The sequence below is a fragment of the Enterobacter cloacae complex sp. P15RS genome, from assembly GCF_014895905.1.
In the GTDB taxonomy this organism is placed as follows: domain Bacteria; phylum Pseudomonadota; class Gammaproteobacteria; order Enterobacterales; family Enterobacteriaceae; genus Enterobacter; species Enterobacter quasihormaechei.
In genome coordinates, this window is record NZ_JADBQL010000022.1 from 1 (window position 1) to 57,671 (window position 57,671).

Annotated in this window: 47 protein-coding genes and 1 pseudogene (1 of these 48 running past the window's edge); 31 read left to right on the forward strand and 17 right to left on the reverse strand. The window is 53.6% G+C overall.

The genetic code is table 11. The annotated features are described in order from the left end of the window. Positions 1 to 50: 50 nt before the first annotated feature. Together tssI and IM267_RS13690 are read right to left on the reverse strand one after the other, a co-directional pair. Complete coding sequence (gene tssI / locus IM267_RS13685; protein ID WP_193033585.1) at positions 51 to 2,135, reverse strand: type VI secretion system tip protein TssI/VgrG; 2,085 nt, start codon at positions 2,133 to 2,135, stop codon at positions 51 to 53. A gap of 69 nt (positions 2,136 to 2,204) precedes the next feature. Beyond that, positions 2,205 to 2,723: an Hcp family type VI secretion system effector gene (locus tag IM267_RS13690; protein WP_063451218.1), complete on the reverse strand. Its 519-nt coding sequence runs from the start codon at positions 2,721 to 2,723 to the stop codon at positions 2,205 to 2,207. A 619-nt stretch (positions 2,724 to 3,342) separates the two neighbouring features. Between IM267_RS13690 and tssB the strand changes: the two genes are divergently transcribed. The 16 genes from tssB to IM267_RS13770 are packed head-to-tail and all read left to right on the forward strand — an operon-like array spanning position 3,343 to position 23,234. Then, complete coding sequence (gene tssB / locus IM267_RS13695) at positions 3,343 to 3,837, forward strand: type VI secretion system contractile sheath small subunit (RefSeq protein WP_063451217.1); 495 nt, start codon at positions 3,343 to 3,345, stop codon at positions 3,835 to 3,837. A 23-nt stretch (positions 3,838 to 3,860) separates the two neighbouring features. Beyond that, the gene (gene tssC / locus IM267_RS13700) at positions 3,861 to 5,348 is read left to right on the forward strand and encodes a type VI secretion system contractile sheath large subunit (RefSeq protein WP_193033586.1); all 1,488 of its coding nucleotides are present in this window, start codon (positions 3,861 to 3,863) and stop codon (positions 5,346 to 5,348) included. Further along, positions 5,345 to 5,779 (forward strand): type VI secretion system baseplate subunit TssE, encoded by a 435-nt coding sequence (gene tssE / locus IM267_RS13705; RefSeq protein ID WP_193033587.1) that lies wholly within the window; start codon positions 5,345 to 5,347, stop codon positions 5,777 to 5,779. Before tssC ends, tssE begins: the two co-directional genes overlap by 4 nt. Positions 5,780 to 5,784: 5 nt before the next feature. Beyond that, entirely contained in the window at positions 5,785 to 7,662 is a 1,878-nt protein-coding gene (gene tssF / locus IM267_RS13710) for a type VI secretion system baseplate subunit TssF (protein ID WP_193033588.1), read from the forward strand. Next, on the forward strand, positions 7,626 to 8,672 hold the full coding sequence (gene tssG, locus IM267_RS13715; RefSeq protein WP_193033589.1) for a type VI secretion system baseplate subunit TssG: 1,047 nt from the start codon (positions 7,626 to 7,628) through the stop codon (positions 8,670 to 8,672). Before tssF ends, tssG begins: the two co-directional genes overlap by 37 nt. 24 nt (positions 8,673 to 8,696) lie before the next feature. Then, positions 8,697 to 9,989: a type VI secretion system-associated FHA domain protein TagH gene (gene tagH / locus IM267_RS13720; RefSeq protein ID WP_193033590.1), complete on the forward strand. Its 1,293-nt coding sequence runs from the start codon at positions 8,697 to 8,699 to the stop codon at positions 9,987 to 9,989. Between the two features lie 29 nt (positions 9,990 to 10,018). Further along, positions 10,019 to 10,519 carry a type VI secretion system lipoprotein TssJ gene (tssJ, locus tag IM267_RS13725; RefSeq protein WP_370551737.1) on the forward strand — a complete coding sequence of 167 codons (501 nt, stop codon included), beginning with the start codon at positions 10,019 to 10,021 and terminating at the stop codon, positions 10,517 to 10,519. Between the two features lie 2 nt (positions 10,520 to 10,521). Further along, positions 10,522 to 11,865: a type VI secretion system baseplate subunit TssK gene (gene tssK, locus IM267_RS13730; RefSeq protein WP_193033592.1), complete on the forward strand. Its 1,344-nt coding sequence runs from the start codon at positions 10,522 to 10,524 to the stop codon at positions 11,863 to 11,865. A 3-nt stretch (positions 11,866 to 11,868) separates the two neighbouring features. Then, the gene (gene icmH / locus IM267_RS13735; protein WP_193033593.1) at positions 11,869 to 12,624 is read left to right on the forward strand and encodes a type IVB secretion system protein IcmH/DotU; all 756 of its coding nucleotides are present in this window, start codon (positions 11,869 to 11,871) and stop codon (positions 12,622 to 12,624) included. 9 nt (positions 12,625 to 12,633) lie between these two features. Then, positions 12,634 to 15,336, forward strand: a complete 2,703-nt coding sequence (tssH, locus tag IM267_RS13740) for a type VI secretion system ATPase TssH (RefSeq protein WP_193033594.1) — start codon at positions 12,634 to 12,636, stop codon at positions 15,334 to 15,336. A 26-nt stretch (positions 15,337 to 15,362) separates the two neighbouring features. Next, positions 15,363 to 16,004 (forward strand): type VI secretion system-associated protein VasI, encoded by a 642-nt coding sequence (gene vasI / locus IM267_RS13745; protein ID WP_226848091.1) that lies wholly within the window; start codon positions 15,363 to 15,365, stop codon positions 16,002 to 16,004. Positions 16,005 to 16,023: 19 nt separating this feature from the next. Further along, entirely contained in the window at positions 16,024 to 17,430 is a 1,407-nt protein-coding gene (tssA, locus tag IM267_RS13750; RefSeq protein WP_193033596.1) for a type VI secretion system protein TssA, read from the forward strand. Between the two features lie 19 nt (positions 17,431 to 17,449). Further along, positions 17,450 to 20,989 carry a type VI secretion system membrane subunit TssM gene (gene tssM, locus IM267_RS13755; protein ID WP_193033646.1) on the forward strand — a complete coding sequence of 1,180 codons (3,540 nt, stop codon included), beginning with the start codon at positions 17,450 to 17,452 and terminating at the stop codon, positions 20,987 to 20,989. A gap of 43 nt (positions 20,990 to 21,032) precedes the next feature. Then, positions 21,033 to 22,385 carry a VasL domain-containing protein gene (locus IM267_RS13760; protein WP_193033647.1) on the forward strand — a complete coding sequence of 451 codons (1,353 nt, stop codon included), beginning with the start codon at positions 21,033 to 21,035 and terminating at the stop codon, positions 22,383 to 22,385. 18 nt (positions 22,386 to 22,403) lie between these two features. Then, positions 22,404 to 22,883: an Hcp family type VI secretion system effector gene (locus IM267_RS13765; protein ID WP_107533775.1), complete on the forward strand. Its 480-nt coding sequence runs from the start codon at positions 22,404 to 22,406 to the stop codon at positions 22,881 to 22,883. A gap of 15 nt (positions 22,884 to 22,898) precedes the next feature. Further along, a complete protein-coding gene (locus IM267_RS13770; RefSeq protein ID WP_193033597.1) occupies positions 22,899 to 23,234 on the forward strand; it encodes a hypothetical protein in 336 nt (111 codons plus the stop codon). Between the two features lie 83 nt (positions 23,235 to 23,317). Here IM267_RS13770 and IM267_RS13775 read toward each other — a convergent pair whose 3' ends face one another. The 4 genes and pseudogenes from IM267_RS13775 to IM267_RS13785 form a co-directional block, all read right to left on the reverse strand. Beyond that, the gene (locus IM267_RS13775) at positions 23,318 to 24,049 is read right to left on the reverse strand and encodes a hypothetical protein (protein ID WP_193033648.1); all 732 of its coding nucleotides are present in this window, start codon (positions 24,047 to 24,049) and stop codon (positions 23,318 to 23,320) included. Positions 24,050 to 24,251: 202 nt separating this feature from the next. Next, a pseudogene (locus IM267_RS21280) lies at positions 24,252 to 24,416 on the reverse strand (GNAT family N-acetyltransferase); the annotation flags it as partial. A gap of 191 nt (positions 24,417 to 24,607) precedes the next feature. After that, positions 24,608 to 26,392 carry a hybrid sensor histidine kinase/response regulator gene (locus tag IM267_RS13780; protein WP_193033598.1) on the reverse strand — a complete coding sequence of 595 codons (1,785 nt, stop codon included), beginning with the start codon at positions 26,390 to 26,392 and terminating at the stop codon, positions 24,608 to 24,610. Continuing rightward, on the reverse strand, positions 26,389 to 27,021 hold the full coding sequence (locus IM267_RS13785; protein WP_193033599.1) for a response regulator transcription factor: 633 nt from the start codon (positions 27,019 to 27,021) through the stop codon (positions 26,389 to 26,391). Before IM267_RS13785 ends, IM267_RS13780 begins: the two co-directional genes overlap by 4 nt. 175 nt (positions 27,022 to 27,196) lie before the next feature. Here IM267_RS13785 and IM267_RS13790 point away from each other — a divergent pair, with 175 nt between their 5' ends. Beyond that, positions 27,197 to 27,511: a lipoprotein gene (locus tag IM267_RS13790; RefSeq protein ID WP_063451200.1), complete on the forward strand. Its 315-nt coding sequence runs from the start codon at positions 27,197 to 27,199 to the stop codon at positions 27,509 to 27,511. A 116-nt stretch (positions 27,512 to 27,627) separates the two neighbouring features. Beyond that, the gene (locus tag IM267_RS13795) at positions 27,628 to 30,585 is read left to right on the forward strand and encodes an autotransporter domain-containing protein (protein WP_193033600.1); all 2,958 of its coding nucleotides are present in this window, start codon (positions 27,628 to 27,630) and stop codon (positions 30,583 to 30,585) included. Positions 30,586 to 30,646: 61 nt separating this feature from the next. On the opposite strand, the gene IM267_RS13800 is transcribed toward IM267_RS13795, so the two are convergent. Next, positions 30,647 to 31,174, reverse strand: a complete 528-nt coding sequence (locus IM267_RS13800; protein WP_063451244.1) for a LuxR C-terminal-related transcriptional regulator — start codon at positions 31,172 to 31,174, stop codon at positions 30,647 to 30,649. Between the two features lie 669 nt (positions 31,175 to 31,843). Between IM267_RS13800 and pgaA the strand changes: the two genes are divergently transcribed. The 4 genes from pgaA to pgaD are packed head-to-tail and all read left to right on the forward strand — an operon-like array spanning position 31,844 to position 37,983. Then, positions 31,844 to 34,282, forward strand: a complete 2,439-nt coding sequence (pgaA, locus tag IM267_RS13805; RefSeq protein WP_193033601.1) for a poly-beta-1,6 N-acetyl-D-glucosamine export porin PgaA — start codon at positions 31,844 to 31,846, stop codon at positions 34,280 to 34,282. A gap of 8 nt (positions 34,283 to 34,290) precedes the next feature. Further along, positions 34,291 to 36,228, forward strand: a complete 1,938-nt coding sequence (gene pgaB / locus IM267_RS13810) for a poly-beta-1,6-N-acetyl-D-glucosamine N-deacetylase PgaB (RefSeq protein ID WP_193033602.1) — start codon at positions 34,291 to 34,293, stop codon at positions 36,226 to 36,228. Then, positions 36,221 to 37,552 carry a poly-beta-1,6-N-acetyl-D-glucosamine synthase gene (gene pgaC / locus IM267_RS13815; protein ID WP_063451196.1) on the forward strand — a complete coding sequence of 444 codons (1,332 nt, stop codon included), beginning with the start codon at positions 36,221 to 36,223 and terminating at the stop codon, positions 37,550 to 37,552. The genes pgaB and pgaC overlap by 8 nt, the downstream gene beginning before the upstream one ends. Then, positions 37,549 to 37,983, forward strand: coding sequence for a poly-beta-1,6-N-acetyl-D-glucosamine biosynthesis protein PgaD (pgaD, locus tag IM267_RS13820; protein WP_063451195.1), 435 nt, complete (start codon positions 37,549 to 37,551; stop codon positions 37,981 to 37,983). Before pgaC ends, pgaD begins: the two co-directional genes overlap by 4 nt. A gap of 51 nt (positions 37,984 to 38,034) precedes the next feature. Here the strand turns inward: pgaD and gss are convergent, their stop codons facing one another. Further along, a complete protein-coding gene (gss, locus tag IM267_RS13825; protein ID WP_193033603.1) occupies positions 38,035 to 39,897 on the reverse strand; it encodes a bifunctional glutathionylspermidine amidase/synthase in 1,863 nt (620 codons plus the stop codon). 182 nt (positions 39,898 to 40,079) lie between these two features. Between gss and yghU the strand changes: the two genes are divergently transcribed. After that, positions 40,080 to 40,946 (forward strand): glutathione-dependent disulfide-bond oxidoreductase, encoded by an 867-nt coding sequence (yghU, locus tag IM267_RS13830; protein WP_063451193.1) that lies wholly within the window; start codon positions 40,080 to 40,082, stop codon positions 40,944 to 40,946. A gap of 91 nt (positions 40,947 to 41,037) precedes the next feature. Then, positions 41,038 to 41,772, forward strand: a complete 735-nt coding sequence (fucR, locus tag IM267_RS13835) for an L-fucose operon activator (protein WP_063867940.1) — start codon at positions 41,038 to 41,040, stop codon at positions 41,770 to 41,772. A 2-nt stretch (positions 41,773 to 41,774) separates the two neighbouring features. Here the strand turns inward: fucR and IM267_RS13840 are convergent, their stop codons facing one another. Further along, a complete protein-coding gene (locus IM267_RS13840; RefSeq protein WP_193033604.1) occupies positions 41,775 to 43,322 on the reverse strand; it encodes a methyl-accepting chemotaxis protein in 1,548 nt (515 codons plus the stop codon). A 331-nt stretch (positions 43,323 to 43,653) separates the two neighbouring features. Here IM267_RS13840 and IM267_RS13845 point away from each other — a divergent pair, with 331 nt between their 5' ends. Continuing rightward, complete coding sequence (locus IM267_RS13845; RefSeq protein WP_063867782.1) at positions 43,654 to 44,694, forward strand: aldo/keto reductase; 1,041 nt, start codon at positions 43,654 to 43,656, stop codon at positions 44,692 to 44,694. A gap of 67 nt (positions 44,695 to 44,761) precedes the next feature. On the opposite strand, the gene IM267_RS13850 is transcribed toward IM267_RS13845, so the two are convergent. Beyond that, positions 44,762 to 45,250, reverse strand: a complete 489-nt coding sequence (locus IM267_RS13850) for a TIGR00645 family protein (RefSeq protein WP_003862473.1) — start codon at positions 45,248 to 45,250, stop codon at positions 44,762 to 44,764. Positions 45,251 to 45,293: 43 nt separating this feature from the next. Continuing rightward, a complete protein-coding gene (locus tag IM267_RS13855) occupies positions 45,294 to 45,797 on the reverse strand; it encodes an ESA_00282 family adhesion-associated protein (protein ID WP_102749902.1) in 504 nt (167 codons plus the stop codon). Positions 45,798 to 45,899: 102 nt separating this feature from the next. Here IM267_RS13855 and IM267_RS13860 point away from each other — a divergent pair, with 102 nt between their 5' ends. Beyond that, positions 45,900 to 46,304 (forward strand): hypothetical protein, encoded by a 405-nt coding sequence (locus IM267_RS13860; protein WP_193033605.1) that lies wholly within the window; start codon positions 45,900 to 45,902, stop codon positions 46,302 to 46,304. A gap of 1 nt (position 46,305) precedes the next feature. Next, complete coding sequence (locus tag IM267_RS13865; protein WP_193033606.1) at positions 46,306 to 46,734, forward strand: cytoplasmic protein; 429 nt, start codon at positions 46,306 to 46,308, stop codon at positions 46,732 to 46,734. Positions 46,735 to 46,826: 92 nt separating this feature from the next. Here IM267_RS13865 and exbD read toward each other — a convergent pair whose 3' ends face one another. Continuing rightward, a complete protein-coding gene (gene exbD / locus IM267_RS13870) occupies positions 46,827 to 47,252 on the reverse strand; it encodes a TonB system transport protein ExbD (protein ID WP_001251472.1) in 426 nt (141 codons plus the stop codon). A gap of 4 nt (positions 47,253 to 47,256) precedes the next feature. After that, entirely contained in the window at positions 47,257 to 47,988 is a 732-nt protein-coding gene (exbB, locus tag IM267_RS13875) for a tol-pal system-associated acyl-CoA thioesterase (RefSeq protein WP_063867771.1), read from the reverse strand. A 250-nt stretch (positions 47,989 to 48,238) separates the two neighbouring features. Here exbB and metC point away from each other — a divergent pair, with 250 nt between their 5' ends. Beyond that, entirely contained in the window at positions 48,239 to 49,426 is a 1,188-nt protein-coding gene (gene metC, locus IM267_RS13880) for a cystathionine beta-lyase (protein WP_063867770.1), read from the forward strand. Between the two features lie 142 nt (positions 49,427 to 49,568). Then, a complete protein-coding gene (gene yghB, locus IM267_RS13885) occupies positions 49,569 to 50,228 on the forward strand; it encodes a DedA family general envelope maintenance protein YghB (protein WP_023323743.1) in 660 nt (219 codons plus the stop codon). Between the two features lie 45 nt (positions 50,229 to 50,273). On the opposite strand, the gene IM267_RS13890 is transcribed toward yghB, so the two are convergent. Continuing rightward, a complete protein-coding gene (locus tag IM267_RS13890) occupies positions 50,274 to 51,173 on the reverse strand; it encodes an AraC family transcriptional regulator (RefSeq protein WP_112793100.1) in 900 nt (299 codons plus the stop codon). 195 nt (positions 51,174 to 51,368) lie between these two features. Between IM267_RS13890 and yqhD the strand changes: the two genes are divergently transcribed. Further along, on the forward strand, positions 51,369 to 52,532 hold the full coding sequence (gene yqhD / locus IM267_RS13895; RefSeq protein WP_063451184.1) for an alcohol dehydrogenase: 1,164 nt from the start codon (positions 51,369 to 51,371) through the stop codon (positions 52,530 to 52,532). 105 nt (positions 52,533 to 52,637) lie between these two features. After that, the gene (gene dkgA / locus IM267_RS13900; RefSeq protein ID WP_063451183.1) at positions 52,638 to 53,465 is read left to right on the forward strand and encodes a 2,5-didehydrogluconate reductase DkgA; all 828 of its coding nucleotides are present in this window, start codon (positions 52,638 to 52,640) and stop codon (positions 53,463 to 53,465) included. A 30-nt stretch (positions 53,466 to 53,495) separates the two neighbouring features. Here the strand turns inward: dkgA and IM267_RS13905 are convergent, their stop codons facing one another. The 3 genes from IM267_RS13905 to plsC form a co-directional block, all read right to left on the reverse strand. Next, the gene (locus IM267_RS13905) at positions 53,496 to 55,667 is read right to left on the reverse strand and encodes a YgiQ family radical SAM protein (protein WP_063867763.1); all 2,172 of its coding nucleotides are present in this window, start codon (positions 55,665 to 55,667) and stop codon (positions 53,496 to 53,498) included. Between the two features lie 151 nt (positions 55,668 to 55,818). Then, positions 55,819 to 57,231 (reverse strand): cell division protein FtsP, encoded by a 1,413-nt coding sequence (ftsP, locus tag IM267_RS13910; protein WP_063867761.1) that lies wholly within the window; start codon positions 57,229 to 57,231, stop codon positions 55,819 to 55,821. Between the two features lie 60 nt (positions 57,232 to 57,291). Further along, on the reverse strand, positions 57,292 to 57,671 hold the 3' portion of the coding sequence (gene plsC / locus IM267_RS13915) for a 1-acylglycerol-3-phosphate O-acyltransferase (RefSeq protein WP_063451180.1). It continues 358 nt past the right edge of the window; the window shows 380 of its 738 coding nt (coding positions 359-738); the start codon falls outside the window, past its right edge — the gene reads right to left on this strand; the stop codon is at positions 57,292 to 57,294.

Consider the following 57,671-nt stretch of genomic DNA (forward strand, 5'->3'; position numbering starts at 1 on the left):
TTATCAGTTCCTTCTGTTAATGGTTTTTATGTTCTGGTCCTGTCAGGGCTTCACGACTCCGGCGCGTCCGGTGGCGTTTTTGCCGCCCCGCAGTTCCAGTTAATCACCGGCCCGTCGCCGCTGATGATCTGTGCCCCCTGAAGGTTTATCGCCGTACCGTTCAGGAAGATGCCGCCGTCCTGCGTCAGTACCAGCCTGGCCTGGCCACAGACCAGCTCAAGATGTTCTCCGGCGCTGTAGACCGCCACTTTCCCAGCACTTTCCCTACGAGTTTTTCCCACCGTGAAGTTGACGTTTTCCCCCACGCTGACGTCATACCCTTTACCAACCAGAAGGGATTTCTGAATACCGACCTGCGAGGACTGCATCAGCGCCACGGAGGTATTCATCACCCCCCCTACAGTGGTCTGATATGCCACCCCTACGCTCAGGGCGCGAACGATACCCACCGTTTCTGCTTGATTCAGCCCGACGGTGACAGACTGGTTCTGCCCGATGGTTTCCTGCTGGTTCTGTACCACCGTCTGGGTCTGATTCTGCTTAACGGTAATCACCTGATTGGCACCGATAGTTTCTGTATGATTCACCTTCACATCGGTGGTGCGGTTGTTCAGCACCTCGGTGTCCATGTTTTTCTGCGCATGGATATAGATCTGCTCATTGTCTGTCGCATCCTCAAACCGCAGTTCATTAAACCCGCTGCCTTTATAGGTTTTCGAGCGGATGGTCATCTGTGTTTTCGTGCCCGGCAGACGTCCCGGGGAGCGGTTATTCTCGTGGTAAGCGCGCCCCATAATAATGGGCTGGTCCGGGTCGCCATTGAGAAAGTCGACAATCACTTCCTGACCCACTCGCGGAATGGCTAGATTGCCGAAGCCCGTTCCCGCCCATGCCTGCGACACCCGCACCCAGCACGAACTGTCCTCGTTCGCATTGTTATAGCGGTCCCAGGCGAACTTCACCCGCACGCGACCGTATTCATCGCAGAAAATTTCCTCGCCTTCCGGCCCCGTTACCGTCGCGGACTGAGGACCATCCACCCGGGGTTTAGGCAGCGGCGCAGAATGCCATGTTCTGTCTGCCGGTATCACATGAACCTGATTTTTGAGCGTGGTGCCTTCACCCGTGGAACCCGGCACAGCCTGTGGCTGTTCGCCGCGCATATCGCAGCTCACTACCTGCCATGTGGTATTCAGGCTTTCCAGCGGATGCCCCGTCATCGTAAAGCGCATCCCCGGCCATAACTTCGGTGAGCCTGTATTGCACAGGGCTGTCTCAGCACCGTTACGCAGACCTGCCACCTGCCTGCGGACAAATTCCTGACCGTGCTGCTCATCCTTGAAACGCCCCGGATAGTCAAAGATTTCGTACTGGTCACGCTGCCAGCCGATATTTTCTCCGGCATGATCAAATCGCCCGCGCCATTTTGGTCGTTTAAACGTGTAATCCTGCGAGACCACAGAGGAAGGACGAACCTGGAAACTGTGACTGAACTGGTCAATATGGTCGGTGGTCGTCCCGGAAGACTTATCCGGGTTATACGGGATTTCTATAGGATCAGGGAGGTATGCCACGTTATCAGCAAGAATAAGCCACTGACTGACACCATCGTCAGCATACTCTTCATAAAAAAAGATACCCTCCTCCGCCATCAGCCGGAGCAGGAAATCATAATCCGTTTCGCCATACTGGACACAGAATTCACGCGACGGATGGGCATCTCCCAGCAGAGGGCTGTACTCGGTCACGCCATTCTCGCCCAGCAGCGTGGTGATAATGGTTTCGATATCCTGATTCTGAAAACTGCGAAAATTCTGCCTCAGGGCGCTGCGCCAGAACGGGGGGTGAATTTCCAGCCAGTAATCGGTCCGCTGACCGTCTGACTCTCCCCGGCTGAAGCCGGTAACAATACCTTTCACGTGGCGAAGAAGAGATTCTCCTTCCCAGATTTTCAGGCTGGCGGTTTTTTCCGTCACCATCTCATGACTCAGGGAGGTGAAGTATTCACTGGATACGCTCACGTCAATGCGAAAAAGGGAAGAAAGCGACTCGTTCAAGCAAAAATCGACCACCGGGAACATATTCGATGGGAGCCCTTCAATATCCAGCGTAAAACGCAGTCCTTGTGACGACATAGCAACCTTCCTGATCCTACAAAATATTAAGGCACTCCATAAAACGAAGTGCCTTTCATGCTAAAAAGATTACGCTTCCAGCGGGGCCCGCCAGTCGTCAGCACCGGAAGTACCCGCAGTAACGTGCTCCCATTCGATCTTACGATAAGCTAAAGACACTTTAATTAGTTGGGTGAATTCACGCTTTTCCGCATCCTGGCAGTGCGGCATAGTGCAGTCGATATCCACAATAGTGGAGTCAGTAAGGCGGGTGGTGAAGAAGTGCTCCTGCTTCCCTTCAACAGACGTTCTGTACCAGTGCAGTTCTGTCTTTGGCAACATTTCTCCAGAAGCCAGCGCGTTATATAACAACGGAACTGATTTATTCAGTGCAACGGTGAAAATAAACGGCTTATGTGCGCGCTGCCCAGCAGGCTGACCGGATTGAGGATCGGTTGGTACTGTGACAGTATGCTGAAATTCCTGTACCAGCATCTCATCTTCATGCCCCTGAACGTAGATATTACCCACAGATTCCGCAGTAAACGCGCCCTGTGTAATATTTCCCTGGGTCTTGCCGGTAATAGAGATATAGCACGGTGTTGGCATTTGCAAACTCCTTTACAATTTTGATTACATATAAATAACAGTTATTTGCTGAAGAACACATCATCAGTATCAATTAATCACTCAACTCATTAACACCTGACAAATATTATCCAGCACCCATAACCACTGTATGATTGATAAAATAAGACACAAGTATCACCCGAGTAATACTAATAACTCACTTGATGCCCCGCAATAGTAGGGAATCGGACCTATAAAAAACAAACCATCGCATAAGCAAGAATCCACACCTTCCATGCGTCGCAGCCTGAAAATCATTGAAAAAGAGAAAGGCAAGTCTCTAAAAAATGCATGACCTTTACTCAAAGCTCTCCTTTAAAATTCATTTGAGTATCTAACAACAGCCAAGTAATATACATGATATGGATCACGCAAAATTATTTTCAATGATCTATCTTTGGAAAGACATCACAAACAAAAACAGTGCACACACCAAAGATATCAATGATAAGCTACTGAAAAACAAACAATTAAGACTTGTTATCGCAGTTTTCTCTTATTTATTATCATTGAAATGAATTAATCGAAGCAATTAAATAATGGGAATCTATTATACCACTCGGTTTGCCAATATATTATTCACAAGGATTATATTCATATGAATAGCAAAAAAAACGATGGAAGCGTTGCCCCAAAAGAGAGAATTAATATCCGTTACGTACCCAAAACGGATGGTCAGCAATCCGAGATCGAACTTCCGCTCAACCTGTTAATCACGGGCGACACGGGAAAATCGGACAACTCATCTTTAGATGAGAGACATGCTGTCTCCGTTAACAAAAACAATTTCAATTCGGTTATTTCCGAGACAGGAATAAATCTGAATTTTAATGTCAAAAACCGGCTCAGCGAAACACCTGATGACGAGCTATGTGTCCACATGGATTTGAAATCGCTGGATGATTTTTCTCCCGACAGCATCGCAAAGCAAGTGCCCGAATTGAAGAAGCTTCTGGATCTGCGTGAAGCGCTGGTCGCACTTAAAGGTCCGATGGGAAATATCCCGCAGTTCCGCGCGCAGCTTCAGGCATTGCTGGAGAACGAAGAAACTCGCGAACAGCTTCTCAAAGAACTGGATATTGTTAACAAGTAAATCTAAACAGGGAGGTATTTAGTATGTCTTTACAGGAAGAAACTCTCGTTGCCGACCATGCAAAACAGCACAGCGAGTCTACCTCACTGCTGGACCAAATCATGGCGCAGACTCGTATTCAGCCGGAATCAGAAAGCTATGATATCGCCAGACAGGGCGTAACCGCATTTATTGCCAGTATTTTGCAGGGAAACCATCAGGAAGAACCCATTAACCGGTTTGCCATCGACAGTATGATTACTGAAATCGATGAAAAGATGAGCAACCAGATGAATGAAATAGTTCATTCAGATAAATTTCAGCGCGTGGAATCCTTCTGGCGTTCTCTGAAACTGCTGGTTGACCGCACCGATTTCCGTGAAAACATTAAAATCCATGTACTGCATGCAACGGAAGAAGAGCTGCTGGACGATTTTGAATTTGCACCAGAAATCACACAGTCTGGCTACTACAAACATGTCTATTCTTCTGGTTTCGGACAATTTGGCGGAGAGCCAGTGGCGGCGGTGATTGGCGCTTATGCGTTCAAAAACACCACGCCCCATCAGAAACTGATGCAATACGTTACAGCGGTCGGAGCTATGGCGCATGCGCCTTTTATTTCCGCTGCATCCCCAGAGTTTTTCGGTCTCAACTCATATACAGAACTGCCAAATATCAAGGATCTTTATGCCATTTTTGAGGGGCCAGCCTATTCAAAATGGCGTTCTTTGCGTGAATCCGATGATTCACGCTACCTGGGGTTGACTACCGTTCGAACCCTGCTCCGCCAGCCTTACTCCGCGACTGAAAACCCAACTAAGTTATTCAATTACAGAGAGGATGTAAGTCAGTCCCATGAACACTTCCTCTGGGGAAACAGTGCGTTTGCGCTTGCTTGCAACATCACGGACAGCTTTGCTAAGTACCGCTGGTGTCCGAACATTATCGGGCCGCAGAGCGGTGGTGCGGTAAGAGACCTGCCGGTACATTTGTTTGAAGCTATGGGACAAATTCAGTCCAAAATCCCGACAGAAGTACTGATTACTGACAGGCGTGAATACGAACTTGCTGAAGAGGGCTTTATCACCCTCACCATGCGTAAGGGCAGCGATAACGCGGCGTTTTTCTCCGCAAGTTCGGTGCAGAAAGCTAAAAAGTTTCCTAATACACCGGAAGGCAAAGCTGCGGAGACAAACTTCAGGCTGGGTACGCAGTTACCATACCTGTTTATCATCTCCCGCCTGGCGCACTATATCAAGGTTCTGCAACGTGAGCAGATTGGCTCATGGAAAGAACGCGGCGATCTTGAAAGGGAACTGAACACATGGATCCGTCAGTACGTTGCCGACCAAGAAAATCCGCCGGCAGAAGTTCGCAGTCGTAAGCCGCTCCGCGCTGTCAAAATTGAGGTTCATGATGTAGAAGGCGAACCAGGCTGGTATCAGGTGGCCCTCTCTGCACGTCCCCATTTTAAATACATGGGTGCAAGCATTGATCTGTCGCTTGTCGGACGGTTGGATAAGGAATGACCGTAATGTTACCGGGCCGGGGTAGATTTGCAGGTACGCTGTTTGAGCGTATCCGTAACGCTCATGCTGGGATGGAGCGCAAAACCAGCGCGACAACGCTCAGGCAGTCTATTTTCCAGAATCTGCAAAATATACTTAATACCCGGCACGGTAACTGTCAGGGCACGCCTGGCTTGGGCATCGTTGATTTCAATGACGCGGTCACCCCCACCACCGATTTTTATCAGGTAATCACGAACACGATCCGTGACTGTATTCTGCATTATGAACCTCGGATCTCCGCCGTCGAAGTATCCGCGGTCATGGCAGAGAGTAACACCCCGCTGGATTTGCGTTTTCATGTTGTAGCCACGCTGAACTTCGGGGGTATTAGAGATGCGATGGAATTCGACATGTCTATGAGTACTCACCAGCACTTCAAAATGGACTGACTGCTATGGCATTTGATGAAAGTTATTTCCGGCAGGAACTGGATTATCTTCGACAGCTGGGCAAAATGCTGGCAAAGGAAAAGCCGCAACTGGCCAGTTTTCTCGCAGAGAAAGAGGCCGACCCGGACATTGAGCGCCTTCTGGAAGGTTTTTCACTTCTGTCAGGAAAACTGAGACAAAAAATTGAGGACGAATTCCCGGAATTCACCTACAGCCTCATAAATCTGCTGTTGCCCAATTATCTCCGTCCGGTTCCCAGCATGACGGTGATAGAGTACACGCCGGATGTCCATAACCTGACCACAGAGATTCTGATCCCCCGGAATGAGACGGTGCTGTCCGCACCGGATAAAGACCATTCTTTTAACAATGTATTTACCCACGGGAACGAAGAGCAGGATCTATCTCTTTCGTGTACGTTTACCCTCTGCCGTGACGTATGGCTGCTGCCCGTCAGCATCAGCAATGTGGAAAATCATAGCAGCCATAAATATGGCGTAATTGATATAACTTTTGCAGTCAACCCGAACGCCGATCTAAGCAAAATAGACCTCAACAAGCTGCGCTTTTGGCTGGGAAATGATGATAACTATACCCGATATCAGCTTCATCTGTGGCTAAACGAGTACCTGCTGGATGCTGAAATCCTTGTCAATGAACAGCATATCGCTTTGCCTGATTTCATGCCGGTACCTGTCGGATTTGAAAAACAGGATACCCTTCTGCCGTGGCCGAAAAATACCTATAGCGGTTATCGTATCTTGCTGGAATATTTTTGTTTCCCGGAAGGTTTTTTCTTTTTTGACATCAAGGGGATCCGGCCTCTTCCAGCTAATTTGTCGGCCTCTGCTTTTACGCTGCGGTTGCGTTTTTCCCGTCCTTTGCCACTGGATATCAAGCTCCGTAATGATTCACTGCGCCTGTTCTGTACGCCGGCAGTTAATCTCTTCAGCCATCAGGCAGAACCCATCTCTCTTGATGAAACCAATCGTGAATATCCGCTACGCGCCAGCCGCAGATTTCCTGACGCTTACGATATTTTTTCTGTTTGTGATGTCTACAGTCAGAGCAAAGAGTCCCGCAGAGGCTCGCATAAGACAAAGGGAGATTTTTCTGTCAGCACACGTCCTGAACTGGCACAAGGCGTTTACCACTGGCCCAACTTTGAAAGTTATAACCACCAGGCGGAATATGGCCAGCATAATGAGGTCGTTTATTACCACCACAGGACAAAATCATCGCTGTTCCGGAAGGGGATGGATCATTCTCTTTCTTTTGTTCATGCGGACGGTAGCCAGCCGGAAAGCACATTACTAAAAAATGAAACTGTCTCAGTTTCCCTACTTTGCACGAATCGGGAACTCCCCACACATTTGCGCGTGGGAGACATTAATACCGCTACGGGGAAAAATGCAGCGGTGGTATCCCTTCGTAACGTGACACACCCGACACAGCCCCTTCCCCCCGTAGAGAATGGGAAGCTGCACTGGGCGCTTATATCCAGCGTCAGTCTGAACTATTTCTCACTGCTGGATAAGAACGCACTGGTTCAGGTTTTAAGAACTTATGACCGCCACGGAGCAGGAAGTCCTCAAAAAGCCCGTTTATCCCAGCTGAAACTGGATGCAATTCAACGTTTGGAGACTCATCCGGCAGACAGTCTTTTCAATGGCGTACCTGTGCGCGGACTGACATCAACCCTCTGGATCGATCCACGACCTTTTACCTGTGCAGGAGAGGTGTATTTGCTGGGCTCGGTACTGTCGCATTTCTTTTCTTTGTATGCCAGCGTCAATTCATTCCATGAACTGACCGTCGTTAATACTGAAAATCAGGAGACCTGGGAATGGCAGGAAAAAATGGGCCAGCACCCACTGATCTAAGCGAACCAGAAGCGTTTTCTTCAGCAAATATCCGCCGGTATAACTTCTTTACGCTGGCAGAAATACTGCGCAGGAAAAAATCGATTCCGGATCCCAACTTTCCTCTGCGGACAGAGCCCTCGCAGGAAGCGATTCTGTTTCATTCTGACAGCAGCATCGCGTTTCCTGGAAGTGACGTTAATCATCTGACTAAAAATCAGAATGATCAGTATGTGGTGACAACAGCATTTCTGGGACTCACTGGAAGCCAGTCGCCCCTGCCGGGCTATTACCTGGAAGATATGGCTTACGAAGCCGCACATGAAGGCAGCCCTGTTGCAGAACTTCTTGATCTGTTCAGCCATCGCTGGACGCAGTTTGTCTGGCAGATCTGGCGTAAATATCGCTATCACATCTGTTTTCGACATGGCGGCGTAGATGTTTTTTCCCAACGCATGTTCGCTCTGCTCGGCCTGGGAAGCCAGGAAGAGCGAAGTAAACTAACTGTTAATCACTGCAAAATGCTGGCCTATGCCAGCATACTGGCCAGTCCCGGACGTTCGCCAGAAGTGATCTGCAATCTCATCGCACACTGTTTCGATTTGCCCGACGTGACGTTACAGAGCTGGCAGTTACGCAAAATGGATATTCCCTCTGGTAAACAAAATCGTCTGGGTATGGTGGTAAAAAAAGGCCACCGCATTTCCGGGCAGAAATCCACGCTGGGCCGCAACTTCACTCTTGGGGCACGAGTACCTGACCGGAGCGGAAAATTTCTCTTATGCATCAATAACCTCTCACGGGAGCGCTTTCTTTCTTTTCTTCCCTCCGGTGAAAATTTTGAACCGTTATCCATGTTTGTTGCGTTCATCCTGCGCGACCAGCTTGCATGGGATCTCCGGCTGGGTTTGGCACCGGATCAGGCCGAAGGAATGCGGCTCGGGGACAAGAAAAACGCGCGCCTGGGCTGGACAAGTTTTATAGGCAAACCGGAAGAACAACCCTTCATAACGATTAAAGGCCGGGGATAAATAAACATTCATATGGAGCAGAGAATGCAGGAAGGAAAACAACAACACTCCCCAACCCTGTCCCTACAGGTCATTAACGGTAATGAGCTGGAGAGTGGACGTGCGGTGTCGGCCCTGTTCACCACCGATGGAGGTAGCGTCGGCCATGCAGAAAGCTGCCGCTGGTCAGTCCAGGATCGTGGAAACACTGTCAGCGAACAGGCATTTACCGTCATCTGGCACGACGGCGCATTCTGCATAAAGAGCCACTCGTCAGACATCGCTATTAACCAGGCGCCGGTGCCTGTCAACTCAGGTCTGGTACGTCTGCGTCAGGGCGACGAGATCCTGTTGGGATCTCTGACGCTAAAAGCTTTTTTGCATCAGGGAGAAATCATCAGTTATGACAAACAGATGGCAACCCCGGAAACCATTGTGATGAATCGCGATAACCTGGTGAATACCCTGCTTACAACTGACGGCCAGCCGCACTATCCAGGAATGTCCATACGACATGATATTGCCCAAACCGTCGCGCACGCATTTTCAACCGATCCCTTGCAGGTGCTACAGACCGAGTCACTGACTAATATGCCTGGAGCATACAATACCTCTCCCTCCAGCACGCCGCCAATGTCGGATGTAACCGAATCAGGGGGCATCGAGCATCGTTTTATGGATCTGCCGGCATCCGATGCTCAACAAAATACCGATGAATCAGGTGATGAATTTTTTCATGAGAATATGAACCATCGTCATCTTGCTCTTTCGCCGCTAATGAGAGGACTGGGCTGTTCGCTGTCCATCCGCAATTCACAGGAGGCCGATGACTTTCTGGAAGAAATTGGACGCGCCCTGCAAAAAGCCATCAAAGGTCTTCTCAACCTGCAACATCAGCAAAATAGCCTGTCGGATAAGCATCTGCGGCCTCTGGAAGATAACCCGCTACGCCTCAACCTTGATTACGATACGGCACTCAGCGTGATGTTTGCCGAAAATAGAAGTCCGGTACATCTTGCAGCGCCTTCCGCGATTGAAGAGAGCCTGCGCAATATTCATCACCATGAGCAGGCTAATCAGGCAGCCATAACCGAAGCATTACGCATCATGCTGGATGCCTTTTCTCCCGCCAGCCTGATGCGCCGTTTCGTCCAGTATCGCCGCAGCAATGAACAGCGCCAGGAAATGGACGACGCTTGGGCATGGCGCATGTACAGCAGTTATTACGAAGAGCTGGCATCCAGCCGTCAGCAGGGATTCGAAATGTTGTTCAGCGAAGTCTATGCCCAGGTTTACGATCGCGTACTACGTGACAAACAACGAGCATCAGAAGAATGAGATGGCGTAACGCAGTGTTTTACGCCGCTATGTCGTTACTGCTCGGGGCGATAACGGGTTGTGAAATGACGAAGAAAATCGGAAAAGTCATCACCGATCCAGGAATCCAGGTCGGCAGCCTGGCTACCCAACCTTCAGAGCTAACAATAACGCTGTTAACTGAGCCGGACACCAATCTCAACGGTAGCGGTGAAGCGACGCCGATAGATCTCCAGTTGATTTATATGAGCGACGATTCGAAGTTACAGGCTGCCGATTACGATCTGGTCGCCACTTCACCACTTCCTGATGTGTTGGGAAAAAACTATATCGACCATCAGGATTTCACGTTGTTGCCAGACGCCATCAAAACGCTGCAACCAATACAACTGGATGAAAAAACGCAGTTTATTGGAATCGCCGCCTATTTTTCAAGCGATCAGACAACTGAATGGAAGCAACTCGAAGCGGTAGAGAGTACCGGTCACCGTTACCGCATGCTGGTACACGTACGCCAGAGCAATATTGAGATAAAGAAGGAGGATTACTGATTATGGCGACAATGAAAAATAAAGTGGTCTGGCAGGAAGGGACGTTTGTCCAGCCCCAGCATTTTCAGCAGCAGCAACGTTATAACGACTATGTGCTCACGCATCGACTAAACGCGCAGGTTGAATTTGCATGGGGGTTTACCGAACTGTCGATTAACACTGAACTCCTGGCCCAGGGCAAGATCGCCCTCGACAGAGCCGAAGGCTGTATGGCTGATGGCACAGTATTCAGTCTTCCGGAACAGGATTATCTGCCTCAGCCATACCAGCCCGGCGATCTGTCCCGTCCGGGAAGCCATGACATTTTCCTGGCGCTTCCCGTTATCAGTGATGTGATTAATGAAATTGAAGGCCACTATAGTTCAGGGCAAACACAAGGACGCTATCGCCTGAACCGCGCAGACGTACGCGATTTGCATACCGATGGTGGTGAATCGCGACAGCTTGAGCTGGCTCAGCTTGCTCCCAGAATCATGAGTGGAGCAGAGGATCTGAGCGCATATACAGTACTACCGTTGTGCCGAATCCGTGAAAGGCTGGCGAATGGTGAACTGGATGTTGATTCTCATTTTATTCCTACCTGTCAGGCTATTCGCGTCAGCCCGGTGCTACAGAACGTCATCGGTGAGTTCCAGGGACTTATCAGTAATCGCGCCGACGATCTGGCAAAACGTATCGGTTCTCCAGAACAGAGCGGTATCGCCGATATTGCCGAATTTATGATGTTACAACTGCTCAACCGCAGCCGGATGCGTTTCACCCATCGTTCGTATCTCCACACTCTGCATCCGGAAACGGTTTACCTCGATCTGGCGATGTTACTGGGCGAACTGATGACATTTACAGATTCCAGCCGCCAGCCTTGTCCGCTGGAGGTTTACAATCACCGTGATTTAACGACCACATTCAAAACAGTGATCCCAGAACTACGCCGGGCGCTGAATACGGTACTGACGCCGCGCGCACAGAACCTGCCTCTGAGGTTCAACGATGGTATTTGGATGGCCACGGTCAACGATCCTTCATTGCTACAGACCGCCACGTTTATTCTTGCCGTTCGGGCCCGGATACCACATGACAAACTGCGGGTTCAGTTTATTCAGCAGTCAAAAGTTTCATCATCCTCCCACATTCGTAATGTCGTTAGCGTACAGGTTCCGGGAATACCTCTTCGTTCACTGACAGCGGCCCCTCGCCAGTTACCCTACCATGAGGGTTACGTTTACTTTGAACTGGATAAAGCAACGCCAGCCTGGCAGGACGTTAAAAAAGCCGGTGCTTTCGCATTACATATTTCCGGACAGTTCCCGGATTTAGATCTCCAGCTCTGGGCAGTCAGAGGATAAGCCATGAGCGATTTATCCCTTACTTCGCTGGAAAACGAGATGGACAGTTCTGGTCGTCAGTATCGCCTGTCGCTACGTGGCAATAGCCTAAATCCGATGGTCGACGCCGCTACACCACTGCTGGGGATGGTAATGCGCCTGCAAAATATGCACAGCCAGACGATGCCGGAACATCTGTTCACTCAGGTCGTCGCCGATATACAGGCGGTTGAGCAGTCACTTCAGGAACAGGGGTACGAGCCCGGCGTTATCGTCTCGTTTCGTTACATCCTATGTACGTTTATTGACGAAGCAGCGCTGGGCAATGGCTGGTCGAACAAGAACGAATGGATCAAACAATCGCTGTTAGTGCATTTCCATAATGAAACCTGGGGCGGAGAGAAGATATTTATCCTGTTGGAACGCCTGATTCGTGAGCCAAAACGCTATCAGGATCTACTTGAGTTTCTTTACCTGTGCTTTTCATTAGGTTTTCGTGGTCGTTACAAGGTTGCGGCCTCAAATCAGGACGAATTTGAGCAGGTTTACCGGCGTCTGCACCATGTCCTGCACCCAATGCGTGGCGAGGCGCCATCCCCGTTGCTGCATCAGGACAAAAAACATCAAGGCGGACTCTACAGACTGAACCAGCGTCTGACCATCAAACACGTATTTTTGGGCGGGCTAGCCGTCCTGGTGCTTTTTTATCTCTTTTATCTACTGCGCCTTGACGCCCAGACGCAGGACATCCTGCAACAGTTAAATAAGTTACTCCGATAAGGATATCCCATGATCCAGATTGATTTGTCCACGCTGGTAAAAAGACTGAACGCCTTTTCAAAACAGGCGCTGGAAGCGGCTGCGCTGGAGTGCATGAACCAGCAGGCGTCTGAAATCACCACCAGCCACGTACTGCTGCAAATGCTGGGCACCCCACGTAGCGACCTGCGGGTCATAACAGAACGCGCAGGTATAAACCATGATGAGCTTCGCAAAGCGTTGACGGCTGAAAACTGGCCTCAGACACGTACGTCCGACAGCTACCCGGCGTTTTCTCCCATGTTAGTCGAATGGCTGAAGGAGAGCTGGCTGCTGGCCTCTGCTGACATGCAAGAGACAGAGCTGCGGGGCGGTACTCTTCTGCTCGCCCTGCTTCATTCTCCTTTGCGCTACATACCGGCGACGGCTGCCCGCCTGTTAACCAATATTAATCGCGACCATTTGAGACAGAATTTTACGCAGTGGACCAGTGAATCAGCAGAATCGATAGCGCTGCGCGATGCAGGTTTCTCACCTACCAGCGAAGCAAATTTAACTGACAGCGGGCTTGCACGCTATACGAAGAACATGACCGAAGACGCCCGTAACGGCAGACTCGATCCCGTACTGTGCCGTGATAATGAAATTGACCTGATGCTCGATATTCTTTGTCGCCGTCGCAAGAATAACCCTGTAGTCGTAGGTGAAGCAGGCGTTGGCAAAAGCGCGCTGATTGAAGGACTGGCGTTACGCATCGTTGCCGGCCAGGTACCGGAAAAGCTGCGCCACTGCGAAATCATGACGCTGGATCTCGGTGCATTGCAGGCAGGCGCATCGGTAAAAGGGGAATTCGAAAAACGCTTTAAAGGGTTAATGGCAGAGGTTCTACAGTCCCCAAAACCCATCATCCTGTTTATTGATGAAGCCCATACGCTGATAGGTGCAGGTAACCAGCAAGGCGGGCTGGATATTTCCAATCTGCTTAAACCCGCTCTGGCTCGCGGCGAACTGAAAACCATCGCGGCCACCACCTGGAGCGAATACAAAAAATACTTTGAAAAAGACGCTGCGCTGTCCCGGCGTTTTCAGCTTGTAAAGGTCAGTGAGCCGACGGCGACAGAAGCTACCATCATTTTGCGCGGCCTGGCGACGGTGTATGAGCAGTCGCACGGTGTACTCATTGATGATGACGCACTACAGGCGGCAGCAACCCTGAGTGAGCGTTATCTTTCCGGACGCCAGTTGCCGGATAAGGCCATAGACGTACTGGATACCGCCTGCGCCCGCGTGGCGATTAACCTCTCTTCACCCCCGAAGCAAATCTCGGCGCTGACGACACTATGCCACCAATATGAAGCGGAAATTCGCCAGCTCGAGCGGGAGATTCGTATCGGCCTGCGTACGGACAGCGCGCGAATAGATGAGGTCCATACGCAGTACGAAACGGCACAGGCAGAACTTCTGGCGCTTGAAGACGCATGGCGTCAGCAACAAACGCTGGTACAGGAAATTATCGCTCTGCGTCAGGCGCTGCTGACGAAAGTTGCAGTAGCGGATGACAACGATGTACAGCCGGAAACTCAGGCAAATGCCAATGAGGGCGAAAAAAATGACGCGGTTTCAACATCTCCAGTAGAACGCCTTATCGCCCTAAGCGATGAGCTAAATGCCCTGCACCATACACAGCTGCTGGTCTCACCTCATGTGGACAAAAAACAGATTGCCTCCGTTATTGCCGAATGGACAGGCGTTCCCCTCAACCGTCTGTCGCAGAATGAAATATCCGTCATCACCGATCTGCCTTACTGGTTGGGAGACACGATTAAAGGACAGGAACTGGCCATTAAGCATTTGCATAAACATCTGCTGACCGCACGGGCGGACTTGCGTCGACCCGGACGACCACTCGGCGCGTTTCTGCTGGCAGGCCCCAGCGGCGTTGGCAAAACCGAGACCGTGTTGCAACTGGCAGAGCTTCTCTATGGAGGGCGTCAGTATCTCACCACCATCAATATGTCGGAGTTTCAGGAGAAACACACCGTTTCGCGTCTGATTGGCTCACCGCCGGGCTATATCGGCTATGGCGAGGGTGGTGTACTGACCGAAGCTATCCGTCAGAAACCGTACTCTGTCGTGTTGCTGGATGAGGTAGAAAAAGCCCATCCAGATGTACTCAATCTGTTTTATCAGGCATTCGACAAGGGGGAATTGGCCGATGGTGAAGGCCGGATTATTGACTGCAAAAACATTGTGTTCTTCCTGACCTCCAACCTTGGCTATCAGGTTATTGTCGAACACGCTAATGATCCGGAAAGCATGCACGAAGCCCTGTATCCGGTGCTGGCGGACTTTTTCAAACCGGCGCTGCTGGCACGAATGGAGGTCGTTCCTTATCTTCCACTGACGCGAGAAACGCTGGCCACCATTATCGCCGGAAAACTTGGCCGTCTGGAGAGAGTACTGCGCTCACGCTTTGATGCAGAAGTTGTCATTGAACCGGAAGTGACGAACGAAATTATGAGCCGCATCACCCGCGCTGAAAACGGAGCCCGCATGCTGGAGTCGATCATCGATGGTGAAATGTTGCCTCCGCTCTCTCTGCTGTTGCTACAGAAAATGGCGGCAAACATAACCATTACACACATCACGCTCAATGCGAAGGATGGCGTATTTGTTGCAGATGTCAGAGATGCTCCGGATAGCACCTTCATGAAGGATGAAGATGCCGTATGAGTATTCCGCTGAACAGGCTGTTATTTATGCTGTTGTTGGCATCATCTGCGCATGCCAGTGATAAACCGGATGCGCAAAGTACGCTTTCCTCCATGGGCACCTGTCGTCGTGAACCCGCTGCGCTGGAAAGGCTTGACTGTTACGACCGCATTCTGACGCCGCAAACGTCCGGCTTTGAAGGGGCGCTGGTCAAAGCCCGTTATGAAGGTGAAGCGTGGAAACGCGCCTTTGAGCAGGAAAAGCAGCGGGCGGATAACTCAACATCGCTAATGATGACCCGCATGGAGGGTGAAAATCCTACTGTCATTATTACCACTCCAGCGCTGGGTAACATACCACCACGCCCGGTGCTGATGTTCAGTTGCGTGGATAACATCACCAGGATGCAGGTCGCGCTGACGCATTCACTTAAAAAAAACGACCTACCTGTGACGCTCAGTACGGATACTGCTCAGCTCCGTTCACACTGGTTCATTCGTGAAAACGGAATGCTGTTAGAAGCCAGTCGGGGATTGCCCGGCATCGACGAGATCAAGTGGCTTTTCGGTGCCAGTAAGCTGACTGTCGATATGGGAACCGAAAGCGTCACCGGAAAACTGACCTTTAATATCAGCGGGCTGGCGCAGACCATTGCCCCATTGCGGGAAGCCTGCCACTGGGCTGGATAATAATAAGGAGCACGTCAAAATGGATTTGCATAACCCGGAAACCTGGCTGGCAGCACTTCTAGCTCCGCTGCCGCAAGAAAAGCTGGCGGAAGGCCTGCGCGATGATGACCCACAGTGGGAATACATCGATACAGAGATCGCCAGACTGGGATCGTTGGCGCACGGCCAGGTTGATATTGCGGCTCTTCAGCAACAGGGGCTGGAGCTACTGGCAACCCGCAGTAAAGATTTTCGTCTGATGGCCCATCTTCTCAGAACCCTGCAACACGCGGGGGATCACCTGCTGGCAATCACGCTGCTGGTACATTACGTATCCAGCTATTGGGCTACGGCATGGCCACAAAATCTGGCGCATAAAAAACGCTTCGCCACGCAGGTAATTAAACGTTTTGAACCCGGCATCAACAGCGTTGCGAAACAGGCTGACAGTACAATGAATAATTCGCTGTCCGGAGAGCTGGCGCATCTTGCTCAACTCTGGCACGAAAATAATCTCCCCGAGCTGGCTACGGCAACGGACAACCTGTCCTACCTGTACCAGCAAGCATTCCGTGATATTACCCCGCCAATTGCTGCTCCCGAATCCATACCCTCTCAGGATTCACTGATGCAGGGGGTCAGTAATTCCACCCAATCCCGGACGATAAACGCTGCGCCGATTGTCAATATTAACAGTCACGACGATAAAGCATGGCGTGATACGTTGATGAATGTTGCCAGCATTTTATGTGACCGTCAGCCGGACAGCCCGGCGGGTTACCGCCTGCGCCGCCATGCCCTGTGGCAAAGCATCACCAGCGCGCCGCTGGCTGAAAGCGATGGTCGCACGCCTCTGGCGGCATTCTCCGCCGATATCATGGCGGACTACCAGAGCCGCGCAAACAACGCGGATATTGCGCTATTAAAACAGGTGGAACAGAGCCTGATTCTGGCCCCGTACTGGTTTGAAGGACATGCTCTTTCCGCACAAATTGCCGCACGTCTCGGTTACAGCCAGATAGCAAACGCCATCAGGGACGAAATAAACACCTTTCTGGCGCGACTACCTCAACTGCGTTCAATGCTGTTCAGCGACCATTCACCTTTCATTTCTGAGCAGACGCTTCGCTGGCTAAAGCAGGGAGAAGGCGTTCAGCCCGCACGTCAGTTAATCCAGTCGGACAGTTCGCCCGACGTCTGGCAACGATTCCATGAACAAGGGCTCGAAGCCGCACTCCAGTGCCTCGAAGACCTGCCAGCAGGCGAGCCGCGCGATCGTTTCCTCCGGCTGTATCTCGGCGCGCAGTTAATGGAAAAGGCGGGAATGGTGCAGCTTGCACAGCAACACTACCGGACGTTGTTTAAAACGGGACTTCAGACAACGCTGTCCGAGTGGGAACCCGCGTTGCTGGAACAACTCGAAGAAAAGTTCACGGCAGAACAGTAAAATTATACAGGAGTTTTTTGTGTTCAGATTACCCACTTCCCGGTTTCTCAGTGGAATGAAGTCCACTCTCAGACCGGCAATGCCTCGGTTTAAAGTCTCCGTCATATGGCTTGCAGCTATTGCCTGGATAGTATTGCTGGTATGGATCTGGTGGAAAGGCCCGTCATGGACTTTGTATGAACAACACTGGCTAGAGCCTCTCACCAGTCGCTGGCTGGCAACGGCTGTATGGGGCCTCATTACCCTGGGCTGGATCATCTTGCGGGTAATGAAACGCCTGCAACAGCTGGAGACACAGCAAAAGCAACAGCGCAAAGAAGAACAGGATCCAGTCAGCGTGGAGATCCATCAGCAGCAGCGTTATCTTGACCGCTGGCTGCTGCGCCTGCATCGTCATCTGGACACCCGCCGCTTCCTCTGGCACCTGCCGTGGTATATGGTCTTGGGCCCCGTCGAAAGCGGGAAGACATCGTTGTTGCGTGAGGGGTTCCCTTCCGATGTGATTTACGAGCCGGTTAATACGCGAGGCACAGCGGAATACCCGGTACGGATCACCCCCCGCGTGGGCAAACAGGCGGTTATCTTTGACGTGGATGGTTCACTCATAGATTCGGATAAAGGCGGCAATGATGTGCTCTGCCGCCGCCTGCGGGAGCACTGGCTGGGATGGCTGGTCAATAACCGAATGCGCCAGCCGCTGAACGGCCTGATCCTGACGCTGGATCTGCCCGATCTGTTGACTGCGACAAAATCCCGTCGCGAACAATTGTTACAATCGCTACGTCAGAATTTGCAGGAAATTCGTCTGCAACTGCATTGCCAGTTGCCAGTGTATGTAGTACTGACAAAACTGGATCTGCTGCATGGTTTCGCCTCTTTATTTCAGTCACTGGATAAAAAGAGCCGGGACAGTATCCTGGGTGTAACCTTCACCCGTAATGCGCATGCAGATAGCAGCTGGCGCGCCGAACTCCGCGCTTTCTGGCAGGAGTGGGGGTCGCGACTTAATTTGGCCCTCCCCGATTTAATGCTGACTCAGGCGGGTACGCCATGTAGAAGCGCATTATTCAGCTTTAGCCGCCAGATGCAGGGGGTCGATAATCCGCTGGGTGCCTTACTGGACGGCCTGCTAGACGGCGAAAATATGGATGTGATGCTGCGCGGTGTCTATCTCACATCATCTTTGCAACGCGGTCAGGTGGACGATCTCTTTACTCAGTCCGCAGCACATCAGTATCGGCTTGAAAACAGTTCGCGGGCCACATGGCCTATGGTGGAAACTGTTCCCTATTTCACACGAACGCTTTTTCCGTCTGCCCTGCTGGCAGAGCCAAATCTCGCCGGTGAAAATAGTCTCTGGCTGGGGAACTCCCGGCGCAGGTTACTGGTATTTTCAGCATGCAGTGCGTCGCTCATCGCGCTGCTCGTTGGCGGCTGGCATCACTACTACAATAAAAACTGGCAGTCCGGCATTAAGGTCCTTGCGCAGGCAGAATCCTTTATGAGCGTTCCTCCACCGCAGGGAATTGACGAATATGGCAATCTGCAACAGCCATTGCTTAATCCCGTCCGCGACGCCACTCTCGCTTACGGGGATTATCGCGAACATAACGTTCTCACCGATCTGGGGCTGTACCAGGGAACTTATATCGGCCCGTATGTGGAGCAGACCTACCTTCAGTTACTGGAACAGCGCTATCTTCCCGCGCTGTTTAATGGCCTGATTAAAGAGATGAATAACGCGCCGCCATCATCTGAAGAAAAGCTGGCGGTACTGCGCGTCATACGAATGCTGGATGATAAAAGCGGGCGTAATAATGCAGTCGTGAAACAGTTTATGGCGAAGCGCTGGAGTGAGAAATTCCACGGGCAGCGCGATATTCAGGCGCAATTAATGGGGCATCTGGATTATGCACTGTCGCATACCGACTGGCACGCAAAGCGTGAGCAGGGTGACAGCGATGCCATCAGCCGATATGTTCCCTATGAAAAACGTGTTACGGCAGCACAACAGGAACTGAGTAAACTCCCTATTTATCAGCGAGTTTATCAAAGTCTGCGCACCAGAGCATTCAGCGTACTGCCCTCTGACCTGAACCTGCGGGATCAGATCGGCCCAAGTTTCGATAAAGTTTTTGTCGCTGGGGATGACAGTAAGCTGATCGTCCCACAGTTTCTCACCCGCTATGGCCTGCAAAGTTACTTTGTAAAACAGCGCGATGAACTGGTGAAACTGACGGCGATGGATTCATGGGTGCTGAACCTGACCCGTAATGTCACATACAGTGAAGCCGATCGTAGAGAAATCCAGCGTCATATCACTGAACAGTATGTCAGTGACTATACTGCCACCTGGCGTGCCGGAATGGATAACCTTAACGTTCGCCATTATGAGGCACTACCAGAACTCACCGATGCGCTGGAGCAAGTTATTAGCGGCGACCAGCCTTTCCAGAGGGCGTTGAATACGCTGCGGGATAACACCCAACCCGCCACCCTTTCCGCCAGACTGGACGATAAAGCACGTGAAGCCGCTCAGGCAGAACTTGACTATCAGTTGCTGATACGTCTGGGGCGTGAATTTGCTCCGGAAAACAGCGTGCTGACCGAATACAAAGATAAAACCAGTCTGTTGCAGACCGTTTATCAGCAACTTACAGAACTGCACCGTTACCTGCTGGCGATCCAGAACTCACCTGTACCAGGTAAATCAGCGCTGAAAGCCGTACAGCTCAGGCTCGATCAGAACAACAGCGATCCTATCTTCGCCACGCGACAAATGGCCAAAACGTTACCAGTACCGCTTAACCGGTGGGTTGGCGTACTGGCAGACCAGGCATGGCACGTCGTCATGGTGGAAGCGGTACATCACATGGAGCTGGAATGGAATAACACCATAGTTAAACCCTTTAACACTCAGCTTGGCGATAAATATCCTTTCAATCCGCATTCACCTCAGGATGCATCCCTGGACGCCTTCGAGCGGTTCTTCCGGCCTGATGGCCTGCTTGATAACTTTTATCAAGAAAAACTGAAGCTGTTCATTGAAAACGAACTGACGTGGGGTGAGGACGGTAATGTACTGATCCGTGAAGATATCCAGCAACAACTGAACACTGCACAGAAGATCCGCAACACCTTTTTCAGCCAGCAGAACGGGCTGGGAACTCAGTTTGCCATTGAAACCGTGGAACTGTCTGCAAACAAACGCCGGAGCGTGCTGAATCTTGACGGGCAACTGGTCGACTACAGTCAGGGTCGGAATTATACCGCTCACCTGGTATGGCCAAATTCCATGCGTGAAGGTAATGAAAGCAAATTGACACTGGTCAGTGCCGCCAGCAACAAAGCACCACGCAGCGTTACTTTCAGCGGTCCATGGGCGCAATTCCGATTGCTGGAGGCGGGCCAGTTAACCAATGTAAAGGAGAATACCTTCGATCTGCGCTTTAACGTTGACGGTGGCTACATGATCTACAGGGTACATGTGGACACGGAAGATAACCCGTTTACTGGCGGATTGTTCAGCCAGTTCAGGCTCCCCGATACACTTTACTGAGAGATACCCGGCAGAGGATTGCCGGGTACATAAGGACATGATGATGAGTAATAATGAACTCAGCGAGATTATCATCACAGGCGAAGATCCCCGTGGTTTGCCGGAGTTCAGCGCCATACGAGAAGAGATCAATAAGGCCAGCCATCCTTCCCGGCCAGTGATGGACTGGAAGCGGGTTGAATCGCTGGCGCTGGCAATTTTCAAAAAAAGCGGTGTGGATCTGCATTCCGCCACCTACTACACGCTGGCACGCACCCGTCTTCACGGACTGGCAGGGTTCTGCGAGGGTACAGAGTTGCTGGCGGCACTCATCAGCCGTGAGTGGGATAAATTCTGGCCGCTGAATCCTCAGGCACGAACAGAAATGCTCGACTGGTTCAATGCGCGAACCAGCACTGTTCTGCGACAGCAATTAACGTTCTCCACCGCTGACCTGCCATTGTTATACCGTGCCGAGCGGGCATTGCAGGTGATCTGCGACGCACTCCAGCAAAAGGCTGAACTGAAACGCCTGCCGCGTATGGAAAACCTGCTGTGGTTTATGCAAAACAGCCGCAAACAGCAGGAGGGAAATCGGTCAGGCAACGTTGCCGCACAATCCAGAGTAAGGACGCTGGTTTATACGCCGGATACACCGCAGACGCTAACATCCGAAGCCACATTATCACCTCTGCCGGAAATACCGGAACTGTCCGAAATCCGGGTTGCGGTACCTGAAAACCGGGGTGTGAACGCACTACCCACAAAGAAAGCCGGTTTTCAGCTACGTGGATTTATCGCCGGTATAATGTTAGCCGGGATGGTAGCCCTTCTTCTCTGGTGGTGGCAGGTTCGCCCACTACAGCAACAGATAGCGCAGGTGCGTGACACAGCACTGGGTGCCGCCGCTATCTGGCTTGCATCACCACAACTAAGCGACTATGAACAACGGCTTAAGCCTTTACTCAGCATATCTCCTCTCCATCCTCTGGAAAGCGGAGTCAGGATGACTCGTGTCGCAGACAGCCAGTGGCCCGAAAGTCTGCTACAGCAGCAGACCACAACGCAGTGGAATAGTGCGCTGAAGGCCCATGCTGATGGCAGCCCCAAAATGAAAGGATGGGAGCAAACAAGACAGGATTTACGGACGTTCGCAGAACTGCTAGTGAAACGGGAACAGAATAAAGAAGGGTTCACACTTTCCTATATCAAGACGGTAATTTATCAAGCTGAAAGAGCGCTGAATCAGGACGTTCCCGTAGAATACTTGCTCACGCAATATGAGGCATCAAAGATTCAGGGGCAGGATACTAGCGTACAGGAAAAAGAAATTCGAGAACGAATGGATGGCATATTAAGCCGCTGGCTGTTACTGCAAGAAAGCATTAACACAGAAACAAACAGCAATCAAAAATAATTATTTCGGAGATATTTCATGGCTAACCTTACCTATTTAACACTGAACGGACAAATGCAAGGCCTGATTTCTGCCGGCTGCTGCTCTCAGGATTCAATTGGCAATAAAGCGCAAACCGCTCACAAAGATCAAATTATGGTCCAGGAACTGACGCACGGTATTTCCCGCCAGCAAAACGTTAATCACCAGATGCTGACAATAAGAAAACCTGTCGATAAGTCTTCACCTTTACTAAATAAAGCCATCAGTGAGAACGAAGTCTTGTCTTGCGAGATTAACTTATTCCGAACCAGTCGCGCAGGAGTCAATGAACTGTACTACAAAATAAAGCTGACAAATGCCCGAATCATCGACATCCAGCTGGATGTAGCGCATGCTATTAATGATAACGACGCCCAACCCGAGGAATCCGTTTCGTTTATTTATGAAAGTATTAGCTGGGATCACTGTATTGCAGGTACCAGCGCATACAGCCTATGGAGCGAGCGGATGTTTTAAGTGGAGCCAAAGCGCATGACTACTCCGATCATTAATTCCCTCTGCATATCAGACAGCTTTTGTAAAAAACATTCGGAAGCAGTAGCTAAAACCGAGCAAATCCGGCTGATGAAAGGCCGGGAGTTACCCTACTGGCCTTACTGGTGCTTTTTGCCAGTATCCCACTGGATGAGGTTGTTTATGAGTCATCAGCAGCATCATTTTACCAAAGAACTATACCTGGAAATGCAAAAACGTCTGATACCGGGAACCTGGCATTACAGCAAGGGGATTTATTCCCCGCACCCGGCACTGATGCGTGCCCTGACGGACACCCCTATGGCATGGTTTCTGGTCAGGAAAAAAAGATAACCCGGAAGAGAGAAATTTCTTATATAAATGTCTGCCGCCATAAATCATCGGCGGCAGACGATAAAAACAGGCATAAAGCATGACTATTTAAATCTATTCACAAAATCCGCAACTACCCGCTCATATGTTTTTGCTTTGAGCTGAATAAGCTGTTGTTCGGTAATTCCATTAGAATCTGTAAATGATACTTGCTTGCTATACTCATAGTTTGTCGGGGAATAAGTCGCCCATTCCCCGGTAGCGACATCCACCACAGCAAACCGTAACAGATAGCGGTATAGAGTATCTCCTCGTGTGAGTTTTTCATTCTTATATTCCGACCACAAAACGCCCTTAGTTACAGGATCGAATCTTCCTGTTTCCAGCCTACCCCAATAAACTAAAATCGCCCTCTGTTTCCCTTTCGCTGCAATATAACGAAGAGCCTGCATATAATTCATATTTTCTGTATCAACAGCATCTTTGTTGCAAAATGCTACGTTCTTCTTAGCCGGTATACCGGGAAATGTTGATACAGTATAATATTTACTCATTTCCTGTTGCATGACAGCTTCCGGAGCCTGATTTCCCGACTGGACCAGAATAACAGATGAATGCACAGGAACGACGATTTGCTCACCACCAAGCGCATCCTGAATGTCTTCTTCAGAAATATTCAGCGTGGCCTCATTACCAAAGACATCCTGTTCTGTTAATTGTGAGGTTGTGACTACTGGAACAGTTCTTTTTTCATTTTTCTTTGCATCAATTGAAGAAACCTTACACCCTGACAATCCCCCCGCGAGAGCCAATGCAATTAAAAGTCTGAAAATCATATCTTTTCCTTTTTTCCATTCAATAGTGACCATTCAATAAACCAGCCCCCTCATTATATCCTTATAAAACGTTGAGAAAAATAATATTACAGACTCATTAAAGCGAAGGCGACCATTATATAAGCACAACAAATAGAACACTAACAGAATATAGAATAACTGTATGCAAACTTAAGAATTCACATGCTTTTTATTGAATGATTCAGTCATACACTATCGACGATGGCTCAAATCCCACACACAAGTAAAGCTCCCGCGCTTCATCAGACAATGCGTAAACTAACATCCCGCGAATGCCGGGAGACTCAGCCACCTCAATTATTCGCAATCCAACATAGTGAATCAGTGCCTGTTTAACTAGCGCACCTTAATCTACAGACAGAAAAAGGGGTCAACTCTCGGCTCCTGAATTTTAGCCAGTCATAATTTTAATGTGAAAATCAGTTCAACAATCAACTGAATATTCCCGATTCCGGGCACCAAATTCATATTAACGGACCTCCACGGAGGTACGTTTTTGCATTCTAAGCCCGCCAGAATCAACCCTTATGCATTCCCTTAACGACATCCTGACCACTGCGTAAGCAGCGCATGTAGCTTAGCCGGCTCAAGAGGCTTGCGGAGTACGAGGTACCCTTCCTGCTCTGCCTCCAGCAGAACCGGTGAATTAAATTCGCCGCTAACTATCGCGCCGCTCATATCCGGCAGGCGTTCAAAAAGCGCTTTCAGGATGTCAAAGCCGCTTTCGCCGGATCGCAGGCGCTGGTCGCACAGCACGGCGAACGGCGTAAAGCCGTCGTCGATGATGGCAAACGCTTCTTCAGCGGAGGCCGCACAGCGTACGTTGATTCCCCAGACGCTCATCAGGCTCTCCCAGGCAGACGTCACCAGCGGATCGTCATCGACGACCAGGCAGGAACCGTGCAGCGGCGCATAGCGTACCGGCTTAGCGGTGTTGTCAGAGGCGGGCGGGATATCCGGCGCGATGTCTTCGCCAGCGTATTGGGTGAAGCGCATCCAGAAGCGTGAGCCTTTACCTTCAATGGATTGCATCCCGTATTTCACCTTCATCAGCTTGGCACAACGGGCAACGACGGCCAGCCCCAGCCCGTGCCCGGCGCTATCGATCTTCCATGCCAGCTCGGGGCGGTAGTAAGGTGAGAAGATTTTGCCTTTCTCATCATCGGCGATACCGACCCCCGTGTCCCACACTTCCACCATACACTCGTCACCGCGCGGTCGGATGGCGACCAGCACGCCGCCCTTAAGCGTGTAGCGAAGGGCATTTTGAATCAGGTTAATCAGGGACTGTCGCACCAGCAGCGGATCGCCCATCACGTAGATGCGGCGTTTAGGCCGCCGGGTGCCCAGCCTAAGCGCGCGGCTGTTGGCCTCTTCGCGAAACAGCGTGATGACCGAGTCGAGCAGAGCGCCGATATCCACTTTGCCAGGGGCAGAAAGTACGTTCCCGGATTCAATTTTGCTGAGATCGAGCAGAGAATTGAGCATCAAATGTACCGAGCGAACGCTCTGCTGTAGGTCAAGAAGCTGCGGCGTCAGGCTGTCGTCCCGGTTTCGGTGGAGGATGGCTTCGATCAGAAAGCCCATAGCATGCACGGGCTGGCGCAGATCGTGGCTGGCTGTTGTCAGAAACTGATTTTTATCCAGCAATGCCTGCTCCGCGTCCTCTTTGGCCTGACGAAACTGTTCCGCCAGGCGCGAGCTTTTTTCCTCAAGCAGCGCTTGCTGAATAAAGAACGCATGTGACGTTAACGCATGGCGGTAAATCGCGAAGCCGTAAAGCAGATTCAGCATGAGCACGATGAACATCAACTCATCGAGCCGCCAGATAATACCGAGGTTCAGCACCCCCCAGGAGGCGAAGAAAAAGCGCGTAAAGGTGCTGATGACCGGCGTCAGATGCGTCGCATTGGCGGCGACGATAGCGGCGATGCTGATATTAAGTAACAGGAAAAAGTCAAAATTCTGCGTCTGTGGCGTAATTAAATAGAGTGATGAAATGCCCAGCCCGTGAATAAAGGCAATATTATTAATACGCGGAAGCCAGCGTCGCAGGGCGTCCCTTTCATCGTTTTCTTTCGCTTCGCGCTGATAGCGTCGGTGCAATATTCGTATCGCCACGGCACATAACAGATAAATGATTATCCAGATAATCGTTGGGCCGAGTTTGTCCCCAAGCATATAAATCCAGATGGCGAAAGGAATACCAACAAAGGGCACCGCGCTAAAGCTGAATACCAGCCGCAGAAACGTGTTGTTTAGCAAACGGATCTGCGCCGGAGCAGAGATACCCTCGTTTTGTAAGCTCTGGAAAAACCTCATTCCGACGGTTCCTGCTTGCCATGCAAAAGCGTGATGGCTTCGACCCGACTGTTAACACCTATCTTTTTCAAAATATTGCTGATGTGTTCTTTGACCGTGGGTTCAGAAATTGAAAGCTGGGCGGCGATTCGTTTATTTGGCAGACCGCGCATAATCATATTTAATACGTCAATTTGTCGCGGCGTTAAGTTAAATTTACTTAACCGCTCATTATTCGACTTAACGTAAATTTCGTTACCCTCAGGAAACCAGGTCAGATTATCAGTGAGGGCAAAAACGGCCCGTGAGAACATTTCTGGTGGCTCGCTTTTCAATACAAATCCGTGCCCCCCGGCGGCATGAACTTTCCGCCAGATATCATTATTGTCATCCCCGCTGACCACCAGGAGTCGAACCTGGGGGTAAAGTTCTTTTACTTCTTTGAGTAATTTCAAGGCCGTACCGGACGAGAGCCAAAAATCGATTACCAGCAAACGTGGCGGGCCATGGTCCCTAATTTGACGGTAGCAATCATCCTCATTCGTCACCACATACGCCTGCTTAAATTGGCAATGTGTAATCAGAAAATTGGCGATGCCGCTTGCTACCAATGGATGGTCATCAACGACTAACGCATAATTCTGTCCCAAAGGATCCTCCTTTTACCTTCGCATATCTTAGAGTACGGATGAATTATTCTCTACCTACCCTACTTTAGGAGGGTTTTTTCGATTAGGAAAGAGAAATATATTATTCGCTGGTTTGGGTAAAAGAAAACATAAATACAATCAGCAAAATTAACTGATTGGATATCAAGGATAATTTATGAAAAAGCCACTAATCGTTATAACCGTTACGTTGATGCTGGCGGGTTGTTCCACGTTGAAAACCGATCAGGCTATTCCACTTCTACAGGCAGAGACCGCTAAAATGCTGGGGCTGGGCTCATCAGATGAAATAACCGTGACCAACGTTAACGGCGCCCAGCCGGACGCACTGGGAGGACAAAAACTGACTTATCGCGCTACGACGGAAAAAGGGCGCATTTTTGATTGTTCATCAATGATGATGCCGGGAATTTTAGGATCCGCACCGACGCTGAGCGCGCCAACCTGTACACCTGTTGTCACACATAAATAATTAACGCCACATCAAAAGGCGTACATAAATAACGCCTTTTACATTATTCGACGTATCTGAGTTGTCATATAAAAACGATTTTCCTGACATCACGCTAATGAGTACGGAGATAGCCCGTGAATAACTCTACATCGCATTCTTTAGCGGTTAAGACGCCGCTTTCCAGACTTTACCTCGCTCTTTTTTCCGCACCGCTGCTACTGCTTTTACCTGTCGATGTCGCGCGTGCGGCTGATGCCATTTTTGATGGCGACTCGCGTATTACCGAAACGCTGGGTTACACCGGAGATGTTTATGTTGGACGTAACCAACGCGGAAACCTGCTGATCGATAACGGCAAAATCACCGCCTATAACATCAATATCGGTCGGCTGTTCGACGGCCAAATTTATGAAAGCGTGGTCACGGTCCGCGGGCCAAACGCTGAGCTTAATGCGGTGAACGATCGGTATGTCCTGCGCGGCGACCTGAATCTTGGCCTCGGCACCCTGCGGGTCGAAGAAGGCGCGCTGGCGAGCGCAAAGGAGATCGTTGTCGGCACCACCCGCGGCTACGACAGCCACCTTATCGCCACGGGTGCCAGCTCTCGTGTGACCAGTAATTTTCTTAGCGTAGGCACAGATCTGGGCGCACGCTCCACGCTGGCGATTGAGGACGGTGCGGCGCTCAGCACCGCCTACGATGCGCGCATCGGCAACGGTACCGGGCCGGGTGAAACCGACACGCTAAGCCCGAAAGCCACCGTCACGGGGAGCGGCTCACAGTGGAACGTTGGCCGTACGTTGACGCTTTATGGCGACCTGGACGTGCTGAACGGCGGTGCGGTTAACGTGGGCGGCGTGCAGGTGGCGGGCGTCTCCGGGGCAGGTAAAACGGCTGAGCTGGTTATTGCGGGCAAAGACTCGCGTTTTACCAGCGGCAGCAGCGTGAGCGTGGGCGATTATGGCAATGGCGTGCTGTCGGTGATTGACGGCGGTTCATTTTCCGCAGGCAGCAATGCGCTGATCGTGGGGACATCGGGTTCCGGCTCGAACCGGGGAGCGCTCATCATCGGCAGCCGCGGCAATATGGACACCGGCACGGGTTTAACTGAGCCAACGCTTGGCACGGCGGGCGGCGCAGGTACCCTTGATGCGAAGACGGCAATCAGCCTGCGCGGCGGGCTGTTCGGCAGCTATGTGTACTTCAACCATACCGACGCAAATTACGTCTTCAGCAACAAGATGAGCGGTGAAGGTGAGGTGATCAACACCTCCGGGCAGACGACGCTGAACGGCGATCTTTCCGGACTCAAGGCGAACGTAACCGCGCGGGGCGGTAAAGTCATCATTGCCAGCAATATTAACACCCAGCCAGAAGACGATATTTTTGATATTCAGACGCTTAGCGCGGAGAACGGCGGCACGCTGATCCTCAACGCGACGGCGGGTTCCGACGTTAGCAACGGGCTGGGCTACAGCAGCGCCGCGTCAATCAAGGCCGGCGGCACGCTGGGCGGCAACGGCACGCTGGGCCAGACCGAGATCTTGTCCGGCGGGCATATCTCGCCCGGTGACGGCACTATCGGTACGTTGACGCTGAAACGCTATCTGAACTTTATCGGCGAATCCTTCTATGACGTAGATATCGCGGGAGATGGCAGCAGCGACCAACTGCTGGTATCGGGCAAAACCACCATCAGCGATCAGGCTAAGGTACAGGTCACCGCGCTGGACCCGCAAACCAGCTATAAAACGGGCCAAAGCTACCGCATTTTAACCTCCGAGGGAGGGATTGACGGTGAGTTCGCCGGCGCGATTTCCAAATCCGCCTTCCTGGACGTGGCGCTCAAGCAAGGCACCAACGCCGTGGATCTGACCATCGCGCAGAAAGAGACCGGCGGCGAGAATCCTGGAGGCGAAAACCCGGGAGGTGAGAATCCTGGCGGTGAAAACCCGGGCAGCGGCAAGCCGGGAATTTTCCAGACCGTAGCCAAAAGCAGCAACCAGTGGAATACCGCCGGCGCGCTCTCCACGCTGACGCAAAGCGGTATGTCGCTGGCGCTGTATAACTCGCTGCTGCTGCTCAGCGCACCGGAAGCGCGCGAGGCGTTCAACCAGCTGTCTGGCGAAGTTTATCCGTCAATGCAGTCCAACCTGATCGCCAGCAGCACGCAGGTTTTTAACGTATTAAACCAGCGTATGCAGCGCGCGTTTGATAACGACAGCCTGCCGATACCACCGTTAGCAATGTCGCTGGTGCAGCAGCCGGAGCCGCAAAATAATGGCGTCTGGGGCCAGACCTTCAGCTCCTGGAGTAAAAACAGCGGCGACGGCAATGTGGGCAAGCTGGACGGCAACACCACCGGCTTCCTGCTGGGGGCAGATCGCAAGCTGGCGGATCATAACGTGCGTGTCGGTGGCTATTTCGGCTACAGCCGGGGTGATTACGACGTCGACAGCCGTCGTTCCTCAGCGGATACCGATAACTACCATCTTGGCCTGTATGCGGCGGGTCAACAGAATGCGTTCTCCCTTCGCGGCGCGCTGGGTTACACCTGGCACAAGATTGAAGGCGAGCGCAATGTTGATTTCAGCGGCTTCTCGGATCGGCTGAAGTCGGATTACGACGCCAACTCGCTGCTGGCGTTCACCGAAGCGGGTTACCGTTTCGGCCAGCCTGATATGAATATTGAGCCGTTCGTCAATTTATCGTACATCCGGCTGCATACCGACAGCTTCAGGGAAGACGGCGGTGCCGCTGCGCTGAGCGTACGTAACGAAACGATGAACACCTTCTATTCCACACTCGGGGTACGCGGTGTTACCGAGCTGCCGAAAAACGTTAACCTCTACGGTTCGCTGGGCTGGCAGCACGCTTATGGCGATAAGAATCCCTCTTCGCGCATGGCGTTTGCGGGCAGCGACGCGTTCATTACTCAGGGACAGGCCGTCGATGAGGACGTAATGGTGGGTGATATCGGCGTGAGCGTACAGCTGTCGCGTGCTGCGACGCTGGATGTGGGTTACCAGGGACAATATGGTGCGGATACCCGCGTCAACTCGGTTAACGCCAATCTGCGCTGGTCGTTCTGAATTATGTCCATTAAAAGAACCCGCCCTCGTGGCGGGTTTGTGCTTTTGGCTTCTGACTGAGCTAGGGATCGTTCCCAACCGCGTCCAGCAGTTTGTTTTTGAAGATGAACAAACACGCCTCGTTGAAGTTCCCCGCCCCTAACCGCTCCGACAGCACCGTTCGCTTGCGATAGAGGCTTTTGACCGACATATTCAGCTTATCTGCAATCTCTTCCATTGACCTCCCTGCCTTCAGCAACCGGATCATTACCGCTTCGTGTCGACTCAGGCGTAAGTTAAGCAGCCATTTGGTTGTCAGACGCCTGCCTTTCATATCGAGCACCAGATTGAATAACGACGCCATATCCGGCGCCGTAAGCGACGTGTTCATAAACAACTTCATACTGAGAAGATCCTCCTCTCGAGGGTGCATATCCAGCATAACGCAGCAGATCGTTTTTCTCGTTCTGGCTGGATGGCGTATCAGGTAATCATATAAACGGAGCGGCGTACGGCTATCAATCAGTACAGTATATTCATCTGCACCGGTATCAAATATGTTTCTGTCAATCGAACTGAGGCAAATTATATCCGGGAAAAATAGCCGCATCCCCCTGACAAGGAAACAATCCTGAGTCACTAACACAATTGAAGTCGCCACTAACCATCCCTTTTAGATTAAAGCAAGCCCGCCTCTTAAGAAAGAAGAACGCTTTCGCTTATAGCGCTTTACATTAACGGCAAATGTTTTCTGGCTTTGATCATCCCTCAATATGCACATTGGTGAGCTAGACTTTTCGTAGACTATCACTCAATGGCTGACGTTAATTATAAATAAAAAAGAATTTCAGAAAAGTCACTTCCCTGAACATTAAGAATTTTTGTCATGAAACTTCCCAAACACGCACCGGAAAGTACTTTAATTAACTGAGCAGAACTTCATTTCGAATATAACAAAAAGAAAAACAACCGAATAAAAAACCAATATTATCAATAACTTAAAAACAAACGCCGCGAATTAAATTATCTAAAAAACCGTCATCTTCCAGAATTATCTCAAAACACCCCACCCGCTTTTCAACTTATTTATCCCCCAACACATCGGGTGTACATTACCCCCAACTGAATCACCGAGATGAGGGCTCATAATTACCTTTAAGTAAGTATCCCGTAACGTAGCACCATTCAGATTTAATGTTCTCCTTTATGGCCTTTAACGCTGAGTTAAAAGGCGGCCGTGTTATGCAATGGATTCATGATAAACAAATGGCAAATAGATATGGAAAGATCGCTTCGCTTCACTACGTTATTCTTTTATCGCACCACAATATTATTACTCCTGCCTTTACTCTTTCCTGTTCTGGTTCAGGCTGATGAATCCGCTTATGCGCATCAGATTCAACAGGCACGTAACGGTAATTACGCTCAGTTTCTTGATTATCTACAGCGCTATGAGCAACAACATGCTTTAACGCCCGAACAGGTTGCGGACTGGTTACAGGTTGCCTCCTGGGCAGGGCGCGATGATGAGGTTATCCAGGTCTGGCAGCGTTATGGCATCTATATGCCGCTGCCCGCTCGCGCCATCGCTGCTGTCGCGCAATCCAGGAGAAACCAAAAGGCCTGGCCAAGCGCCCTGTCGCTGTGGAAAGAGGCGCGCAGCCTTGCGCCGGATAACGACGATTACCGCATCGGCTATGTGAAGACCCTGGCCGATGCCCGCATGGATCGTCTCGCGCTATCGGAAGCCCGGCAACTGGTAAAGGAAGAGCCTTCTTCCGCGCACCTTGAGACGCTCTCCTATGTCTGGATGCGCCAGGGAAAAAACAGGGATCGACTGCTGGCGGACATGCGGGCGCTGAGCGCCGCGCCAGGGAATGAGGCCCTTCTTCGCGAGACGATCGATGCGCTAACGGATAACCGGGTAAGCACGCCCGCACTCTGGCTGTCACAAAACGCGGCGCTCTCTCCTGCGGAGCGCCGCCGCCTTGAGCGTAACGCCGCGGCTGAACGGGTACGCCTGGCGGATATGCCGGGCAGAACGGAGAAAGAGCGCCTGCGGCTGGCACAAAGCGCATTAGATCGTTACCAGGCCCTGCTTTCCCGCTGGCAAAACGATCCGCAGGCGGCTGAAGACATCGTCCTTGCCCGTATCGATCGGCTTGGTGCGCTGTATGCGCAGGGTGATTACCGGCAGGTCATTAGCGAATATCAGGCGCTGACAGCCGCACAGCATCCGGTGCCGGAGTGGGCCATCGGCTGGGTGATCTCTGCATATTTGCAGGAGAAAAACGCCATCGCCGCCTTCTCGCTTGTGCAACGCTATCCACAATACGCCTCCGATCCGCAGGACGAGGAACATGCGCTTTTCTACGCCTGGCTGGATACGGGGCAGTATCAGGCCGCCCGCCGCTACGTTGAGCGCGAGACCCGCAGCGTTCCCTGGACCCGCCACGATTTCGGGTCCCCCACCGCCCAGCCAAACGATCGGTGGCTTACCGGGCAGTCACTCAACTTTAACTATTTGCTGGCAACCAACGCCCTGCCGGAGGCCGAAAAGCTGGCGCATCGTCTGGCGTCAACGGCACCGGGCAATCAGGGGTTACAGATTGATTATGCCGCCCTGCTTCAGGCGCGGGGCCTGCCGCGCGCGGCCGAGCAAAAGCTTAAGCAAGCAGAGGCGCTTGAACCGTCGAATCTGGAGCTTGAAAAACAGCAGGCTTACGTCGCAATGGACCTTCAGGAGTGGCGACAGATGGATTTACTGGCTGAGGACGTGCTGTCTCGCGCCCCCGCCGATCGCAGCGCCCGCCGCCTGGACCGGCTCAGGGCGGTCCACCATATGTCTGAACTGCGTCTGAACGCGGGTAAAGGATTGCACTCAGATAACCCCGTCAGCGGTACCCACGACATGAGCTGGGACGCCACGCTCTATGGCCCGCCCGTGGCGGATAGCTGGCGGCTGTTTGCCGGCGCCCGCTATGCACAGGGCAATTTTGACGAAGGCAAAGGCATCAGCCGCCACCTGTTGGGCGGCGTTGAGTGGCGGCCCCGTGACCTGACGCTCGAAGCCGAGATCTCCAGCAACCGCTATCACGGTGAAAACAAGCCGGGTGCCCGGCTCTCAACGACTTACAGCCTCAGTGACAGCTGGCAGTTCAGCGGTAGCCTCGAACGGTTATCCCGCACCACTCCCTTACGGGCGCTACGCAATGGCATAAGCGCGAACCGTGGCGAAGGCGGAGTGCGCTGGTATCAAAACGAGCGCCGGGAGTATCAGCTTAGCGCCGCCGTCAGCCGCTTCTCAGACCATAACCGCCGTCAGGAATATGTCCTCACGGGGAAAGAGCGCCTCTGGCAGACCCCGTCCCTGACGCTGGATCTCGAACCGGGGATCGCCGCCAGTAAAAACAGCCTGCGGGATACGCTTTATTACAACCCGGCGCGGGATCTGTCCGTCACGGCCGCCCTGTCCGTTGACCATGAGATGTACCGCCACTACGACACCCTCTGGAGCCAGCAGATTGTCGCCGGCGGCGGCAGATACTGGCAGAAAAATCAGTCACCTGGCGCCATTACCCTGCTGGGTTACGGGCAACGCATTCAGTGGAATAACGTCGTGGATACCGGGGTGATGCTGAACTGGGATAAACGCCCTTACGACGGCAAACGCGAAAGCAATCTCTCCGTCTCGTTTGATGCGACTTTACGCTTTTAAGGATGACTATGCTGAACACACGTTTTTCAGTGAGACTGTTACTCACCGCCTGTCTCTGCCTCAGTGCGAGCGTTTACGCGCAGGCGCTCTCGTTTATTGCGCCCAAAGAAAGGCCGCAGCAGGAGGCAAGCAAACCCTGGCCGAAAAACCAGTTTCTGGTGCTCGCCTATCACGACGTTGAAGATGATGCCGCCGATCAGCGCTACCTCTCCGTTCGCACCAGCGCGTTAAACGAGCAGATTAGCTGGCTTTTGCATAACGGCTATCACGCCATCAGCGTGCAGGACATTCTTGATGCCCATGACGGAAAGAAAACGCTGCCGCAGAAAGCCGTTTTACTCAGCTTTGATGATGGCTACAGCAGCTTTTATACCCGCGTCTGGCCGCTGCTTCAGGCATGGAACGTTCCTGCGCTGTGGGCGCCGGTGGGCAGCTGGGTGGATACGCCGTCAAATCAAAAGGTTAACTTCGGCGGTCTTATGACGCCCCGCGTTCGGTTCGCGACGTGGGACATGGTGCGCGAGTTAAGCCGCTCCCCGCTGGTTGAAATCGGCGCGCATACCTGGGCCTCACATTACGGCATTCCGGCCAACCCGCAGGGCAGCCGTGAACCGGCCATCGCCAGCCGCTTTTATGATAAAGCGACGGGGCGCTATGAAACTGACGCACAGTTCAGCCAGCGGATCGGCGATGACGTGCGCAAGGTGACGGATAAAATAACTCAGGTAACCGGAAAAGCGCCGCGCGCCTGGGTCTGGCCGTACGGAGCAGCCAACGGCACGTCACTGTCTATTGCCAAAAAAGAGGGCTACCGGCTGGCCTTTACCCTGGAGGACGGACTGGGCGACGTGGGCAATCTCAGCAGCATTCCCCGCCTCCTGATTGCCGGGAATCCCTCGCTTAAAACCTTTGCCAGTACGGTCAGCCAGATCCAGGAGCACGACCCCGTGCGCGTCATGCACGTCGATCTCGACTACGTTTACGATCCCGACCCGGCTCAGCAGGCCCAGAATATCAACAAGCTGGTCCAGCGGGTCTACGACATGAAAATAAGCCATGTTTTCCTCCAGGCCTTTGCCGACCCGCAGGGCGACGGCAAAATCAAAGCGCTCTATTTCCCCAACCGCCGGCTTCCGGTTCGGGCCGATCTCTTTAATTTTGTCTCCTGGCAGCTCCAGACCCGGGCGGGCGTGAAGGTCTTCGCGTGGATGCCGGTGCTCTCGTTCGATCTCGATCCTTCCCTGCCGCGCGTTCAGCGTCGGGATCGTCAGACAGGCGCATTGCACGAGGCCACCGATCCCTATATCAGGCTTTCGCCATGGAACCCGCAGGTTCGCCAGCAGGTGACGGAAATCTATGAAGATTTAGCCCGGCATGCCAGCTTCAACGGGATTGTGTTCCATGACGATGCGGTGCTGACGGACGTTGACGATGCCGGGCAGGATACCGCGCGCCAGAGGAGCCAGCTGCTTATTGGGTTTACCCAGGCCTTAAGCCAGGCGGTAAAGGACATTCGTGGTCCGCAAATTAAAACCGCGCGGAATATGTTCGTCTTGCCCATTCTGCAACCCGAAAGCGAAGCGTGGTTTGCGCAGAATCTTGATGATTTTCTGGCGGCCTATGACTGGACGGTACCGATGGCAATGCCCCTGATGGAGTCCGTCCCGGTAGAGGAGAGCAATGCATGGCTTACGCGTTTGGTTAAAGCCGTCGCCGCGCGGCCCGGCGCGCTCAATAAGACCATTTTTGAACTCCAGGCGAGAGACTGGTCGCAAACACCGCAACGCCCCGTTCCCGACGAGCGTCTGGTGGAGTGGATGCGCGTGCTCCAGCTGAACGGCGTCAAAAACTACGGTTACTACCCCGACGATTTCATTAACAACCAGCCTGCTATGTCCCGCATCAGGCCTGAATTATCTTCCTACTGGTATCCTGACAATGACTGATCGCATTATCGCATTCTCTATTTTATGTCTGGTGTTCGGGCTGCCATTAGGCGTTGCCGCCCTGTTTACCGGCGAGCTGATCCTGGATTTTGTGTTCTTCTGGCCGCTGTTCATGTCCGTATTGTGGATAACCGGCGGTCTCTACTTCTGGTTTCAGCTCGAACGACGCTGGCCGTGGGGCAAAGAAACGCCAGCCCCGATGCTCGCCGGTGAGCCGTTAATTTCCATCCTTATTCCCTGTTTCAACGAGGAAAGGAATGCCAGAGAGACCATCAGCGCAGCGCTGGCTCAGCGGTATGAAAATATTGAAGTTATCGCCATTAACGACGGATCTTCCGACAACACCGCCCGGGAGCTGCACCAGCTCGCGCTGGAGCAGCCGCGCCTGCGGGTGATTAACCTCGCGGAGAACCAGGGGAAAGCCGTTGCGCTCAAGGCCGGGGCAGCGGCGGCCCGTGGCGATCTGCTGGTCTGCATTGACGGCGACGCCCTGCTTGACCGCGACACGGCGGCGTATCTGGTGGCGCCGCTGATCCAGTATCCCCACGTTGGGGCCGTCACCGGGAACCCGCGCATTCGCACGCGCTCGACGCTGATTGGCCGTATTCAGGTGGGCGAGTTCTCATCCATCATTGGGCTTATCAAACGGACGCAGCGGATCTATGGCCGGGTCTTTACCGTCTCGGGCGTAATCGCCGCCTTTCGCCGCCAGGCGCTGGCGGACGTCGGGTACTGGAGTCCGGACATGATCACGGAAGACATCGACATCAGCTGGAAGCTCCAGCTGCGCCACTGGGATATCTTTTTCGAGCCGCGGGCACTGTGCTGGATCCTGATGCCGGAGACCCTCAAAGGCCTGTGGAAACAGCGTCTGCGCTGGGCGCAGGGCGGCGCGGAGGTGTTTCTGGTCAACCTTCGCAGAATAGTGCGCTGGGAACACCATCGCATGTGGCCCCTGTTTATGGAGTACGCGCTGTCAACGCTGTGGGCGTTTGCTTACGCGGTGACGGTACTGTTATTCCTCATCAGCCATGTCGCGCCGGTGCCCGCCAACCTGACCGTTGAAACCCTCTTTCCACCGGCGTTTACCGGGCTATTGCTGGGCGTTATGTGCCTGATGCAGTTCCTTGTCAGCCTGTACATCGAGCGGCGGTACGAGCGAAAAGTGGCGAGCTCGCTTTTCTGGGTGATTTGGTTCCCGATGGTCTACTGGATGATTGGCCTGTTCACCACCCTTGTTGCATTTCCAAAAGTTATGCTTAAGCGCCAGCGCGCACGCGCACGCTGGATCAGCCCGGACCGGGGAAAAGGACGTCTTCAATGAACGAAAATACCTTAATTTTGACTGAACACCGTCTACTCCCACGCCTTTTCGATACCGCGTTAACGCTGCTGGCGTGGGGAGGATTTCTGTTTTTTCTGTATGCCCGGCTGTGGATGCAGTTAACTGAAGAGAGCGAGTACCGGTGGGGAGACATCATTGCTTCCTTTAACACGGTGCTAATTTATTTGCTGCTCGCCGTACTCAACGGCTGGCTGCTGATTTTATGGTATCAGTACAATCGTCGACGTACCCACGTAAGACGCCGTCGTGCGGGCTATTTGCACCATGACGAGCTTGCCAGAAGTTTTGACGTCTCACCGCAGCTTATCTCGGAGATGAGCCAGTACAACCTGCTGACGGTCTATCATGACCAGATCGGCCGCATCATTGATCTCAAGATTAGCGAGCAGCAGGACGAGGAAGAAGCGTAAGAAAAAGCCCCCGCAGGTTATCCGACGGGGGCTTTTTGTCGCGGGTATGAATTACTTATCCTTCACCACAATCAGCGGCTCAATATCGCTCTCTTTTTTCACCACCAGCGAGTCATCCCCGCGCAGACAGGTTCCGCCATAGTTCCCGCCCACAGTAAAGGTGCAGACCTGAATGTATTTGCCGTCAACCTTCGGCAGGCACCACAGCTGCTGATAGATATTTTTACGATCGACAAACTTGCCGCTGGATTTATCCAGCAACTCATCCTGAGCGCTGATGAGGTCGATGTTGCTCCCGCAGCGCCCGGCAATAGGCTTAACGGCGTAACCGGTCTGCTTCAGCAGGTCGTTCACCCCGAAGTCGGTATCCAGCAGATAGCGGTGGTTCGGGAACAGCTGCCACAGCACCGGCAGAATCGCCTTGTTACCCGGGATCACCGTCCACAGCGGTTCGAAGACCAGCACTTCCGGGCGCAGAAGGACGTCGATCAGGCGGACTTCACCCTGCGGGTGTCCGGTGCGGATAGGCACGGCGGCGTACTCGGTTTCGCTCACCTCGCGGATCTGCTCAATCGCCGTTTCCCACGCCCAGGTTTTCCATACGCAGTTGACGTGACGGCCTTCATCATCAATCAGTTGCCCGGCGGCATCCCAGCTCAGCGCGCCCAGGCCATGGAGGATTTTGGTTTCAAACCCGGCCTGGATCAGCGAGCGCTGAATAAAGAGCGCGTGGTAATCCTCTTCAGTATCGTTGTCCTGCATGATATGCACGAACGGCCGCGCGTGGCTGTGCTTCCAGGCGCCGGTCAGCTCCTCCAGCAAGCCTTCCGCCGGATTGTGGCCGGTGCCGCGATAGCCGTTTTTCACCCACTCTTCGAGAATGAGCCCGCCCTCGGTATGGCAGGAGGCGGAATCCGCGTTGTACTCGTAAACCTTAATGCCGCGCTCATCCATGCAGAAATCCATACGACCGGTGATCATATGGTGACGACGCCACTGCCAGGAGAGGCGCAGGCGCGGCCAGAGGATTTTCGGGATGTCGAAAAGTGCGAGGAGATTGTCGTCTTTCAGCACCTTGTCGGTGGCGTGGAGGTACATCAGGTGCAGTTCGTTGGTGGCTTTGATCAGCTCCTGCTCGGCGCTTTCGGTAATGGTGAAGTACTGGCAGGGATCTTTGTTGATAACGTGGCCGTTGGCGCGAACGTACGCCTGTTGCAGGGCGTCGTTTTCATTGAGCCATTTCCCGTCAAACTGACGGCTGTTCTTCAGCCGCGCGCCGCTGATTTTCAGCAGCTCACCGTCGATCTCCGGCTGAGGGATGCTGTGTTCAGTCTCCTCCGTCTGGATCATCCAGCCGAGGATCTCGGTATCGCTGAATGTGTCATGAAGCGTATAGCAGCCGTTTTCAACGCTCAGACGCAGCTCGCGCGTCCACTGCTGCCCCAGCGGCAGCGGAGCATGGATAACGTTCTGCTCCGCAATGCGCACCCTGTCGTCCAGCAGCTGGGTGATGACGGCCACGTGTCCGGTCTCCTGAAACTCACCGCCCTTTTGCCAGATAAGCAGCGCCCCGGCCTGCGGCGCGCGCTTCGAGCCATTGGCAAAGGCCTGTAACGGCAAAATGTTGTCGTTCACCACCTGGCGTAAAAAACGCAGAGAGAAGATCTCCCACGCCATCCCGACGTCGGTAAAGACAAACCCGTGGTTGAGAAACAGGAAGCGGCGCGCAAACTCAACGCACTGCCATTTATGACCCATGTATTCGTTGCCGATATAGCTGCGAAACTCCGCGTCTTCCGGGTAGTGGCGCGGATCGAGACTGCCATAATTTGAAGAGTAAATCGCCACGCCACCCGGCGCATAACCTAATAACGTCCCGAAGGGTGCGTCACTGCTTAACGTTCCTTTACGCATGTGTCCAACCTAAAACAGGCAGGCGGCAATTTTTTGTGGGGTTGTCGTCGTCTGCACGTTGTAATTAACTGACAGAGGTGGCGTTATCATACACCCGCCCTGACCATTACGCTCGCATCGTTAAACGGTTCCTATATCTCCTGCTACACTGCCTCAACACAACACCAAAAAGGCAGGCCAACATGTCCGAAAATACCTATCAGCCACCGAAAGTGTGGGAATGGAAACAGAATAACGGCGGCGCGTTCGCCAATATCAACCGTCCCGTCTCGGGCGCCACGCACGAGAAAGAGCTCCCCGTGGGCGCGCACCCGCTCCAGCTGTACTCTCTGGGTACGCCGAATGGACAGAAAGTTACCATCATGCTGGAAGAGCTGCTGGCGCTGGGCGTGACGGGCGCGGAATACGACGCATGGCTAATCCGCATCGGTGAGGGCGATCAGTTCTCCAGCGGGTTTGTCGACGTGAACCCGAACTCGAAGATCCCGGCGCTGCGTGACCACTCCACCACCCCGCCGACGCGCGTCTTTGAATCCGGCAATATCCTGCTCTATCTGGCCGAAAAGTTTGGTCACTTCCTGCCAAAAGATCCGGCAGGACGAACGGAAACCCTGAACTGGCTGTTCTGGTTACAGGGCGCGGCCCCGTTCCTCGGCGGCGGTTTCGGCCACTTCTACAACTACGCGCCGGTGAAGATTGAGTACGCTATCGATCGCTTCACCATGGAAGCTAAACGCCTGTTCGACGTGCTGGACAAACAGCTGGCGCGCGGCCGCTACGTGGCAGGCGAAGAGTACACCATCGCCGATATGGCGATCTGGCCGTGGTTTGGCTGCGTGGCGCTGGGCAGCGTTTACAACGCCGCCGAGTTCCTCGACGCCGGGAAGTACACCAACGTGCAGCGCTGGGCAAAAGATGTGGCGAATCGCCCGGGGGTGAAACGCGGACGCATCGTTAACCGCACCAACGGCGAGCTGAGCGAGCAGTTGCATGAGCGCCATTCAGCGAGCGACTTCGATACCCAGACGGAAGATAAACGTCAGGCCTGACGGATGACCGGGCGGTTCGCCGCCCTTCTTCTGCGATGAGAAAAGTGAGTCAGCACGCGTGCGCAAGGAACCTCGTATGTCAGAGCAGACGCTGAAAGCAACCCGACAGCAGCGCCTTATCGCTTTGCTGAGCAAAAGCGACTGGCTGACCACCGATGTGCTGGCTGAGAAGCTCTCCGTCAGTAAAGAGACAATCCGCCGGGATTTGAAGTCGTTGCAGCAGCAGGGGAAGCTCCTGCGTCAGCACGGACGGGCGCGTCTGATTCATCCCGATAGCCGCGACAGCGGTGAACCCTTTGGCGCACGGCTGAAAAGCCATTATGCCGACAAAGCCGATATTGCCCGCCACGCGCTAGGCTGGATCAGCGAAGGGATGACCATTGCCCTTGATGCCAGTTCGACCTGCTTTCATCTGGCGCGCCAGCTTCCGGATATCGAACTCACCGTGTTTACCAATAGCCTGCCTATCTGCCACGAGATGGCAAAGCGCGAGCGGATCACGCTTATCTGTTCCGGCGGAACGCTTGAGCGTAAGTATCGCTGCTATGTTAATCCGGCGCTGGTGACGCAGCTAAAAGGGCTGGAGATCGATCTGTTTATCTTCTCGTGTGAAGGGGTCGATGAGCATGGCGTCCTTTGGGATCCTTCCGAGCACAACGCGGGCTTTAAGGCGCTGCTGTTAAGCCGCGCCAGCCAGTCGCTTCTGCTGATCGACAAAAGTAAACTTATGCGGGCAAGCGAAGTGAAAATCGGCCAGCTGTCGCAGGTGACACAGATGATTCAGAGCGATAAACGTCAGGCCGCCAGTGACGGCCTGACGCGATGATGTTACGCGGAGAGACGGAACTTCTGCACTGAGCGCTGGAGCTCTTCAGTCTGCCGCTCCAGTGCGGCAGCGGCGGCGGAAACCTGCTCCACCAGCGAGGCGTTCTGCTGGGTCACGCCGTCCATCTGGGTGATGGCCACGCCCACCTGCGAAATGCCTTTACTCTGCTCCTCTGACGCGGTGGCGATCTGCTTCATAATGACGGTCACCTCCGTCACGTCCCGCAGGATGGCTTCCATCGTCGTGCCGGTATCGTTCACCAGCTGCGCCCCCTGCGCCACGCGGGAAACGGAATCTGTAATCAGCCCTTCGATCTCCTTTGCCGCGTTCGCGCTGCGGCTGGCCAGATTACGCACCTCACCCGCAACGACCGCAAAGCCACGCCCCTGCTCCCCTGCCCGGGCCGCCTCGACCGCGGCGTTAAGCGCCAGAATGTTGGTCTGGAAGGCGATACTGTTAATCACGGAGGTGATTTCAGCAATCTTCTTCGAGCTGGCTGAGATGCCGCTCATGGTGGTGACGACCTCGTCGACCAGCGAACCGCCGCGGCTGGCCGTGCCGGAGGCAATGTCCGCCAGCTGGCTGGCCTGGCGTGCGCTTTCGGCGTTCAGCTTCACGGTTGCGGTAAGCTGCTCCATGCTTGCCGCCGTCTCTTCCAGCGCAGCAGCCTGCTCTTCGGTACGCGAAGAGAGATCGTTATTCCCGCTGGAGATCTCCGTTGCCCCGCGCCAGATATTCTCGCTGCCGGAACGGATGGTGCTGACCGCCTCACGCAGGCTGTCCTGCATGGCGCTCAGCAGCGGCACCAGCTGGCCCACGCAGTTGCGGCCAATGGGCTCAATCGGCTGGCTGAGATCGCCCTGCGCAATCTGGCGGAACTGCTGGCGGATGCGTTCCAGCGGCTTCACCAGCAGCGCCACCAGGTAGCGGTCGGTGAAGAGCAGGATCAGCAGACCGACGATCGTGGCGGTAACGATCACCGTCCGGGTTATGCTGGTGAGGCTATCGACCACCACGCGCGTACTGTCGAGCGCCGTCACCGCAGAATTGTTAAAGTTCTCAACCGCGGCGCCAAACGCGCGGCTCAGCGGCGGCGTGACGTTGTTGGCCTGCTGACGATAGCCTTCGAGCGTCGCCTGCTTCGCCTGCGCCATCTGCGGCGTAACGCCCCGATCGAGCAGCGCCTGCCAGGTGGAAATGACCTGCGCAGAGACCTTTTCATCCATCGGGCCCGGGGAGATGGCCTTCATCTCCGCCAGCTTTTTGCTCATGTTATCCAAAGCCTGCTGGGCGGAAGCCAGGTCCGGCGTGCCGCCCGCCGCTTTAACGTCCATCGCGCGGCTCAGGCGGGTGACAAAGCGAAAATACTGATCGTTACCCTGGCTCAATACCGTCATTTGCCGAACCAGCTGACGGTCAACGTCGTTACCATCAGAAACGCGGGACAGAGACCAGGTGCTGTAAAGCCCTACGCCCGCCCACATGACACAAAAGATCCCCAGTATCGTCAGCATGACGAAACGGATGGTGAAATTACGAAGCATGTTCATTGAGTGTTCCTTGCCGTGAGGGTGAATTCGCCCAGAGGCGAGTGCTATCCTCGTTATCGGCAGGGACAGGGGAAAAGATAACCCCTTGTGATGATTTATTTAAGCAGTGCTTATTATTCCAGATGCTTTTTAAACCAGCTTAACGTTCTCGACCAGCCAGCTAGGCTTCGGGCTGGTCAAAGCGTGGGCATAATAGTCATCGTAATCAATCAGCTCGTGCGGAAAATTCTTGGTAGTCAGGCGCGTCGTCGCTTATCTCCACGATTTATGATTTGATAGGCTTAGAATAAAAACGCTGTTTCGAAAATTCACCGATAAGAAAGGAGACATCATGTCCTGGCACCCTTACTCCGGCCGATACGAAAATATGCAGTACCGATACTGCGGCAAAAGTGGCCTGCGCTTACCGGCGCTGTCGCTGGGCCTGTGGCACAGCTTCGGTCACGTTCAGGCGCTCGATTCCCAGCGTACGCTGCTGCGTAAAGCCTTCGATCTCGGCATTACCCATTTTGACCTTGCCAATAACTACGGCCCTCCTGCGGGCAGCGCTGAAGAGAATTTTGGCCGCCTGCTGCGGGAAGATTTTGCCGGTTATCGCGACGAGCTGATTATCTCCACCAAAGCGGGCTACGACATGTGGCCAGGGCCGTATGGTTCGGGCGGTTCACGTAAATATCTGCTCGCCAGCCTCGACCAGAGCCTGAAACGAATGGGGGTGGAGTATGTGGATATTTTCTATTCTCACCGCGTTGACGAACACACGCCGATGGAAGAGACCGCCGCCGCGCTGGCACACGCGGTGCAGAGCGGAAAAGCGCTGTATGTCGGCATTTCGTCTTACTCCACGGAACGCACGACGGCGATGGCCGAACTGCTGCGCGAGTGGAAGATCCCGCTTTTGATCCACCAGCCGTCTTACAACCTGCTTAACCGCTGGGTCGACAAAACTGGCCTGCTGGACGCGCTGGAGAAAAACGGAACGGGCTGTATCGCCTTTACCCCGCTGGCGCAGGGCCTGCTGACCGGTAAATACCTGAATGGTATTCCGGACGGTTCACGCATGCAGCGGGAAGGGAAGAAAGTGCGCGGCCTGACGGAGAACATGCTGACGGAAGCTAACCTGAGTAGCCTTCGTCTGCTGAATGAAATGGCGCACGCGCGCGGGCAGACGATGGCCCAGATGGCGCTAAGCTGGCTGTTGAAAGACGCGCGCGTAACGTCGGTGCTCATTGGTGCGAGCCGCCCGGAGCAGCTGGAAGAGAACGTGCAGGCGCTGAATAACCTGCGCTTTACCGAAGATGAACTGACGCGCATTGACCAGCACGTGGCGGACGGTGAACTGAATTTGTGGCAGGCGTCGTCGGATAAATAGCGCGCCTGCTGCCCTCACCCCGGCCCTCTCCCACAGGGAGAGGGTTAGGGTGAGGGGCATGGGGAATTTATTTCTTACTGATCTTATCCAGATACCCCATCACAAACGCCGACAGCACAAACGTCAGGTGGATAATGACATACCACATCAGCTTATTGTCCGGGACGTTCTTCGCGTCCATAAAAACGCGTAACAGGTGAATAGACGAAATCGCCACAATTGACGCCGCGACTTTATTTTTCAGCGAGGAGGCGTCCATTTTCCCCAGCCAGCTGAGCTTTTCTTTATGCTCGGCGATATCAAGCTGAGAGACGAAATTCTCATAACCGGAGAACATCACCATCACCAGTAATCCCCCCACCAGCGTCATATCCACCAGCGACAGCAGAACCAGAATCAAGTCGGCTTCTGCCACGGAGAAAATGTTTGGCAGGACGTGGAAAATCTCCTGGAAGAACTTGATCGTCAGAGCGACCAGCGCCAGGGAAAGACCAAAATAGACGGGTGCGAGCAGCCAGCGAGAGGCATACATTGCGTTTTCAAAAAAGCGTTCCATAAAATCCTGTCTGCAAACGAAACCAGCGCTCAGTATATCTCAACTACACTTCGTTGGGATCTACATCCGGGCGCGCATACTCCGGCCAGACCAGCGCAACCAGTTCCGGGTAGGCTTCCAGGCTAAACTCGCGAAAACACTGGCGCAGATTTAATACGTCCAAATCGGAGTACGACACCTTCTCACCATTCAGACAGCGCTTTTTGATATTGTCATAATATTTATAGACGGCGGAATTAAGGTCGCTACAGCGGCGCTGCGCATCGAACAGGCCGGGCGTGTCATTAATGTCGGACATTTTCATCCGCTTAATTGTCGCATGAAGAAAATCGATATATTCATGATTCACCCGCCAGTACCACACCGGCGTCACGGCGTTCATCAATACGGAGAAATGATCTTCCCCCTCCTCTTTGGACATCAATTCAGGCTGCGGCGGTTCACTGACGTCTTTTGACACTTTCGTTTTATTGAACTCTTGCATCAATAAAAGCACGCCAGCGGTCAGTAATAGTAACGTTATGACCGTAAAGAAAATGCTGTTCATGGGTAGGCTCCATTTTTTTTGATTTTAAAATTGCCTCATGTTATTGTCAACGAATCTCACCCTTTTTCCAACCCCACCCTTTTGAAATTAAAGGAAATTAAAATGCTGCCCGACAATATTGTCCCGGCAAAGTACCACATTACGCCTGTGGAACAGCCTTCGGCGGAAGCAGATAAAGAGGCGAATTTCACTCAAGGAAAAAGAAAACTCTCCGACTACGAAGCCGACATATTAATTGGTGTTTCGCGCACCGGCAAATCCCGTAATATGGTGCTGGAAGAGCACGATCGCCATTTAAAAGAACGTTTATTTCGGGCCATCAAGATTGAAGCTCTGGTTCATCTGCTGAATGATTTACAGGCCGAAGGGGAAATAGATGCCCAGACTTTAAGTCAAATAATGGCCGAGAAAACGCAGCAAATAAATGAAGCGGGCAATGAAATTTGGCTTAATTTAATTACGCGTGAAAAAAACAATCCCATTTTTTATCAGTTGGGGGAAGATTAACGTGCATGATGATACCGGTAATAACGTTTATTTGACTTTAGATGATAAGAAAAGCGATGAATTTATCTTAAAGCAAAATCTCGACGCCCTCAAAAAGATAAAAAATGACGAGATGACGCGAATTACGCAGGATTTAATTTCAATTCCGGCCACGCTGGTGCGCCTGAAATGGCAGAACCGCCGGGAGATTTATGCCTTGCAGGTCAAAGAGGAAATTTACGGCGCGGTGATGAACGCCATTATCGAACAGCGCCCTGAGCTTAAGGAGAAGATCCTCGGGCGGCTGGAGGCGAGCTATCAGTACCTGCTGGCACGCGAAACCGCCACCCTGCGCCTGACCCGTAAACTCTCGGAAGGCAACTATCGCACATCAAACGTCACCTGCGTGGCGCTCGATGAAGAGGCGTCAACAACATCTTCCGACTGCTGACAACGTGGTTCGCCCGGCGGCGCTAGCCTGAGATTGTGGGCCGGGTAAGGCGAAGCCGCCACCCGGCACGGAAGGCGGCAAAAGCCATCGTTTTACTTCGCGGCCGCTTTCTCTTCGCCGACCAGACCAATCTTCAGGTAACCCGCCTGATGCAGCGTGTCCATTACCTTCATCATGGTTTCGTAATCGACGGTTTTATCCGCGCGGAAGAAGACGGTGGTGTCTTTCTTGCCGCCGGTCAGCTGGTCCAGCGCCGGAATAACCGAGGCATCCGTCACCGGGTCGTTGCCCAGGAACATGGATTTATCAGCCTTCACCGACAGGTAGATAGGCTTTTCCGGACGCGGCTGCGGCTGGCTGGAGGACGCAGGCAGATTCACCTTTACGTCCACCGTCGCCAGCGGCGCGGCAACCATAAAGATAATCAGCAGAACCAGCATGACGTCGATAAACGGCGTCACGTTGATCTCATGCATTTCACCGTTATCGTCCAGATTTTCATTAAGACGCATTGCCATACAATCAACCTACGCGCAGTTTGGAGGCCGCATGCACCGGCTTAACGGCGCTGGCGTTCAGGTCCAGGTCGCGGCTTTGCAGCAGCAGAACCTGCGCGGCAACGTCGCCCAGCGTGGCTTTGTAACTGCCAATCATGCGTGCAAAGATGTTATAGATAACCACCGCCGGGATAGCGGCAACCAGACCGATAGCCGTTGCCAGCAGCGCTTCTGCGATACCCGGCGCGACGACCGCAAGGTTAGTGGTCTGCGTCTGGGCGATACCGATAAAGCTGTTCATGATGCCCCAGACGGTACCAAACAGGCCGACAAACGGGGAGATGGCGCCGATAGTCGCCAGGTAGCCGTTACCGCGGCCCATATGACGGCCTACGGCTGCAACGCGACGCTCCAGACGGAACCCGGTACGCTCTTTAATGCCTTCGTTATCTTCACTGCCTGCGGAGAGTTCCAGCTCGTTCTGAGCTTCATTCACTAACAGGGTGGTCAGGCTTTTCGCATGGAAGGATGAGGTGATATCAGAAGCCTGATCCAGAGAGCGGGCTTCTGCCAGCAGCTTCTGCTCACGCTTGAGGCGACGTTTTTGTGAAAGAAGTTCGGCGCTCTTGCTGAAGAAGATAGCCCAGGTGATCACGGACGCCAGAATCAGGCCGATCATCACAATCTTAACTACGATGTCAGCATGATGGTACATGCCCCAAACGGAGAGATCCGTCTGCATCAAATTATTACCCACTCTGTATCTCCAGGACGCAAATCACAAATCTGAACGTAATAATATCAAAACGTCGTCGAATTGATAGTAGTTCTCATTAGTATTTACATAGTGCCGTAATTTTCGCTCACTTTCCTTGCGCTTACGCAGTAAAAATTTTTTATGCGTATTTTTAATAATATTTTCTGCTTATTCGATAAGCATCCGGATGCACATTCTGACAATCATGGTAGTCTGGACGTCCAGACGTATAAAAATAGGGTTAGCGAACATGACTAAAAAGCAGCTTGAGACCACGCTGGTGCAGGCAGGACGCAGTAAGAAATACACCCAGGGCTCCGTCAACAGCGTGATCCAGCGCGCCTCCTCGCTGGTGTTTGATACCGTCGAGGATAAAAAAATCGCCACGCGTAATCGCGCGAAGGGCGGGCTGTTTTACGGTCGTCGCGGCACACTAACCCATTTCTCGTTGCAGGAAGCCATGTGCGAACTGGAGGGCGGCGCGGGCTGCGCGCTGTTCCCGTGCGGCGCGGCGGCGGTCGCCAATACCATTCTGGCGTTTGTGGAACAGGGCGACCACGTCCTGATGACCAATACCGCCTACGAGCCAAGCCAGGACTTCTGCACCAAAATTCTCAGCAAGCTCGGCGTCACCACCAGCTGGTTCGATCCGCTGATTGGGTCAGGCATTGCCGGGCTTGTTCAGCCGAACACGCGCGTGGTGTTCCTGGAATCTCCCGGCTCCATCACCATGGAAGTGCATGACGTCCCGGCCATCGTGAACGCGGTGCGAAGTATCGCGCCGGAAGCGATTATCATGATCGACAATACCTGGGCGGCAGGCGTGCTGTTTAAAGCGCTGGACTTTGATATTGATATCTCCATACAGGCGGCGACCAAATATCTGATTGGCCATTCCGACGGCATGATCGGTACGGCGGTAGCTAACGCCCGCTGCTGGGATCAACTGCGTGAAAACGCCTACCTGATGGGTCAGATGGTGGATGCCGATACCGCCTACATGACCAGCCGGGGCATCCGTACGCTCGGCGTGCGTCTGCGTCAGCACCACGAAAGCAGCCTGCAAATTGCCCAGTGGCTGGCGCTGCATCCGCAGGTGGAGCGCGTTAACCATCCGGCGCTGCCGGGCAGCAAAGGCCACGAATACTGGCAACGTGACTTTACGGGCAGCAGCGGGCTGTTCTCATTTGTTCTTAAAAAGCGCCTGAATGACGCCGAGCTGGCGCGCTATCTGGATCACTTTACCCTCTTCAGCATGGCCTATTCCTGGGGTGGATTTGAATCGCTGATCCTGCCTAACCAGCCGGAGCAGATTGCAGCCCTGCGCCCGGGCGGCGAGGTGGACTTTGAGGGGACCTTAATCCGCCTGCATATCGGGCTGGAAAATGTGGACGATTTAATTGCGGATTTATCGGCAGGGTTTGAGCGCATCGTGTAAAGTGCTGGCTGAAATGTACTCCCCGGAAGCCATTCTGAACACCGCAAGCGGAAAAGTCTGTATGAGATGCGCCTGCGATCAACCCCGACAGGCAAATTTGGGAGTACAATAGCGTTATATCTGCTGTTCCACAGGAAAGTCCATGGCTGTTATTCAAAATATCATCACGGCGCTCTGGCAACACGATTTTGCCGCGCTGGCGGACCCGCATGTCGTCGGGATTGTCTATTTCGTGATGTTCGCGACGCTGTTTCTGGAAAATGGACTACTGCCAGCCTCATTTTTACCCGGAGACAGCCTGCTTCTGCTCGCAGGAGCGTTAATCGGCAAGGGCGTGATGGACTTCGCACCGACAATGGTGATCCTCACCTCGGCGGCCAGTCTCGGCTGCTGGCTGAGCTATTTGCAGGGGCGCTGGCTTGGAAACACCCGCGTGGTGAAGGGCTGGCTGGCGCAGCTGCCACATAAATACCACCAGCGTGCGACCTGCATGTTTGACCGCCACGGCCTGCTGGCGCTGCTCGCCGGGCGTTTTCTGGCGTTTGTGCGTACCCTGCTGCCGACCATGGCGGGGATTTCAGGCCTGTCTAACCGCCGCTTCCAGTTCTTCAACTGGCTGAGTGCCCTGCTCTGGGTGGGCGTGGTCACTACGCTCGGCTACGCGCTGAATATGATCCCCTTTGTTAAGCGCCATGAAGACCAGGTGATGACATTCCTGATGGTGCTGCCGATCTTCCTGCTGGTTGCTGGGCTGGTGGGTACCATTGCGGTGGTGATTAAGAAAAAGTATTGCAGTGCATAAACAAAAGCCGGGTGGCGCTACCGCTTACCCGGCCTACGTTTCCCCTCAGGCTCCCTGCATGGTTCGGATGCGCGACGCATCTTCCCCCGGCGTAACGCCGAAGTAACGCTTAAACTCCCGACTAAACTGCGACGCGCTTTCATATCCAACCCGCATCGCCGCCGCGCTGGCCTTCATGCCATCGTGGATCATCAGCATCCGCGCCTTGTGCAGACGGTAGGTTTTGAGGTACTGCAACGGCGACGTGCTGGTGACGGATTTAAAGTTATGGTGAAACGCCGAGACGCTCATATTGGCTTCTGCCGCCAGCTGGTCAACGCTAAGGTTTTCGGTGTACTGGCTCTCAATGCGCTTCAGCACGCGGCTAATCAGGCTGAAGTGCGTTTGCCGGCTTACCAGCGCCAGCAGCGCCCCGCCGCCCGGCCCCAGCAGCACGTGATAAAGAATTTCGCGGATAATCTGCTTTCCGAGAATACGGGCGTCCAGCGGCCTTTCCATCACATCTAACAGGCGTTCGATCGCGCAAAGAATTTCATCCGTTAAGGTCGCGGAGTTAATACCGCTTGCCGCCATCGACGGCCGGAACAGTTCGTCCTCCCCAATCTCCATCAGCAGCTCCTGCAACTGGAGGATATCGACGTTGACGCGGATCCCGGCCAGGGGCACATCCTCTGTCGCGAAGGTTTCACATTCGAAGGGTAAAGGTACTGTCAGAAGCAGATATTCATTGGGATCGTAACGGAAAACGCGCTCGTTGATATAGCCAATCTTATGGCCAGAAAAGAGAAAAACGATGCCGGGCTGATACATCACCGGGGTGCGTGTACCGGGCTGGGTTCCGTAGAGCAGCCGAATATCCGGCAATAGTCCGGACACATTATTTCCATTATCTGTCAGTCTCTTAATCTGCGACGTTAGCTGATGGCAGATGGCATCACGGTTCATTTTCAGTTACTCCGGGTACGGTTTCCGACGTTAACAGTGTGCGCATTTTCTTACCGTTTCTCCAGCGCGCTGTAGAAATGGGCAAGACATCGGCAGGAATGTGCATTGAGAGGATAGCGCCTGCCCGCCACAATGTGCAGCATCAGGTTGCCTTCTGCGCCACCACGATTTTTTACCCACTACAGGGAACAAGCCATGAACAACTTTAACCTTCACACCCCAACCCGCATTCTGTTTGGTAAAGACGCTATCGCTGACCTGCGTGCACAAATCCCGACGGACGCCCGCGTCCTGATTACCTACGGCGGCGGCAGCGTGAAAAAAACCGGCGTACTGGATCAGGTTTACCGCGCACTGGAAGGACTGGACGTGCGCGAGTTCGGCGGGATCGAGCCTAACCCGTCTTATGAAACGCTGATGAACGCGGTGAAAATCGCCCGCGAGGAGCAGATCACCTTCCTGCTGGCAGTGGGCGGCGGCTCCGTGCTGGACGGCACCAAATTCATCGCGGCGGCAGCGCATTACGCTGACGGCATCGACCCGTGGCATATTCTGGAAACGGGCGGCAGCGACATTAGCAGTGCCATCCCGATGGGCTCCGTGTTGACGCTGCCGGCCACCGGCTCTGAATCCAACAAAGGCGCGGTCATCTCCCGTAAAACCACCGGTGACAAGCAGGCCTTTATGAACGAACACGTTCAGCCCGTGTTCGCGATCCTCGATCCGGTTTACACCTATACCCTGCCTGCGCGTCAGGTGGCGAACGGCGTAGTCGATGCCTTTGTTCACACCGTTGAGCAGTACGTGACTTATCCTGTTAATGCCAAAATTCAGGATCGCTTTGCGGAAGGCATTCTGCTGACGCTGATTGAGGAAGGTCCGAAAGCGCTGAAAGAGCCTGAAAACTACGACGTGCGTGCCAACGTCATGTGGGCCGCCACCCAGGCGCTGAACGGCCTGATCGGTGCAGGCGTGCCGCAGGACTGGGCTACCCATATGCTCGGCCACGAGCTGACGGCGATGCACGGCCTGGATCACGCCCAGACGCTGGCGGTGGTTCTGCCTGCGCTGTGGAACGAAAAACGTGACGTTAAACGCGCCAAGCTGCTCCAGTACGCCGAACGCGTGTGGAACATCACCGAGGGTTCCGACGATGCGCGTATTGATGCCGCGATTGCAGCCACCCGTCAGTTCTTTGAAAGCCTGGGTGTGCCAACGCGTCTCTCTGACTACGGTCTGGACGGCAGCTCCATCCCTGCCCTGCTGGCGAAACTGGAAGCACACGGCATGACGCAGATCGGCGAGCATGGCGACATCACCCTGGACGTCAGCCGTCGTATTTACGAAGCGGCACGCTAAGCGTTTTTAGGATCCTGACTTTCGTTTTTTGACATTTCGTCCAGACTTAATGCACATCACATCGTCGGAGGTTCCCTCCGGCGATGAGCACCTGAAGGAGGAAAAATGGCAAACCAAACCGTAATCAAGCTACAGGACGGCAACGTGATGCCCCAGCTGGGGCTAGGCGTATGGAAAGCCGGTAACGACGAGGTCGTCTCCGCCATTCATAAAGCCCTGGAAGTCGGCTATCGGTCCATCGATACTGCCGCCGCCTATAAAAACGAGGACGGCGTGGGGACCGCACTTGCCAGCGCTGGCGTTCCCCGCGATGAGTTATTCATCACCACCAAGCTGTGGAACGACGATCAAAAGCGTCCCCGCGAAGCGTTGCAGGAGAGCCTGGAGAAACTCCAGCTCGATTTTGTTGATCTCTATCTGATGCACTGGCCGGTTCCGGCTATCGATCATTACGTTGATGCCTGGAAGGGGATGATTGACCTGCAAAAAGAGGGGCTGATTAAAAGCATCGGCGTCTGTAATTTCCAGGTTCATCACCTGCAACGCCTGATTGATGAAACGGGCGTCGCGCCGGTGATTAACCAGATTGAGCTGCACCCGCTGATGCAGCAGCGCCAGCTTCATTCCTGGAACGCCACGCACAAGATCCAGACCGAATCCTGGAGCCCGCTGGCTCAGGGCGGCGAAGGGGTGTTTGACCAGAAAATTATCCGCGAGCTGGCGGATAAGTACGGCAAAACGCCGGCGCAGATTGTCATCCGCTGGCATCTGGACAGCGGTCTGGTAGTGATCCCGAAATCGGTCACGCCGTCGCGTATCGCCGAGAACTTCGACGTCTGGGATTTCCGCCTGGATAAAGACGAACTGGGTGAGATTGCGAAGCTGGATCAGGGTAAGCGCCTTGGGCCGGATCCGGATCAGTTCGGCGGTTAATAAAAAACCCCGGCTTGCCGGGGTTTTTCTTTACGCTTTGCGCTTCACAGGCTTCTTCGCGCTGGAATTACCGTTCGAACGCTGATGCACAATCGGCGTGTGCTTGGTCAGCGCCGGGCGCGTATTGCGGTTCTGGCGGCGCGCTTCGCGCATCTCTTCCAGTGTTGGCGCAGGCACCAGACAATCACGACGCGAGCCAATGAGGTGCTTTTTGCCCATCTCTTCCAGCGCCTGACGGATCAGCGGCCAGTTTTTCGGGTCGTGATAGCGCAGCAGCGCTTTGTGCAGACGGCGCTGTTTATCCCCTTTAGGCACCACCACGTCTTCACTCTTATAGCCAATCTTACTCAGCGGGTTCTTGCCGGTGTAATACATGGTCGTCGAATTAGCGAGCGGCGACGGATAGAAGTTCTGCACCTGATCCAGACGGAACCGACGCTGCTTCAGCCACAGCGCCAGGTTCACCATGTCTTCATCACGCGTGCCAGGGTGCGCGGAGATGAAGTAAGGGATCAGATACTGCTCTTTCCCCGCCTGTTTTGAGTAGGTGTCGAACAGCTGTTTAAAGCGGTCGTAGCTGCCCATACCCGGCTTCATCATTTTGGACAGCGGCCCTTCTTCGGTGTGCTCCGGGGCGATCTTCAGATACCCGCCCACGTGGTGCGTCGCCAGCTCTTTAATGTAGCGCGGATCTTCCACAGCGATGTCGTAACGCACGCCAGAGGCGATCAGGATCTTCTTGATGCCTTTGAGATCGCGCGCGCGGCGGTAGAGGTTGATCGTCGGCTCGTGGTTGGTGTCCATATGCTCACAAATGCTCGGATAGACACAGGAGAGACGGCGGCAGGTCTGCTCGGCGCGCGGCGATTTACAGCGCAGCATATACATGTTCGCCGTCGGGCCACCCAGATCGGAGATCACGCCGGTAAAGCCCGGCACCGAGTCGCGAATCGCTTCGATCTCGTTAACAATCGACTCTTCGGAGCGGCTCTGGATAATACGGCCTTCGTGTTCGGTGATCGAACAGAAGGAGCACCCGCCAAAGCAGCCGCGCATGATATTGACCGAAAAGCGGATCATCTCGTACGCCGGAATACGGCTGTTGCCGTATGACGGATGCGGCACGCGCTTGTACGGCAGGGCAAAGACGCTGTCCATCTCTTCGGTAGAGAGCGGGATCGCCGGCGGGTTAACCCAGATATAGCGCTCACCGTGCTTTTGCATCAGCGCTCGGGCGCAGCCCGGGTTGGTTTCGTGGTGCAGAATACGCGACGCGTGGGCGTAGAGCACCTTATCGCTTTTCACCTTCTCGTAAGACGGCAGCAGCACGTAGGTCTTTTCCCACGGCTTCGGACGCGGCGGCTGCACCACCACGGCCTTTGCTTCCGCTTTCTTCGGTTCAACCGGTTTGTTATCCGCGCACGGCAGATCGTCACCGTACGGATGTGGGATAGGGTCGATTTTGCCCGGCATATCGATAATGCGGGAATCTACCCCGCTCCAGCCCGGCAGCGCCTCTTTCACCATGATCGCAGTATTGCGCACGTCGCGGATCTCGCTGACCGCTTCGCCCTGCGCCAGACGGTGTGCCACTTCCACCAGCGGACGCTCACCGTTGCCGAAGATCAGCATATCGGCTTTCGAATCCACCAGCACCGAGCGGCGCACGGTGTCAGACCAGTAGTCGTAGTGCGCGGTACGGCGCAGGCTCGCCTCGATGCCGCCCAGGATCACCGGCACGTCTTTCCATGCTTCTTTGCATCGCTGGGTGTAAACGAGGGTCGCGCGATCGGGACGTTTACCCGCCACGTTGTCTGCCGTATAAGCATCGTCATGGCGCAGCTTACGATCAGCGGTATAGCGGTTGATCATCGAGTCCATGTTGCCCGCGGTCACGCCGAAGAACAGGTTTGGCTTGCCCAGACGCATGAAGTCGTCTTTGCTGTTCCAGTCAGGCTGGGAGATGATCCCCACGCGGAAGCCCTGGGCTTCAAGCATACGGCCACAGATCGCCATGCCGAAGCTCGGGTGATCGACATACGCATCACCCGTTACCAGAATGATATCGCAGCTGTCCCAGCCCAGTTGATCCATCTCTTCCCGGGACATCGGCAGAAACGGCGCCGGTCCAAAGCAGGCCGCCCAGTACTGGGGCCAGGAGAAGAGGTCGCGATCCGGCTGGATCAGGGAAATAGCGCTCATAATGCTTCCGAAGAAAAAATAGACAAAAGGAGCGGGATTATACGCTGGAACATTGTGGGAAATGAAGGGGTATTTATTGCCCGGTGGCGCTACGCTTACCGGGCCTGCGCGCGTGTAGGTCGGGTAAGGCGAAGCCGCCACCCGACACGTTTTACGGCGCCGGATTGACCAGCATCTGCCCTACCGAGCCCCTGTCCATCATCTCCAGCGTCTGGCTGTGGAACAGGAACGGGAAGTGCGGCCACGACGGTTGACCGTAGTAGACCAGCAGTTCTACCTGTCCATCCACCCAGACGGTATCTTTCCAGCCTCTGTCTTCCGGGAACGGCATCGCCCCGTTGACGTTGCGGATCAGGAACGACACTCCTTCAATATGGAACGACTGCGGCATCTCCGAGCGGACGGTCCAGCGCTCCCAGGTTCCCTGCTGGGCGGTGATATCAATGCGGTTAACGTCCCACAGCGCGCCGTTGATGCCCGGGTCATCGCCCAGGCTGATATCGCGACTGCGCACTGCCGGCCCGGTCACGATCTCCTGCGGCAGCAGGCGCATCGGCAGGCTGTCGGTCACCAGCGGCAGCAGGCCGGTCGGGCGCAGCGTCAGCACCAGCGTGGAGACCAGAACGCTCGACGGCTCAAAGAACCCGCGTATGCGGTCAACAATGCTTGCCGCTTCGCCGCAGGTCACGGACACTTCATCTCCGTTGGTCATATCAACGAGGATTTCACGCCGTTCGCCCGGCGCCAGCGCCAGCTGTTTCACCGATACCGGCGCGGGTAATAATCCCTGATCGCCTGAAATAACATGCAGCGCACGGCCGTCGCTCATCTGCAACTGGTAACGGCGCGAGTTGGAGGCGTTCAGCAGACGCAGGCGCACCCAGCCACGAGACACTTCCACAAACGGGCTTTGCGCACCGTTAACCAGCAGCGTATCGCCAACAAAGCCACCGCTGCCCGGCTCGCTGTACTCCGGCGTGCCAAAGTTATCCAGGCGCTTGTCCTGGATGATGACCGGGAAATCGTCCACGCCGTAGTGATTTGGGATCGGCAGCGTTTTACTGACCTCATCCTCAATCAGCCACATCCCGGCCAGGCCGTTGTAGACCTGCTGGGCGGTGCGGTTTGGGGTATTGGCGTGATACCACAGTGTCGCCGCGCTCTGACGAATCGGGAGCACGGGCGCCCAGTCGGCATTCGGCGACATCATGCGCGCCGCGCCGCCAATCAGCGGCCCCGGCACCTGCAATCCACTGACGGTCATCGCGACATTTTCAGTCGTCCGGTTACTGTAGATGAGCTTAACGTCATCGCCATTCCACACGCGAATGGTCGGCCCAAGGTAGCGGCCGTTAATGCCCCATACCTGCGCGCGCGTTCCCTGGGTAAAGGACCAGTGGCTACGCTGAAGCGTGAGGAATAGCGGTTGCCCGCGACGGGATTCAATCAACGGCGGAATGGGCAGCGGCTGTTGCTGCCCGGCGGCGCTGGCTGTCCGCGGCATCGCACCCGCACAAAGGGCGATACCCGAAGCCTGAATAAACTGACGCCGACTGAGTGACATATAAGCTCCATCTGAAACGACTAACAACGCGGGAATTCGTTTTCCCTTAAACGACGCCGGTTAAATCTTACCGGCGGCTTCTCGCTCTGCAACTTCTTTATCGAGCTGCGCAATATGCTGAGCCATCAGCTCACGACAGTGCGTGGCCAGCTCGCGCACCTGGTCTTTACCGTATTTAGAGGTATCCACCGGCGGCAGCATTTCGACAATCACCAGTCCGTTATTCAGACGGTTAAGATTAATCTTATTCGATGTATTGGAAACACACACGGGAATAATTGGAACACCCGCCGCAATTGCAGCATGAAACGCGCCGGTCTTAAACGGCAGCAGGCCGCGACCGCGGCTGCGCGTCCCTTCCGGGAACATCCAGATTGAGATCCGGCGCTTTTTAAACTGATCCACCACTTCCGCAATGGTGCCATGCGCTTTGGCGCGGT

What these genes read in the sequence shown, in the direction of transcription:
- tssI (WP_193033585.1), bottom strand. Translation starts at nt 2,135, where the DNA reads ATGTCGTCACAAGGACTGCGTTTTACGCTGGATATTGAAGGGCTCCCA.
- IM267_RS13690 (WP_063451218.1), bottom strand. Translation starts at nt 2,723, where the DNA reads ATGCCAACACCGTGCTATATCTCTATTACCGGCAAGACCCAGGGAAAT.
- tssB (WP_063451217.1), top strand. Translation starts at nt 3,343, where the DNA reads ATGAATAGCAAAAAAAACGATGGAAGCGTTGCCCCAAAAGAGAGAATT.
- tssC (WP_193033586.1), top strand. Translation starts at nt 3,861, where the DNA reads ATGTCTTTACAGGAAGAAACTCTCGTTGCCGACCATGCAAAACAGCAC.
- tssE (WP_193033587.1), top strand. Translation starts at nt 5,345, where the DNA reads ATGACCGTAATGTTACCGGGCCGGGGTAGATTTGCAGGTACGCTGTTT.
- tssF (WP_193033588.1), top strand. Translation starts at nt 5,785, where the DNA reads ATGGCATTTGATGAAAGTTATTTCCGGCAGGAACTGGATTATCTTCGA.
- tssG (WP_193033589.1), top strand. Translation starts at nt 7,626, where the DNA reads ATGGCAGGAAAAAATGGGCCAGCACCCACTGATCTAAGCGAACCAGAA.
- tagH (WP_193033590.1), top strand. Translation starts at nt 8,697, where the DNA reads ATGCAGGAAGGAAAACAACAACACTCCCCAACCCTGTCCCTACAGGTC.
- tssJ (WP_370551737.1), top strand. Translation starts at nt 10,019, where the DNA reads ATGTCGTTACTGCTCGGGGCGATAACGGGTTGTGAAATGACGAAGAAA.
- tssK (WP_193033592.1), top strand. Translation starts at nt 10,522, where the DNA reads ATGGCGACAATGAAAAATAAAGTGGTCTGGCAGGAAGGGACGTTTGTC.
- icmH (WP_193033593.1), top strand. Translation starts at nt 11,869, where the DNA reads ATGAGCGATTTATCCCTTACTTCGCTGGAAAACGAGATGGACAGTTCT.
- tssH (WP_193033594.1), top strand. Translation starts at nt 12,634, where the DNA reads ATGATCCAGATTGATTTGTCCACGCTGGTAAAAAGACTGAACGCCTTT.
- vasI (WP_226848091.1), top strand. Translation starts at nt 15,363, where the DNA reads ATGCTGTTGTTGGCATCATCTGCGCATGCCAGTGATAAACCGGATGCG.
- tssA (WP_193033596.1), top strand. Translation starts at nt 16,024, where the DNA reads ATGGATTTGCATAACCCGGAAACCTGGCTGGCAGCACTTCTAGCTCCG.
- IM267_RS13760 (WP_193033647.1), top strand. Translation starts at nt 21,033, where the DNA reads ATGAGTAATAATGAACTCAGCGAGATTATCATCACAGGCGAAGATCCC.
- IM267_RS13765 (WP_107533775.1), top strand. Translation starts at nt 22,404, where the DNA reads ATGGCTAACCTTACCTATTTAACACTGAACGGACAAATGCAAGGCCTG.
- IM267_RS13770 (WP_193033597.1), top strand. Translation starts at nt 22,899, where the DNA reads ATGACTACTCCGATCATTAATTCCCTCTGCATATCAGACAGCTTTTGT.
- IM267_RS13775 (WP_193033648.1), bottom strand. Translation starts at nt 24,049, where the DNA reads ATGATTTTCAGACTTTTAATTGCATTGGCTCTCGCGGGGGGATTGTCA.
- IM267_RS13780 (WP_193033598.1), bottom strand. Translation starts at nt 26,392, where the DNA reads ATGAGGTTTTTCCAGAGCTTACAAAACGAGGGTATCTCTGCTCCGGCG.
- IM267_RS13790 (WP_063451200.1), top strand. Translation starts at nt 27,197, where the DNA reads ATGAAAAAGCCACTAATCGTTATAACCGTTACGTTGATGCTGGCGGGT.
- IM267_RS13800 (WP_063451244.1), bottom strand. Translation starts at nt 31,174, where the DNA reads ATGCGGCTATTTTTCCCGGATATAATTTGCCTCAGTTCGATTGACAGA.
- pgaA (WP_193033601.1), top strand. Translation starts at nt 31,844, where the DNA reads ATGGAAAGATCGCTTCGCTTCACTACGTTATTCTTTTATCGCACCACA.
- pgaB (WP_193033602.1), top strand. Translation starts at nt 34,291, where the DNA reads ATGCTGAACACACGTTTTTCAGTGAGACTGTTACTCACCGCCTGTCTC.
- pgaC (WP_063451196.1), top strand. Translation starts at nt 36,221, where the DNA reads ATGACTGATCGCATTATCGCATTCTCTATTTTATGTCTGGTGTTCGGG.
- pgaD (WP_063451195.1), top strand. Translation starts at nt 37,549, where the DNA reads ATGAACGAAAATACCTTAATTTTGACTGAACACCGTCTACTCCCACGC.
- gss (WP_193033603.1), bottom strand. Translation starts at nt 39,897, where the DNA reads ATGCGTAAAGGAACGTTAAGCAGTGACGCACCCTTCGGGACGTTATTA.
- yghU (WP_063451193.1), top strand. Translation starts at nt 40,080, where the DNA reads ATGTCCGAAAATACCTATCAGCCACCGAAAGTGTGGGAATGGAAACAG.
- IM267_RS13840 (WP_193033604.1), bottom strand. Translation starts at nt 43,322, where the DNA reads ATGAACATGCTTCGTAATTTCACCATCCGTTTCGTCATGCTGACGATA.
- IM267_RS13845 (WP_063867782.1), top strand. Translation starts at nt 43,654, where the DNA reads ATGTCCTGGCACCCTTACTCCGGCCGATACGAAAATATGCAGTACCGA.
- IM267_RS13850 (WP_003862473.1), bottom strand. Translation starts at nt 45,250, where the DNA reads ATGGAACGCTTTTTTGAAAACGCAATGTATGCCTCTCGCTGGCTGCTC.
- IM267_RS13855 (WP_102749902.1), bottom strand. Translation starts at nt 45,797, where the DNA reads ATGAACAGCATTTTCTTTACGGTCATAACGTTACTATTACTGACCGCT.
- IM267_RS13860 (WP_193033605.1), top strand. Translation starts at nt 45,900, where the DNA reads ATGCTGCCCGACAATATTGTCCCGGCAAAGTACCACATTACGCCTGTG.
- exbD (WP_001251472.1), bottom strand. Translation starts at nt 47,252, where the DNA reads ATGGCAATGCGTCTTAATGAAAATCTGGACGATAACGGTGAAATGCAT.
- metC (WP_063867770.1), top strand. Translation starts at nt 48,239, where the DNA reads ATGACTAAAAAGCAGCTTGAGACCACGCTGGTGCAGGCAGGACGCAGT.
- yghB (WP_023323743.1), top strand. Translation starts at nt 49,569, where the DNA reads ATGGCTGTTATTCAAAATATCATCACGGCGCTCTGGCAACACGATTTT.
- IM267_RS13890 (WP_112793100.1), bottom strand. Translation starts at nt 51,173, where the DNA reads ATGAACCGTGATGCCATCTGCCATCAGCTAACGTCGCAGATTAAGAGA.
- yqhD (WP_063451184.1), top strand. Translation starts at nt 51,369, where the DNA reads ATGAACAACTTTAACCTTCACACCCCAACCCGCATTCTGTTTGGTAAA.
- dkgA (WP_063451183.1), top strand. Translation starts at nt 52,638, where the DNA reads ATGGCAAACCAAACCGTAATCAAGCTACAGGACGGCAACGTGATGCCC.
- IM267_RS13905 (WP_063867763.1), bottom strand. Translation starts at nt 55,667, where the DNA reads ATGAGCGCTATTTCCCTGATCCAGCCGGATCGCGACCTCTTCTCCTGG.
- ftsP (WP_063867761.1), bottom strand. Translation starts at nt 57,231, where the DNA reads ATGTCACTCAGTCGGCGTCAGTTTATTCAGGCTTCGGGTATCGCCCTT.